Source organism: Secundilactobacillus kimchicus JCM 15530 (assembly GCF_001433995.1).
Taxonomy (GTDB): domain Bacteria; phylum Bacillota; class Bacilli; order Lactobacillales; family Lactobacillaceae; genus Secundilactobacillus; species Secundilactobacillus kimchicus.
Map to the genome: position 1 here is coordinate 229,545 of NZ_AZCX01000001.1, position 57,671 is coordinate 287,215.

General features: G+C 46.2%; 55 protein-coding genes and 1 other RNA gene (2 of these 56 cut by a window edge). 24 read left to right on the top strand and 32 right to left on the bottom strand.

Features of this window, described 5'->3' with window-relative positions:
- The 4 genes in view from FC96_RS01205 to FC96_RS01220 are tightly spaced (at most 24 nt apart) and all read left to right on the top strand, a layout consistent with a single transcriptional unit that may run on beyond the window.
- Nucleotides 1-474 carry the 3' portion of a cell wall elongation regulator TseB-like domain-containing protein gene (locus tag FC96_RS01205; protein WP_054659503.1) on the top strand. 33 nt of this gene lie to the left of the window's left edge, so only the last 474 of its 507 coding nucleotides appear in the window; its start codon lies off the left edge, out of view; it ends in the stop codon at nt 472-474.
- A gap of 15 nt (nt 475-489) precedes the next feature.
- Nucleotides 490-1,674, top strand: coding sequence for a pyridoxal phosphate-dependent aminotransferase (locus tag FC96_RS01210; protein ID WP_056941700.1), 1,185 nt, complete (start codon nt 490-492; stop codon nt 1,672-1,674).
- A gap of 2 nt (nt 1,675-1,676) precedes the next feature.
- Nucleotides 1,677-2,987, top strand: coding sequence for an asparagine--tRNA ligase (asnS, locus tag FC96_RS01215; RefSeq protein WP_252192427.1), 1,311 nt, complete (start codon nt 1,677-1,679; stop codon nt 2,985-2,987).
- A 24-nt stretch (nt 2,988-3,011) separates the two neighbouring features.
- On the top strand, nt 3,012-3,737 hold the full coding sequence (locus FC96_RS01220) for a DnaD domain protein (RefSeq protein ID WP_156403126.1): 726 nt from the start codon (nt 3,012-3,014) through the stop codon (nt 3,735-3,737).
- A 128-nt stretch (nt 3,738-3,865) separates the two neighbouring features.
- Here FC96_RS01220 and FC96_RS01225 read toward each other — a convergent pair whose 3' ends face one another.
- Complete coding sequence (locus tag FC96_RS01225) at nt 3,866-6,199, bottom strand: PBP1A family penicillin-binding protein (RefSeq protein ID WP_056941703.1); 2,334 nt, start codon at nt 6,197-6,199, stop codon at nt 3,866-3,868.
- A gap of 24 nt (nt 6,200-6,223) precedes the next feature.
- Nucleotides 6,224-6,826 carry a Holliday junction resolvase RecU gene (recU, locus tag FC96_RS01230; protein WP_370866674.1) on the bottom strand — a complete coding sequence of 201 codons (603 nt, stop codon included), beginning with the start codon at nt 6,824-6,826 and terminating at the stop codon, nt 6,224-6,226.
- A 145-nt stretch (nt 6,827-6,971) separates the two neighbouring features.
- On the opposite strand from recU, the gene FC96_RS01235 reads away from it, so the two are divergent.
- The 6 genes from FC96_RS01235 to FC96_RS01255 all read left to right on the top strand — a co-directional run bounded on the left by FC96_RS01235 (nt 6,972) and on the right by FC96_RS01255 (nt 11,642).
- A complete protein-coding gene (locus FC96_RS01235; protein WP_054659507.1) occupies nt 6,972-7,541 on the top strand; it encodes an SLOG family protein in 570 nt (189 codons plus the stop codon).
- A gap of 55 nt (nt 7,542-7,596) precedes the next feature.
- Nucleotides 7,597-7,947, top strand: coding sequence for a cell division regulator GpsB (gene gpsB, locus FC96_RS01240; RefSeq protein WP_056941704.1), 351 nt, complete (start codon nt 7,597-7,599; stop codon nt 7,945-7,947).
- A 19-nt stretch (nt 7,948-7,966) separates the two neighbouring features.
- Nucleotides 7,967-8,341, top strand: an RNA gene (rnpB, locus tag FC96_RS12660) — RNase P RNA component class B.
- 78 nt (nt 8,342-8,419) lie between these two features.
- A complete protein-coding gene (locus tag FC96_RS01245) occupies nt 8,420-9,547 on the top strand; it encodes a THUMP domain-containing class I SAM-dependent RNA methyltransferase (RefSeq protein ID WP_056941705.1) in 1,128 nt (375 codons plus the stop codon).
- 213 nt (nt 9,548-9,760) lie between these two features.
- Nucleotides 9,761-11,086 carry an ammonium transporter gene (locus tag FC96_RS01250; RefSeq protein WP_056941706.1) on the top strand — a complete coding sequence of 442 codons (1,326 nt, stop codon included), beginning with the start codon at nt 9,761-9,763 and terminating at the stop codon, nt 11,084-11,086.
- A 73-nt stretch (nt 11,087-11,159) separates the two neighbouring features.
- The gene (locus tag FC96_RS01255) at nt 11,160-11,642 is read left to right on the top strand and encodes an 8-oxo-dGTP diphosphatase (RefSeq protein WP_054659509.1); all 483 of its coding nucleotides are present in this window, start codon (nt 11,160-11,162) and stop codon (nt 11,640-11,642) included.
- On the opposite strand, the gene FC96_RS01260 is transcribed toward FC96_RS01255, so the two are convergent.
- The gene (locus FC96_RS01260; RefSeq protein ID WP_054659511.1) at nt 11,616-12,278 is read right to left on the bottom strand and encodes a CPBP family intramembrane glutamic endopeptidase; all 663 of its coding nucleotides are present in this window, start codon (nt 12,276-12,278) and stop codon (nt 11,616-11,618) included. The genes FC96_RS01255 and FC96_RS01260 overlap by 27 nt on opposite strands.
- A gap of 152 nt (nt 12,279-12,430) precedes the next feature.
- Here FC96_RS01260 and FC96_RS01265 point away from each other — a divergent pair, with 152 nt between their 5' ends.
- Together FC96_RS01265 and FC96_RS01270 are read left to right on the top strand one after the other, a co-directional pair.
- Entirely contained in the window at nt 12,431-13,033 is a 603-nt protein-coding gene (locus tag FC96_RS01265) for a nitroreductase family protein (RefSeq protein WP_056941707.1), read from the top strand.
- A gap of 201 nt (nt 13,034-13,234) precedes the next feature.
- Nucleotides 13,235-14,347 carry an NAD(P)/FAD-dependent oxidoreductase gene (locus FC96_RS01270; protein ID WP_056941708.1) on the top strand — a complete coding sequence of 371 codons (1,113 nt, stop codon included), beginning with the start codon at nt 13,235-13,237 and terminating at the stop codon, nt 14,345-14,347.
- Here FC96_RS01270 and FC96_RS01275 read toward each other — a convergent pair.
- Nucleotides 14,344-14,739, bottom strand: a complete 396-nt coding sequence (locus FC96_RS01275; protein WP_082593132.1) for a ribonuclease HI family protein — start codon at nt 14,737-14,739, stop codon at nt 14,344-14,346. The genes FC96_RS01270 and FC96_RS01275 overlap by 4 nt on opposite strands.
- A 34-nt stretch (nt 14,740-14,773) precedes the next feature.
- Between FC96_RS01275 and FC96_RS01280 the strand changes: the two genes are divergently transcribed.
- The 7 genes from FC96_RS01280 (at nt 14,774) to FC96_RS01310 (ending at nt 22,531) form a co-directional block, all read left to right on the top strand.
- Complete coding sequence (locus tag FC96_RS01280) at nt 14,774-15,169, top strand: EbsA family protein (protein ID WP_268872559.1); 396 nt, start codon at nt 14,774-14,776, stop codon at nt 15,167-15,169.
- 35 nt (nt 15,170-15,204) lie between these two features.
- Nucleotides 15,205-16,866: a formate--tetrahydrofolate ligase gene (locus FC96_RS01285; protein ID WP_056941709.1), complete on the top strand. Its 1,662-nt coding sequence runs from the start codon at nt 15,205-15,207 to the stop codon at nt 16,864-16,866.
- Nucleotides 16,867-16,947: 81 nt separating this feature from the next.
- Entirely contained in the window at nt 16,948-17,394 is a 447-nt protein-coding gene (gene lspA / locus FC96_RS01290) for a signal peptidase II (protein WP_056941710.1), read from the top strand.
- A gap of 4 nt (nt 17,395-17,398) precedes the next feature.
- Nucleotides 17,399-18,313, top strand: a complete 915-nt coding sequence (locus FC96_RS01295; protein ID WP_056941711.1) for an RluA family pseudouridine synthase — start codon at nt 17,399-17,401, stop codon at nt 18,311-18,313.
- A 59-nt stretch (nt 18,314-18,372) separates the two neighbouring features.
- Entirely contained in the window at nt 18,373-18,909 is a 537-nt protein-coding gene (gene pyrR, locus FC96_RS01300) for a bifunctional pyr operon transcriptional regulator/uracil phosphoribosyltransferase PyrR (RefSeq protein WP_056941712.1), read from the top strand.
- A gap of 24 nt (nt 18,910-18,933) precedes the next feature.
- Nucleotides 18,934-20,007, top strand: coding sequence for a carbamoyl phosphate synthase small subunit (locus FC96_RS01305; protein ID WP_056941713.1), 1,074 nt, complete (start codon nt 18,934-18,936; stop codon nt 20,005-20,007).
- A 1-nt stretch (nt 20,008) separates the two neighbouring features.
- Nucleotides 20,009-22,531 (top strand): carbamoyl phosphate synthase preATP-grasp domain-containing protein, encoded by a 2,523-nt coding sequence (locus FC96_RS01310; RefSeq protein WP_056941714.1) that lies wholly within the window; start codon nt 20,009-20,011, stop codon nt 22,529-22,531.
- 69 nt (nt 22,532-22,600) lie between these two features.
- Here the strand turns inward: FC96_RS01310 and FC96_RS01315 are convergent, their stop codons facing one another.
- Complete coding sequence (locus tag FC96_RS01315) at nt 22,601-24,310, bottom strand: NFACT RNA binding domain-containing protein (RefSeq protein ID WP_056941715.1); 1,710 nt, start codon at nt 24,308-24,310, stop codon at nt 22,601-22,603.
- Between the two features lie 158 nt (nt 24,311-24,468).
- On the opposite strand from FC96_RS01315, the gene FC96_RS01320 reads away from it, so the two are divergent.
- Together FC96_RS01320 and FC96_RS01325 are read left to right on the top strand one after the other, a co-directional pair.
- Nucleotides 24,469-24,891 (top strand): MarR family winged helix-turn-helix transcriptional regulator, encoded by a 423-nt coding sequence (locus FC96_RS01320; protein ID WP_054659517.1) that lies wholly within the window; start codon nt 24,469-24,471, stop codon nt 24,889-24,891.
- A 111-nt stretch (nt 24,892-25,002) separates the two neighbouring features.
- Complete coding sequence (locus FC96_RS01325; RefSeq protein ID WP_056941716.1) at nt 25,003-25,872, top strand: DegV family protein; 870 nt, start codon at nt 25,003-25,005, stop codon at nt 25,870-25,872.
- A 468-nt stretch (nt 25,873-26,340) separates the two neighbouring features.
- Here FC96_RS01325 and FC96_RS01330 read toward each other — a convergent pair whose 3' ends face one another.
- The 7 genes from FC96_RS01330 to parE all read right to left on the bottom strand — a co-directional run bounded on the left by FC96_RS01330 (nt 26,341) and on the right by parE (nt 34,391).
- The gene (locus FC96_RS01330; protein ID WP_054659519.1) at nt 26,341-26,706 is read right to left on the bottom strand and encodes a hypothetical protein; all 366 of its coding nucleotides are present in this window, start codon (nt 26,704-26,706) and stop codon (nt 26,341-26,343) included.
- A gap of 96 nt (nt 26,707-26,802) precedes the next feature.
- Nucleotides 26,803-27,321: a peptide-methionine (S)-S-oxide reductase MsrA gene (gene msrA, locus FC96_RS01335; protein ID WP_054659521.1), complete on the bottom strand. Its 519-nt coding sequence runs from the start codon at nt 27,319-27,321 to the stop codon at nt 26,803-26,805.
- Between the two features lie 11 nt (nt 27,322-27,332).
- The gene (gene msrB / locus FC96_RS01340; protein ID WP_054659523.1) at nt 27,333-27,773 is read right to left on the bottom strand and encodes a peptide-methionine (R)-S-oxide reductase MsrB; all 441 of its coding nucleotides are present in this window, start codon (nt 27,771-27,773) and stop codon (nt 27,333-27,335) included.
- A gap of 123 nt (nt 27,774-27,896) precedes the next feature.
- A complete protein-coding gene (locus tag FC96_RS01345) occupies nt 27,897-28,826 on the bottom strand; it encodes a manganese-dependent inorganic pyrophosphatase (protein WP_056941717.1) in 930 nt (309 codons plus the stop codon).
- Between the two features lie 42 nt (nt 28,827-28,868).
- Nucleotides 28,869-29,831 (bottom strand): LysR family transcriptional regulator, encoded by a 963-nt coding sequence (locus FC96_RS01350; RefSeq protein ID WP_056941718.1) that lies wholly within the window; start codon nt 29,829-29,831, stop codon nt 28,869-28,871.
- Between the two features lie 109 nt (nt 29,832-29,940).
- A complete protein-coding gene (gene parC, locus FC96_RS01355) occupies nt 29,941-32,391 on the bottom strand; it encodes a DNA topoisomerase IV subunit A (RefSeq protein ID WP_056941719.1) in 2,451 nt (816 codons plus the stop codon).
- Nucleotides 32,392-32,408: 17 nt separating this feature from the next.
- Nucleotides 32,409-34,391 carry a DNA topoisomerase IV subunit B gene (parE, locus tag FC96_RS01360; protein ID WP_056941720.1) on the bottom strand — a complete coding sequence of 661 codons (1,983 nt, stop codon included), beginning with the start codon at nt 34,389-34,391 and terminating at the stop codon, nt 32,409-32,411.
- A gap of 146 nt (nt 34,392-34,537) precedes the next feature.
- Between parE and plsY the strand changes: the two genes are divergently transcribed.
- Nucleotides 34,538-35,146: a glycerol-3-phosphate 1-O-acyltransferase PlsY gene (gene plsY, locus FC96_RS01365; protein ID WP_420835105.1), complete on the top strand. Its 609-nt coding sequence runs from the start codon at nt 34,538-34,540 to the stop codon at nt 35,144-35,146.
- Between the two features lie 39 nt (nt 35,147-35,185).
- On the opposite strand, the gene FC96_RS01370 is transcribed toward plsY, so the two are convergent.
- The 12 genes from FC96_RS01370 to FC96_RS01425 all read right to left on the bottom strand — a co-directional run bounded on the left by FC96_RS01370 (nt 35,186) and on the right by FC96_RS01425 (nt 46,690).
- Nucleotides 35,186-36,067: an aldose 1-epimerase family protein gene (locus FC96_RS01370; protein ID WP_054659527.1), complete on the bottom strand. Its 882-nt coding sequence runs from the start codon at nt 36,065-36,067 to the stop codon at nt 35,186-35,188.
- A gap of 129 nt (nt 36,068-36,196) precedes the next feature.
- A complete protein-coding gene (gene hslU / locus FC96_RS01375; RefSeq protein ID WP_056941721.1) occupies nt 36,197-37,624 on the bottom strand; it encodes an ATP-dependent protease ATPase subunit HslU in 1,428 nt (475 codons plus the stop codon).
- 17 nt (nt 37,625-37,641) lie between these two features.
- On the bottom strand, nt 37,642-38,184 hold the full coding sequence (hslV, locus tag FC96_RS01380; protein ID WP_054659529.1) for an ATP-dependent protease subunit HslV: 543 nt from the start codon (nt 38,182-38,184) through the stop codon (nt 37,642-37,644).
- Between the two features lie 25 nt (nt 38,185-38,209).
- Complete coding sequence (gene xerC, locus FC96_RS01385) at nt 38,210-39,124, bottom strand: tyrosine recombinase XerC (RefSeq protein ID WP_156403135.1); 915 nt, start codon at nt 39,122-39,124, stop codon at nt 38,210-38,212.
- A gap of 87 nt (nt 39,125-39,211) precedes the next feature.
- The gene (gene topA, locus FC96_RS01390; protein WP_056941722.1) at nt 39,212-41,311 is read right to left on the bottom strand and encodes a type I DNA topoisomerase; all 2,100 of its coding nucleotides are present in this window, start codon (nt 41,309-41,311) and stop codon (nt 39,212-39,214) included.
- A 124-nt stretch (nt 41,312-41,435) separates the two neighbouring features.
- Nucleotides 41,436-42,311 (bottom strand): DNA-processing protein DprA, encoded by an 876-nt coding sequence (dprA, locus tag FC96_RS01395; RefSeq protein ID WP_056941723.1) that lies wholly within the window; start codon nt 42,309-42,311, stop codon nt 41,436-41,438.
- Nucleotides 42,312-42,340: 29 nt separating this feature from the next.
- Nucleotides 42,341-43,120 carry a ribonuclease HII gene (locus FC96_RS01400; RefSeq protein WP_054659535.1) on the bottom strand — a complete coding sequence of 260 codons (780 nt, stop codon included), beginning with the start codon at nt 43,118-43,120 and terminating at the stop codon, nt 42,341-42,343.
- Nucleotides 43,110-43,967: a ribosome biogenesis GTPase YlqF gene (gene ylqF, locus FC96_RS01405; RefSeq protein ID WP_056941724.1), complete on the bottom strand. Its 858-nt coding sequence runs from the start codon at nt 43,965-43,967 to the stop codon at nt 43,110-43,112. The genes FC96_RS01400 and ylqF overlap by 11 nt, the downstream gene beginning before the upstream one ends.
- A 53-nt stretch (nt 43,968-44,020) precedes the next feature.
- Entirely contained in the window at nt 44,021-44,239 is a 219-nt protein-coding gene (locus FC96_RS01410; protein ID WP_054659537.1) for a YozE family protein, read from the bottom strand.
- 26 nt (nt 44,240-44,265) lie between these two features.
- On the bottom strand, nt 44,266-44,868 hold the full coding sequence (locus FC96_RS01415) for a YpmS family protein (protein WP_056941725.1): 603 nt from the start codon (nt 44,866-44,868) through the stop codon (nt 44,266-44,268).
- 11 nt (nt 44,869-44,879) lie between these two features.
- A complete protein-coding gene (locus FC96_RS01420) occupies nt 44,880-45,794 on the bottom strand; it encodes a GDSL-type esterase/lipase family protein (protein ID WP_056941726.1) in 915 nt (304 codons plus the stop codon).
- Nucleotides 45,795-45,850: 56 nt separating this feature from the next.
- A complete protein-coding gene (locus FC96_RS01425; RefSeq protein ID WP_056941727.1) occupies nt 45,851-46,690 on the bottom strand; it encodes a DegV family protein in 840 nt (279 codons plus the stop codon).
- Nucleotides 46,691-46,861: 171 nt separating this feature from the next.
- Here FC96_RS01425 and trhA point away from each other — a divergent pair, with 171 nt between their 5' ends.
- A complete protein-coding gene (gene trhA, locus FC96_RS01430; RefSeq protein ID WP_235804697.1) occupies nt 46,862-47,533 on the top strand; it encodes a PAQR family membrane homeostasis protein TrhA in 672 nt (223 codons plus the stop codon).
- 95 nt (nt 47,534-47,628) lie between these two features.
- Here trhA and FC96_RS01435 read toward each other — a convergent pair whose 3' ends face one another.
- The 4 genes from FC96_RS01435 to FC96_RS01450 are packed head-to-tail and all read right to left on the bottom strand — an operon-like array spanning nt 47,629 to nt 52,219.
- Nucleotides 47,629-48,123 (bottom strand): dihydrofolate reductase, encoded by a 495-nt coding sequence (locus FC96_RS01435; RefSeq protein ID WP_056941728.1) that lies wholly within the window; start codon nt 48,121-48,123, stop codon nt 47,629-47,631.
- Nucleotides 48,124-48,143: 20 nt separating this feature from the next.
- Nucleotides 48,144-49,094, bottom strand: a complete 951-nt coding sequence (locus FC96_RS01440; protein WP_056941729.1) for a thymidylate synthase — start codon at nt 49,092-49,094, stop codon at nt 48,144-48,146.
- Between the two features lie 14 nt (nt 49,095-49,108).
- Nucleotides 49,109-51,001: an ABC-F family ATP-binding cassette domain-containing protein gene (locus tag FC96_RS01445; RefSeq protein WP_056941730.1), complete on the bottom strand. Its 1,893-nt coding sequence runs from the start codon at nt 50,999-51,001 to the stop codon at nt 49,109-49,111.
- Nucleotides 51,002-51,019: 18 nt separating this feature from the next.
- Nucleotides 51,020-52,219 (bottom strand): CCA tRNA nucleotidyltransferase, encoded by a 1,200-nt coding sequence (locus tag FC96_RS01450; protein ID WP_056941888.1) that lies wholly within the window; start codon nt 52,217-52,219, stop codon nt 51,020-51,022.
- 132 nt (nt 52,220-52,351) lie between these two features.
- On the opposite strand from FC96_RS01450, the gene FC96_RS01455 reads away from it, so the two are divergent.
- Nucleotides 52,352-53,245, top strand: a complete 894-nt coding sequence (locus FC96_RS01455; protein ID WP_056941731.1) for a YitT family protein — start codon at nt 52,352-52,354, stop codon at nt 53,243-53,245.
- 101 nt (nt 53,246-53,346) lie between these two features.
- Here the strand turns inward: FC96_RS01455 and FC96_RS01460 are convergent, their stop codons facing one another.
- From FC96_RS01460 to rpsA, 4 genes are all read right to left on the bottom strand, one after another.
- Nucleotides 53,347-54,627 carry a tetratricopeptide repeat protein gene (locus tag FC96_RS01460; RefSeq protein WP_054659549.1) on the bottom strand — a complete coding sequence of 427 codons (1,281 nt, stop codon included), beginning with the start codon at nt 54,625-54,627 and terminating at the stop codon, nt 53,347-53,349.
- Nucleotides 54,628-54,736: 109 nt separating this feature from the next.
- Nucleotides 54,737-55,012: an HU family DNA-binding protein gene (locus FC96_RS01465; RefSeq protein WP_054659551.1), complete on the bottom strand. Its 276-nt coding sequence runs from the start codon at nt 55,010-55,012 to the stop codon at nt 54,737-54,739.
- 256 nt (nt 55,013-55,268) lie between these two features.
- Entirely contained in the window at nt 55,269-56,579 is a 1,311-nt protein-coding gene (gene der / locus FC96_RS01470) for a ribosome biogenesis GTPase Der (protein WP_056941732.1), read from the bottom strand.
- Between the two features lie 88 nt (nt 56,580-56,667).
- Nucleotides 56,668-57,671, bottom strand: the 3' portion of a protein-coding gene (gene rpsA / locus FC96_RS01475) for a 30S ribosomal protein S1 (protein WP_056941733.1). 238 nt of this gene lie beyond the right edge of the window; 1,004 of the gene's 1,242 nt are visible here — the last part of the coding sequence; its start codon lies beyond the right edge, outside the window; it ends in the stop codon at nt 56,668-56,670.

Sequence of the window (57,671 nt, forward strand, 5' to 3'; positions counted from 1 at the left end):
ACTCGGACAGGGGTGCGGGTTTTGTTAGGGGTCATTGTTGTGGCAATTGTTCTGGTTATTTGGGGCATTCACCACGCAACGCAACCACTAGTTCAAGCCCAGACTCAATCCGAGACATTAGCTAAAAAGTACGCTGGATTAAAGACAACTACCGGTTTTTATTGGACAAATCTCGATAAAACCTACTACACCGTGGCGGGGACCAATAAGCAAAACCAACCGGTCTACGTCATCGTTCCTCAAAAGGGCGGTCAGCTTCGCGTTTTGAAACAAACCAGTGGCCTGTCCCGCAATGCCGTATTGAGCCGCGTTTGGCGCCGAGAAAACCCTAAGAAGGTGCTTCAAGCCGCACTTAGCGTTTTCAATAATCAACCGGCCTGGACTGTTAATTATGTCAATCAGAAGGGCAAGTTATGTTATGAAACGCTGAGCTTTAAAACGGGTAAGACGCTTCAAAGTATTCAAAATATTTAGTGGGGAGGGCTTTTTGTGCAATTATCAAATCGGATTTCACAGATTCAACCATCCGCAACATTGAAAGTTTCAGGTAAGGCCAAACAAATGATTGCTAATGGAATTGACGTCATTAATCTTGGGATTGGTGAGCCAGATTTTCAAACGCCTGATAACATCAAGCAGGCCGCGATTGCGGCGATTCAAACCGGTAAGGCCAGCTTTTACACACCGGCGGCCGGGCTGCCTCGGTTGCGAGAAGCCATTGCAAACGTGACGGCAACCGATTACGGCATCAGCGTTGATCAGACAAATGTGGCGGTCACAACAGGAGCCAAAATGGCACTTTATGGGACTTTCCAGGCCATTTTAAATCCTGGCGACGGGGTCCTACTTCCCGAACCGTACTGGGTCAGTTATGCTGAGCAAATTAAGCTGGCTGGCGGTGTTCCAATGGGGATGCCAGTGACAGACGGATTTAAAGTGACCCCAGAGCTTTTGGAACAGGCGCTGACTGCGCAGGTGAAGGTCTTACTGCTTAACAGCCCTGAAAATCCGACCGGTGTCATTTATGAGCCGGCTGAACTTCAGGCAATCGCCGACTGGGCTGAGCAGCATCAAATTTGGGTTATTACGGATGATATTTACGGCAAATTAACGTATAACGGGGCGAAGTTCACGTCAATTGCAGCGTTAAAGGATCAATTGCCAACCAATATGATCGTCATTAATGGGGTCTCCAAGACTTATTCAATGACCGGGTGGCGAATTGGTTACGTGGTTGCTAATTCAGAACTGATTAAGGCGCTGAGTGCTTTCTTATCCCATGCAACGGGGAATCCTGCTGCCGCTAGTCAATACGCTGCCTTAGAAGCATTAACTGGACTGCAAGACGACGCAGAAATGATGCGGCATGCGTTTGAACAACGGCTAAACACTCTTTATCCGTTATTGAACGCAATTCCAGGCTTTTCACTGGCAACTAAACCACAAGGGGCTTTTTACTTGTTCCCAGACGTTGCAGACGCACAAGCATTGACTGGAATAGCAACAACGGGCGAATTTGTGGATCAGTTACTGACAGAAGCCCACGTGGCGGTTGTTGACGGGAACGCATTTGGTGTTGACCACCACGTGCGCCTCAGTTACGCCACAGATTTGGAAACCTTAAAAAATGCTGTTTCGCGCATCACTGAATTTATGAAGACACATACTAAGTAAAAATGGAGGGTACCCTGGTGCAACAGATTAATATTGTAAACGCAAAGGACCATGTCAACGAAAAAGTAAAGATTGGTGTTTGGTTAACCAACAAACGCTCAAGTGGTAAAATCGCCTTCCTGCAACTTCGAGACGGAACGGAATTTTTCCAAGGGGTTGTTATCAAAAACAATGTGAGCGAAGAAACCTTTGAACTTGCAAAAGAATTAAAGCAAGAAACGAGTATGTGGGTCACTGGTGTTATCCATGAAGATACCCGGTCTAAATTTGGCTACGAAATTGAAGTTGAAGAAATTGAAGTTGTAGGCGAGAGCCACGATTATCCAATAACCCCTAAAGAACACGGGGTGGACTTTTTGATGGATCACCGTCACTTGTGGCTCCGCTCCAGCCGGCCGCACGCTATGATGACCATCCGAAACGAAGTCATCCGCGCCACTTATGAGTTTTTCAATGATCATGGGTTTATTAAAATGGATTCGCCAATCTTAACTGGGAGTGCACCAGAAGGAACAACTGACCTGTTCCATACCGAGTATTTCGATCGGGATGCTTATCTGTCCCAGTCTGGGCAGCTATATGCTGAGGCGGGTGCAATGGCTTTTGATAAGGTCTTTACTTTCGGGCCAACTTTCCGGGCTGAAAAATCGAAAACTCGTCGCCATTTGATTGAATTTTGGATGATTGAACCCGAAATGGCCTTTATGCACCAGGAACAGTCACTCGAAATTCAAGAACAATACATTGCTTATCTCGTTCAAAACGTCATTGATCACTGCGCCAGTGCGTTAGAAACACTTGGTCGCGACGTTGATGTTTTGAAGAAATACACCCAACTTCCATATCCGCGAATTAGTTATGATGAAGCGATTGAGCTACTTCAAAAGAATGACTTTGACGTCGAATGGGGCGTTGACTTTGGCTCGCCAGAAGAAACTTTCCTTGCCGATCAATTTGATCAACCCGTCTTTGTTTTGAACTATCCAAAGGCCATCAAGCCGTTTTACATGAAGCCGCATCCAACCCGCGAAGACGTGGTGATTTGTGCTGATTTGCTGGCACCAGAAGGTTATGGCGAAATTATTGGGGGTTCTGAACGGGCTACCGACTACGACTACTTACTTGACCAGATTACAAAGGCCGGCCTTGACCCTAAAGAGTACAGCTGGTATCTAGACTTACGGAAATACGGTAGTGTGCCGCATTCCGGGTTTGGTCTCGGACTTGAACGTGCGCTGACGTGGATTGCTGGCGAGGACCACGTTCGTGAAGCCATTCCATTCCCACGTTTGTTGAACCGGATTTACCCGTAATAAGTAAGAAAGTAGGGGAAGATGATGGATGAGTTTGCAAAAGCACTTTTAGCCGAGGGCAACACAACTGTTGCCACCTTATTGGTGCGGCGGTACCGGGAACTTGGCATGACCAATGATGAATTCCTAGTTTATTTGCAGCTCAAAAGCTTTGCTGACCAGGGCGTCGCCTTCCCTGAAACTAAGGACCTGGCAGCCGCTCTCGGTAAATCAGAACAACAGGTATTTGATTTGCTACACCAAATGATTGAAAAGAAATTGATTCAAATTCAACCGATTCAAAAGAAGGGCCAATTGGCAAGCGATGCCTATGATTTTAGTCTAATATTTGAAAAACTTGCTAAGTTGACCACCACTCAAACCACTGCGACCGATAGTCGTCCTGTTGCTACAGGTCAATCGTCCCGACAAGCGGTTTTCCAGCAAATTGAACAGGAATTCGGCCGGCCATTGTCGCCAATTGAACTTGAGATGATTTCTCAATGGCTCGATCAAGACCATTACGAACCAGAGCTTGTCCTATTAGCCTTAAAAGAGGCGGTTTTAAGTCAAGTCTACAGTTTAAAGTATATGGATCGGATCCTGTTAAGTTGGGAGAAGAAACATCTTAAAACGGCGGCTCAAGTTCAACAAGATAAGGCCCGCCGTGATCGGCCAAATACTTCAGCACCGACAAGTAAACAGTCAACTGCTAATTCGCCGCATATTCCACTATTTAACATTGGCGATCAGCCGTATCACGACGTTTAACCGCTAATCGATCAGTATTCAATAAAACAAGCCCACTTCAAACCGAAGTGGGCTTGTTTTATTTGAGCTGGCGGATGATCTAGCAGGATGGCACTAAAAAAGCAGCGCTTTGAGCGCTGCTTTTTAAATCAGTCATTATCGACACTTTTTGTTGATTCGGATTTATTTGACCCAGTTGTCGGTTGGGTGCTTGTGCTGCTATCAGTTGTGGTCCCGTTGCCGTCATCGCCGCCGTTACCACCATCACCACCGGCGCCATTTCCGCCGCTTGGTTGTTGCTCTTGGTCCACATCAGAACTTTCTCGTTGTGAGCTGGATGACGATTGCGTGCTAGGCGTCGTGGTGACCACGCTACTAGAACTGCTTTGGATAACTGAGCTTGCGGCACTGCTTGACTGTGAAAAGGCACCTGATGAATCAGAAGAACCAGCTGCTGACGCATCACCCGGGTACCCATCAATGTAGTATTCGGTGGTACCACCTCGTTGGGTCGCAACCACACCACTTGGGGCTGTCCAATTTTCATTTGAAGCATTTTGCTGAACGTAAGACATTTCCGACCGATAGATTTCCTGTGCAATTTTCGTTTGATCCTGAGTAATGTAACCACCCGCCGAGAATTGCCGGTCGTAACCCGTCCAAACCGAAAGTGAAAAGTTCTTTGTATAACCGGTCATCCATGAATCCATGGCCGAGCTAGCTGGTACTTGGTTCGCAAAATCAGAAGGGTAGGCGGTTGTCCCAGTTTTCCCAGCCTGATATAATCCCGAAATGTTAGCGGTCGTCCCTGATCCGTTGGAACTTGTCATGACACCCTTTAACATATCCGTAATCATGAAGGCGGTCGCCGGACTCATCGCCGTAGAACCTTTGCTTGCATAGGCGTGGGATTGGCCATCAGCCGTTACGACCCGGTTAACAAGGTGCGGCTTGTAGTAAGTGCCACCGTTCGCAAAAGCTGAGTAGGCGGCTGCTTCTTGTTCCGAGGAAATATATGCGCCAATCCCGTTTTGCAACCCAAGGGGATTCTTGAATGTCATCCCTAATTTACCTAAGAAGCGGGTAGCTCGTGTGAGACCAACAGCCTCAAGGGTTCGAATGGCTGGGATGTTTCGTGATTCAACCAATGCTTTTCGCATGGTAATGCTGCCTTCGTACTTATTGTCGAAGTCTTGAAGCTGTTTGTTGGTTCCCGCATACGTGTAAGGGGTATCTTGAACAGCTTGATACGTCGGGTACTTCAAGTATTCAATGGCGGGGCCATAATCCATCAAAGGCTTCATGGTCGATCCACTTGACCGGTCGGTTTGAACAGCCCGATTAAGTCCAAAGGAGACGTTACCGACCTTACGGCCACCTAACATGGCTAATACTTTCCCGTTATTTGGGTTAACTAAGGTTGCTCCAACTTGGAACTTTTTACTTGGGTAATTAACGTAGTTGTTGGAGTTAGCGATGCTATAGAGATGACGCTGGGCCGACATATCAAGGTTCGTATAGACGCGCAAACCATCGGTGTTGGTGTTGTACCCTTCCGCCTTAAGCTCGCTGTAAACTTCCTTTAGATAAGAATCAATGACCTTAGCGTTCTTTTCGTTGACTGCCGTTACACTATGATTCTTAACTAATCCCGCCTTGATACTCGTGGCCTTTGCTTCAGATGCTTGGGCACTCGTGATGGCTTTGTTTTCGGTCATTGCGTTTAAGACCTGATCACGCCGGTACTTAGCGTATTTCGGATAGTGAATTGGATCATAGCTATTAGGGCTTTGAGGCATTCCTGCCAACAGCGCAAGTTGTGGGAGTGATAGCCGGCTGAGGGATTTCCCATAATAATACTTCGCTGCCGTTTGCATCCCATAAACGCCATTACCCATGTACACCTTATTAATATAGAACTCAAGAATCTGCTGTTTGCTGTACTTTTGTTCCACCTTAATCGCTAACCAAGCTTCTTGCGCTTTACGCTTGAGCGTCCGATCAGCATTCGATGTTGAAAATACCGATAGTTTAACGAGTTGCTGCGTCAGGGTACTGCCACCTTGAAGTCCTAACGATGAACCAGTAACGTTGGAAAGTGCTGCCCCAAAAATCCGCACTGGATCAACCCCATGATGCTTATAGAATCGACGGTCCTCAATGGACACAACAGCCGATTTTAAGGTATCAGGAATATTTTTAGACTTAACGTAGTCCCGGTTTTGGGCACCAAGGCGTGAGACGACGTTGTTATTAGCGTCATACACCTTGGTGGATGTATCACTTTCAAGGGCTGAGCGCGTGATACTTGGTGCACTCTGCGCGTAATAGAAAAATAGGCCCGCTCCTAAAATGATGGCCGCTAAGAAGGCGACTAGCAACCATTTTAGGGTTTTCTTAATCCAAGGGCGACGCTTTTTAGGGCCGCCTTGGCTAGCACGCCGGGCTGTACGGGACTCACGGTTTGATTGATTGCTTGACATAGTTCGCTCCTTTAAGTAAGGCAATTAAGATAGTAAATCGTCGACTGCAGATAAGTAGGGAATCACTGGATTTAAAGCATACTGAATGGGAAACGCGATTTTTTCAAAGTCGGCGATTGGAATTGACTTTCGACCCGAGTCTTGCTGATCCCAGTAAGCGATGAGATCGGAAGCCGATAATAAGTACAAACGGTTAAGTGTCACGAATTTAATTAACCCAAAGCAAACGCCCCCTTGTTTCAAGCAACTTCTCATATGGTCAATTTGATGCTGATGAAAATTAGTGAGGGGGAAACTTGTTTTGTTGCGGGTTTCCTTAGCATCAAAGTCCACGTAACGGCCCTTATAAATGCCGTTATAATCAGTGGTCGAAGCTTGTCTAAAATACGCTTCCTTAATGACCGCAGCACTTCTCCGCGGATAATCAACCTTCACGATCTGAATTGGAGTGGGCTTCTTATGGATGACGGCAATATCATGGCTTAAATAATAGCGATTGCTTTCGTTGAGTTCCTGTTCTAGGGTCATGCCACGGCCACCATGGAGGACTGGCTTCGCCGCGGCCTTATGATGAGCAGTCTGCCCCGCTGGCAGGTAACGCGCTCCATTGGGATAATGAATCGTCACAGTATGAATCATCTCTTTTCCTTAGCGTAAAATTTATATTCAATTAGTGATATTATACCAATTAGTGGATTAAATAAAAACTCCGAACAGAAAACATAGTTAAAACTATAACTCATCTTTGACCTAAAAGGGGGAATCTCATTCAATGAAGCGGCTATGGGTAACTGGATATCGATCATACGAATTACAGATCTTTTCGGATCAAGATCCGAAGTATCAAGTCATTGATTATGCAATACAGAAACTGATTATTCAAGCTATTTCGGATAGTGGCACCGAATGGGTGATTACGGGAGGCCAGCTTGGCATTGAACAAATGGCCGCCAAGGCAGCCTTAACAGTAAAAGCGGACTATCCAGAACTGAACGTTTCGATTTTACTACCGTTTGCCCACTTTGGTAATCAGTGGAAAGAAGAAAATCAGACTAAGCTGGCCAGTTTACTAACTCAAGTTGACTTTACTGGAACGGTTTCTAACCAAGATTATCAGTCACCACAACAGCTCCGCAATTATCAGGATTTTATGTTGCGCCACACAGACGGGGCGTTGTTAATTTACGATCCGGAACACGAGGGGAAGACCCAGTACGAATTTGACGCCATCAAAAAGTGGCAAGATAGTCATGATTACGACTTGCGGCTCGTTGATTTTGATGAACTTCAAGAATTTTCATACGATTACCAAGAATTTTTAAATAACAGTTCCAATTTGTAACGAAATTTGGTACTATTTTATGTGTTGGTGTGAAACAAGTGAAGAGGTGGAAATGATGGCAGCAAATATTAACTTTAATCCAAAGGACATTTTGCAAAAAGAATTCAAGCAAAAAATGCGCGGGTACGACCCAGCAGACGTTGACAGTTTCTTGGACGATGTCATTAAGGATTACGAGACATTTACAAAAGAAAATCAACGACTTGAAGAAGAAAATGAGCGGCTCCTTGCAAAAGTTGATGAATTGACAAAACAATTGTCAGTTGGCGGTCAAGCCACTGCTCAAGCTAGCCAGCCGGCTACAAATGTGACGAACATGGATATTTTAAAACGGTTATCAAACCTAGAACGCCATGTCTTCGGTTCACAGCTTGAAAATGGCAACAACTCTTCACACAGACTTTAATTTAGTGATCAACTGTGTAGATCTCGGGTAATCGCGGTCAGCATCGGCTGGCTGAGGAAAGTCCATGCTCGCACAGGCTGAGATGCCTGTAGTGTTCGTGCTCGGTGAAAAAATAAGCCGGGGGACTTCGCAAGAAGTTACGGCGGAAGAACGCGCTAAGGCTCTGCTATGCGTTAATATTCCTGAAAGTGCCACAGCGACGACGACGTTACTGGAAACGGTAACGGTGGAACGCGGTAAACCCCTCGAGCGGGCAACCCAAACTACGGTAGGGGCGCTTCACATATGGAAATGAACGAAATGTGGGGGGAGAGTTTTTACTCTCGAGATAGATGATTACCGCTACGTATCACGTGCCTGACGTTTTACGTAGTACGGAACATGGCTTACAGCGGTCTACACGTCAGGAAGGTGGGAGGTTACTCCCACCTTTTTTTATTGGAATTTGCCGAATCATCAGGAGGCTAACAACTTGGAAAAACAACAATTAACCCTATACGCAGCAACGGCCAGCGGCCTAGAGGCTTTAACTGGCCAAGAATTACGCGATTTAGGATACGATGTAGCAGTTGAAAATGGTCGGGTCAATTTTAAGGGTGACATGACAGACGTTTTAAAAACCAACCTTTGGTTACGGACGGCCGACCGAATCAAGATCATTTTAATGACGTTTAAAGCAACAACCTTTGACGATATTTTCGATAACGTTAAAGCGTTTGGCTGGGACCAGTGGTTGTCAATGGACGCTGCCTTCCCGGTGAATGGCCGGTCAAAAAATTCGAAACTTCATAGTGTTCCTGACGTCCAGTCGGTGACCAAAAAAGCCATTGTTTCACAGATGGCTGAAGCTTACCACCGCAAAACGCGGTTTCCAGAAACAGGGGCCCAGTTTAAGCTTGAGATCGCCCTGAATAAGGATCTGGCGACGGTCACGCTAGATACTACGGGTGATAGCCTGTTTAAAAGGGGCTATCGGCAAGAAAAAGGGGCCGCACCGCTGAAGGAAAACTTTGCGGCGGCCCTTATCCAACTAACAAATTGGCGGGCTGACCGGCCGTTAATTGATCCAATGTGCGGATCAGGAACCATCCCGATTGAAGCGGCATTAATGGCCAAAAACGTCGCTCCTGGAATCAACCGCCATTTTGCTTGTGAAGCTTGGCATCCGGACTATGCGGCCGAACTCGTCAATTTAAAAGAAATGGCTAAGACTCAAGAAAAGGCTGTCGATTTAGACATTACAGGGTTAGATATTGATGGTTCGATGATTGATATTGCGCGATTAAATGCTAACGGGGCTGGTGTTTTACACGACATTATTTTCAAACAGCTTGCTGTTAAGGATTTTAAAACCGATAAGCAAGATGGCGTTATCATTGTCAATCCACCTTATGGGCAACGGTTAGGCGATCAAAAATCAGTCCGCCAGATTTATAAACAAATGGGACAAGTTTTTAAACCTTTAACGAGTTGGTCCAAATATATTTTGACGTCAGATCTCGCATTTGAAAACTTTTACGGGGCAAAGGCCACCAAGAAACGCAAACTGTATAACGGGGCGCTCAGAACGGATTATTTCCAGTTTTGGGCAACTCACTAGAAAAAAGCATGCCGAGCATGCTTTTTTTATGTGATATTATATAACATGCTTGCGACAAAAATTAAAAAAATATTAGGACTAATTATAGCTGTTAATTCGCCCGAAAGACTGTCATTTGGCCGAATTGGTTTACTAACATGGGTCATTTTTAACTAGCAAACCTTAAATTATCATGTTAGAATTCATAACATTAAGAGAGAGGGAGCGGTTTGGATGAACCTGGCAAACACTTCATTTATGATTCTGGCTAGTATTTTAGTTTTATTTATGACCCCGGGCTTAGCCTTTTTTTATGGGGGCCTTGTTTCAAAGCGAAATGTGGTCAACACGATGTTATCAGTTTTTGTGATGACTGGTGTCGCTATTATTTGTTGGATCGTGATTGGTTACCGGCTTAGTTTCGAAGGCGATTTGGGCGGCGTTATCGGTCGGCCACTTCACCTCATGCTCACAGGAATAAACTTAAACGCCTTAACGGACACCCACATCCCCACCGGCGTCTATGCACTTTTTCAAATGATGTTTGCCGTCATTACTCCCGCGTTATTTGTTGGCGCTGTGGTCGGTCGGATTCGGTTTCGGTTTTTGTTAGGCTTTATCATTTTATGGTCGCTACTGGTGTACTACCCGATGGTGCATTTAGTTTGGAGCCCAAGCGGTTGGTTGGCGCGACTAGGCACCCTTGATTTTGCAGGTGGCACCGTGGTTCATATCAACGCAGGTGTGACCGCCCTGGTCCTTTCTGCTTTCTTAGGCAAGCGGATTAAGTTTGGCGATATTCCTCATACCCACTATAATTTACCCTGGGTACTACTTGGAACGACAATTCTTTGGATTGGGTGGTATGGATTTAACGCTGGCTCAGCATTGGCTGTCAACACCGTTGCTGTTCAAGCAACGATCACGACGACTGTTGCCACGGCAGCGGGCATGGTGACCTGGATGATCTTAGACATGGTCATATCCGGTAAACCGACTTTAGTTGGCATCTGTACCGGGACCTTATGTGGTCTCGTTGGGATTACACCATCCGCCGGATACGTCTCCATTTCAAGTTCCTTATGGATCGGAATTGTGGCTTGCTTAGCCAGCTACGGCTTTGTGACGTTCTTGAAGGACCGGTTAGGGGTTGATGATGCCCTTGACGCCTTTGGTTGCCATGGTGTTAGCGGCATCGTTGGGAGTTTGTTAACCGGGGTGTTTGCCAGCAAAGCAGTTGATCCCCAAATTGCACTAAACGGGTTAGCTGAGGGAGGCGGTTGGCACTTACTAGGCATTCAGACTTTGGCGACTGTCGCCACTATTGTGTTGGTGGCTGTTATGACGGCTATTATCATTGTAGGTCTCAAAGTGGTTATCCGTATGCGGGTGACCCGAGCCGAAGAAGAAAGCGGATTAGATCAAGGAGAACACGGGGAAGTGGCGGATTATACCGTCCCTGTTAGTAATAACTTGGCTGCTTACGAAAGCGACCCGAGTGAATTTGGTCATGAATTTGAAGGACAATTGGCCCGGTTAAAGCGGCCAAATCAATCATAGCTAGTAAAGCACCGGTTTTCAGTATTTGATATACTGGAACCGGTGCTTTTACTGTGAATGGAGGATGATTGATATGGATCGAACGCAACCGGTGGAGCTTGTTAACATGTGTATGATCATGGATCCGGCGACTCAAAAAGTTGTCGTTCAGGATAAGACGGACGTTGCCTGGAAGTTTGGCCACACTTTTCCCGGGGGCCACGTTGAGTTGGGCGAACCGATTGAGGCCGCTATGCAACGTGAAGTTTATGAGGAAACGGGACTCACCGTTTCTCAGTTACAGAGTTGTGGTCTGGTCGAATGGTTTGATCAACCGGCAGGCTACCGAAAAATTGGCTTTTTATTTAAAACTGATCACTTCACGGGTACCCTGAAACAAAGTGCAGAGGGCCGTAATTTGTGGTTGCCATTGTCAGCATTAAACCGTGACAACACGGCCGAAAGTTTCATGGAAATGTTGGCTATTTTCACGGGTCAAGCAACTGTTGCTACGGCGACCATTATGAACGGACCGTTAACCCTGTCAACATTAGCCAATCAATGCGACGACAAGTAGGTCCCAAACGCTGTGCACAATAATGCCCGGCCACAAAGAATGAGAACGGACAAAAAGCCAGCCAAATAAGTAACCTAACAGGGCGACCATGACCAAATTGATGATCATAGTATTAACGGCAATTGACGGATAGGTGGTCAAGTATCGCGGAAGGTGAATGGCCGCAAAGAGTAGGGCTTGCAAGACCAACGCCCCCTGTTGTGACTTCATCAGGCGTAGCAAACGGTTTAAAAAGTAACCGCGAAAAACCGTTTCTTCGCAAAGTCCCACAATTAAGAAATCTTGAAAAACAAAACGCCACTGAAAGCTAGCCACCAAACCAAGGTGGTGGTGCCGCACGAGCGCCGAAAAGATCAAATAACCGGTTAGGCCAATGAGCCACAAGTAGAAGGGTAGAAACGACCAGTTGGGCTTAAAGGGGCGTTCAACCGCTAATTTGGCACGAAAGCAAGCAATCAGTATCAGGCCGGCGCCGAGCCACATCGTGAGTTTAATCACATCCAGTAGCCCTTCTTCCAACCATCCGCCAGTTAGGTTTTTGATGGGTACATTGTAGAAAATTTGAATAATAAACCACGCTAGGAAAAAGTAACCATAGTGGGTCAAAACTTGCCGAAACTCTTGCCGGTTAGTCATTACAAAGCCTCCTGAAATGGTTTCAACTTAGTGTAACACGGGGCTGTCATGAAATTTAATTAAAAAAATGTTTCAAACTCCTTTACTTACAAAATGTAAGTTGATATAATACTTTCTATACTTTTGAAAAAGACAAGCGAGGGATTACCAACATGAAAGAACAATTGATTGAATTAGCTCAGAACCGCCGTTCCATCTATGCATTAGGCCGTAACGTCGCCCAAAGTCAAGATGATATCGCCGACCTGATCAAGAAGGCTGTAAAAGTTGCACCAACGGCTTTCAACAACCAAACAACTCGTGCCGTTATCCTCTTTAACGACAAGCACGAACAACTGTGGGACATCGTAGCCGATCGTTTGAAGTCGGAAGTGCCAAACGAAGAAGCCTACCAACGGACTTTACAAAAATTAAACGGCTTTAAGTCAGCCTTTGGGACAATCTTGTTCTTTACTGATATGGATGTTGTTCACCAGTTTGAAAACGATGCGCCACTCTACGCTGACAACTTTGCCGACTGGGCAGAACAAGGCCAAGGCCATGCAACATTTGCTGTTTGGACGGCTTTAGCTGAAAACAGCATTGGCGCAAACCTTCAACATTACAACCCACTGATTGACGATCAAGTGGCCAAGGCCTTTAATATTCCATCTAGTTGGAAGCTTCGTGCGCAAATGGACTTCGGTTCAATTGAAGCTGCTGCTGGTGATAAGGAATTCATGGACGACGCTGATCGTTTCAAAGTCTTAAAGTAAATTAACCCGCTGCTGTCCGACTAACGGATGACATTCGGTGACAAGTTATCAACAAAAACGGGCAACCCCTTTTAATCACAAGGGTTGCCCGTTTTTGTTGATAACCTGAGGCGTCAACTTTTCTAAGAATTGCTAACTTACCAGGTATTTCATCCAGAATATGCTAGAATGAAACCAATGAAAATAAGTGGAGGGTGCAGTATGAAGCAAAAGGTAGCCATCATTGGTGGCGGCATCATGGGCGCAAGTCTAGCATATTTTCTCGGAACACTTCCCGGTGGCGAGCAAGTGGATGTCACCCTGTATGACTCAGGAATCGGTCAAGCCACATCAAATGCGGCCGGTATCATCTCACCGTGGCTGTCGAAACGGCGAAACCAACAGTGGTACCAGCTGGCTAAGGATGGTGCGACGTTATTAATTCAGTTGTCGCGTGAAGCCAATCTTAGTAACGATATTTATCAGCAGACGGGGACCATCGTGACCCGCAGTGATGAGGCGGACTTACAACTTTTACTGCAGACAGCTCAAAGTCGGCAGCAAGATGCGCCTGATATGGGCACCATCGAGTTGTTGAGTGCCACTGACGTTCAGGAACGGATTCCGTTACTCACCCACGCGCAACCGGGGATCTTTATCTCCGGCGGCGCCCGGATTGACGGTGCCGCTTTTGTGACCGAACTATTACGCCAAGCTCAGACGAAAAACCTCACCTTTCTCCCTGAACAAGTGACGTTAAATGCTACAGGTGATATCATCCGATCAGCTGGCATTAAGCACTTTGATACTGTTGTGGTGCTGGCAGGTGCGCGCACCGCGGATGTATTGAAGCCCCTCGGCGTTACCGCTAAAGTCCGGCCACAAAAGGGCGAACTCATTGAACTTAACGTTAAGGATTATCCGACCCTGGAAAACATGCCAGTCTTGATGCCAGAGGGGGAACGTGATTTTATCCCGTTCGGACATGGCAAACTGATTGTCGGTGCGACCCATGACGATGAAGGTGGCTTTGACCTGAGTCGGTCACAAGCCGTTGAAACGGATCTCTTGGCGAGTGCACAACGTTTTGACGCCGATCTGACAGCGGATAATATTGCCCAGGTCAAAATTGGGACTCGGGCCTACACCGCTGACTTTGCCCCATTTTTCGGCCAAGTTCCGCAGCACCCAAACGTCTACGTAGCGTCGGGACTCGGGTCATCAGGTCTGACAACGGGGCCTGTCATTTCAAGGTTATTAGCTAATAAAATTTTGTACGGATTAGACGATAATTGGGGCCGTTATACGAAGCCCACGAACATCTACTTCGACTAATGTAGCTGGTGGAGGGCCTGTAAAGACAAAGTATGAGCACCCATGTTTTGCTTTTCAGGGACCCAGTTTGTGACCACCAGCCCAAATTGTTGTTGGAGGGCCAAAATGTTATCAACCAGTTCTTGATAATGTTTGGCGTATTGCTTATTGAGACTGTCTGCCACCAATTGACTATCCGTATAGTATAAAACAGTCGCTTCGCCGGGCGCGTTTACCCGTTGTTGAAGCGCCTCAAATCCAGCAATCGCTGCTTTGAATTCAGAGTGATGGTTGTCGCCATCGGGTAACGGTTCTTTTAATTGAGTCTGGTGACCGTCATGAAGGATCAAGATGCCAGCGGCACTTTTCAACGTGGTGCTGTCCGTTGCCGCATCCGTATATAGTGAATACACAAAATCAACTCCAAGAAAGGGATGTAAGACTATCATAGCCCAAAAACGTCAATTTTTATATCAGCCCGGCCCTTTAATGAGTATTATTCTCTGGAGCTGGACTTTAATCGTCTTACTATTAGCCATTATCATTGCACTCGAAGTACAGCCGCAGTTACTCTGGCTGCCTTGGGTGCTGGGATTATTCTTCGTGGCCCTGACGTGGGCACAAATCCATTACCGCCATATTTATTTAGAAAATGGGGTTGTGCGAGTTAGTCGCGTGATGAATCACCAATGGGTGCTCATCAATCTCCACGACGTCAAAAATGTTCATGCTTCCAAATACCGCTTAGGTTTCATCTATGGCGGTAAAATTTATTCATTTATGCTACCGGCTAATTCGGTCATTGAAATTGTTAACTTAATTGAACAGGCACAAGTTGATTAAAGAATAAGAATAAGAATAAGAAGGAGTGCATTTAATTGAACGATATCGAAATCTCCCAAGCCGCAGTGATGAGCCCCATTCAAGATATTGCCGACCAACTTGATTTAAACGGTGATCAGATTGAACCATATGGGGCTGTCAAGGCCAAGATTAAATTACCTGTTGCTGGTCATCCCATTGATCAAAGCCATTTAATTCTTGTCACCTCCATTAACCCAACGCCAGCTGGCGAGGGGAAATCAACCGTGACGGTAGGGCTTGGGGATGCGCTCAAGCAAATCGGCAAGAAAACCGCCATTGCCTTACGCGAACCATCCCTAGGCCCCGTTATGGGACTTAAAGGTGGTGCAACCGGTGGTGGTTACGCTCAGGTGGTTCCGATGGAAGATATCAACCTGCACTTTACCGGGGATTTTCATGCGCTTACCGAAGCGCACGACACGCTGGCAGCTTTAATCGACAACCATATCCAGCAGGGGAATGAACTTAATCTTGACCCGCGCCAAATTATCTGGAAACGGGTTTTAGATATCAACGACCGGGCCTTGCGTCAAACCGTCATTGGTTTAGGCGGCCGAACTTCAGGGGTCCCGAGACAGGACGGCTTCGATATTACGGTTGCTAGTGAATTGATGGCTATCCTTTGTTTAAGCCGCAATCTCAGTGACTTAAAACAGCGTATTAGTCAAATCGTCATCGGGTATACTTATGATAAACAACCTGTGACCGTGAGCGATTTAAAAGTGGCCGGTGCGCTAACCGTTCTGCTTAAAGACGCGATTAAGCCTAACCTTGTTCAAACCCTAGACCACACCCCGGCAATTATCCACGGTGGGCCATTCGCCAACATTGCCCACGGTTGTAACTCCGTTTTAGCAACCGAAACGGCTTTGAAACTGGCTGATTATGTTGTCACAGAAGGCGGGTTCGGAGCTGACCTGGGTGGCGAAAAATTTATGGATATTAAAACACCTGTATTGGGTAAGACCCCCGATGCAGTGGTGTTAGTGGCGACGGTTCGAGCCCTAAAATACAACGGTGGGGTTCCTAAAGATCAATTGGAAACTGAGAATTTAGCGGCTCTCCAAGCTGGCGTGGTCAACTTACACCGTCACGTGAGAAGCATGCAACAATATGGTGTCCCCGTTGTCGTGGCTGTCAACCGATTTACCTCCGATACCGATCAAGAAATCCAGTTTTTAATTGATGATTGCCGTGATACGCTTGGGGTTAACGCGTTTGACACCACGGTGTGGGCGCATGGCGGCCAGGGGGCAACCCGACTTGCTGAGGCTGTCGTGCAAGCGGCTGATCAACCAAGTACTTTCAAGCCACTGTATGAGCCACAAGCCACCTTGACTGATAAAATGAACGCCATTGTCACTAAAATATATGGGGGGCGCAAGGTCGTGTTAGAGCCCAAGGCCGCACGCCAACTTAAAACGTTTGCGGCTAACGGATGGGATCACTTGCCTGTCTGCATGGCCAAGACCCAGTATTCCTTATCAGATGATGCCAAAAAACTGGGAGCACCGGCTGATTTTGACATTCATGTGCGCGAACTGGTTCCTAAGTTGGGAGCGGGCTTTATCGTGGCATTGACTGGCAACGTTCTCACAATGCCAGGATTGCCAAAGCACCCAGCTGCTCTTGACATGGACATCACCGAAGACGGGACGATTACCGGCCTGTTTTAACCAAATTCACCACGATAAACCGGCAGTCTTGCCGGTTTTTTGGTACAATAATGTGATAAACAAAGGGAGCGGGAATTTGATATGTTATGGTTTTTAGCGTTAGCAGTTATTCTAGTGGGCCTGGATCAGTGGGTGAAGGCTTGGATTGCGAGCCACGTCTTATATGGCACGACTCAAGTGGTTTTGCCCGGGATCTTATCACTAACTCACATTCACAACGATGGCGCTGCTTGGAGTATGTTGGCTGGGCAACAGTGGCTGTTTACAGTCGTTTCAGTTATTGCGTTAGCCGTGCTGATTTGGTTCTTTTTTAAAACGCGCTGTCAGTGGGCTTACAGCTTGGGGTTAACTTTAATGATTGCCGGTACGTTAGGTAACTTCATTGATCGACTCCATCAGGGATTCGTTGTTGATATGTTTCAACTCGATTTTATCAATTTCCCGATTTTTAACGTTGCCGACATGTGTTTAACAGTGGGTGTGATCTGGCTGCTAATCGTGATTTTTAGAGACGGGGACCGGGGGTGAACCATTGACTGAGACAACTCACTTTACCATTACAACCGAGCAGGGGCGCATCGACAAGGTGCTTGAGACCCTGATGCCGAACCAAAGTCGGTCACAGCTTAAACAAGCAATTGAAGCAAAACTGGTGCGGGTCGCAGACCACGCCGTTAAGCCCAGCTATCGGGTGGCTAGTGGCGACGTCATTACCGTGACCATTCCTGATCCGGTCGCCCTTGACCTCGAAGCTGAAGACATTCCCTTAGACATTGTTTATGAGGACGAAGATGTGATCGTCGTCAATAAGCCGGCAGGAATGGTGGTGCACCCATCAGCCGGCCATCCCAACCATACGCTGGTTAATGCGTTGTTGTACCATTCGCCACTTTCGACAATTAACGGGACTTTCCGGCCCGGAATTGTTCATCGGATTGATAAGGATACCTCCGGGCTACTGATGGTCGCTAAAAACGACCATGCTCATCAGAGCTTGGCTAAGCAACTCAAGGACAAGACAAACCTGCGCGAGTACATTGCGCTGGTTCACGGTGTGATTAAACAAGACACTGGTACCATTGATGCCCCAATTGGCCGATCACCAAAGGATCGCAAAAAACAGGCGATTGTCGCGGATGGTCGGCATGCGGTCACGCATTATCGAGTGCTTGAACGGTATTTGAACTACACGCTCATCCTGTGCTGGCTTGAAACGGGACGGACCCATCAAATTCGAGTTCATATGAAGTCTATTGGCCATCCACTCGCGGGCGATCCCTTATACGGACCAAGAAAGACGATTAATGGCTCCGGCCAATTTCTACACGCTGAAAAACTTGGTTTTAAGCATCCAACAACCGGTCGTCAACTGGTTTTCGAAGCGCCATTACCGGCTGATTTTCAAAAAGTCATCAAACGCTTAGAAGCACAGCAGAGCCCGAATTGACAAATCAAGGCGATTTTTTTAAGCTAGGTTTATGAGATTTTATTTCTAGGAGGTAGCCCATGGCTAAAGTGGTGGTAGACGCAATGGCAATGCAGCGTGCATTGACCCGGATCACGTACGAAATTATTGAACATAACAAAGGAATTGACGGTCTCGTGATTCTAGGTATCAAGACCCGTGGGGTTTTCTTAGCTGAACGAATTGCGAGTCGTTTAAAACAACTCGAAAATGCCAGTGTGCCAGTTGGCGAATTAGATGTCACGAAGTATCGGGATGACATTGAGCATGACGGTACCGAAAACGACCCGAAAGTGACGGTTTCAAAGATTGATTTTCCGATAACGGATAAAAAAGTGATTTTGGTGGATGATGTGCTGTACACTGGCCGTACCATTCGGGCTGCGATGAGTGCCATTATGGACCTTGGCCGTCCCAAACAAATCAACTTGGCGGTGCTAGTTGATCGTGGTCACCGTGAATTACCCATTCGGGCAGATTTTGTTGGAAAAAACATTCCGAGCTCACAAAATGAACGGATCAAAGTCTCAGTCACTGAAATTGACGGTCAAGATAGCGTCGAAATCATGCGGCAGTAACCAATTCAGATTGGATTGATGGAAATGACACAACGGTATTTAATCCTGGAAGACGGGAGTGTATATGCGGGAAACGGGTTTGGTGCAGGGGCCACAACGACAGGTGAGATTGTCTTTAACACGAGCATGGTCGGTTATCAAGAGGTCGTCACCAACCAAATCTACCACAATCAAATCATTGTTTACTCCCAGCCCATTATCGGTGCCACGGGAATCAGCCATGATAGCTACGAATCAATTTTACCCACGGCTAAGGGGATGGTAGTACGCGATGTCGCAACCATTTCTAAAAACCGGCAACGTTCATTGTCGCTGGATCAATTTCTAAAGCAACATAATATTCCAGGTATCAGCGACGTGGATACCCGGCAATTAATTCGGAAGCTGCAAAGCGTTGGGACCATCAAGGGCAGCATTGTTGATGTGGCCGACGACCATGCGTTTGATCAACTTCATGCAACGGTGTTAACAAATCAGCAGGTTGCCCAAGTTGCCACACCAAAGCCATATCCCAATCCGAACACTGGGTATAATGTCGTGGTTATTGATTTTGGCCTTAAACACGGCATTTTACGACAATTGTCACAGCGTCACTGTAATGTGACCGTTTTGCCTTGGAATGCTGATGCTCAGGCAATCATAAGTCTTGATCCGGATGGCGTCATTTTATCCACGGGACCTGGTTCGCCCCTAGATGTACCAGAATCTGTACTGGAAATGGTCCGCACCATCCAAGAACGGATTCCGTTATTTGCCGTTGGTCTGGGGCACGAGCTTTTCGCGCTGGCCAATGGCGCCTCGATGACGCGATTGGGGACCGCACATCACGGGCCTAACCACCCAATTCGCAAAATTATTACTAATGACATTATTTATGCTGAGGAGGCCCAGGAGTACGTTGTTGACAGTGAAACGGTCGATCGAAACCGACTAATTACAACGTATTTGGATCTCATCGACGGTAGTATTCAAGGGTTGCGACACCGGGATTATCCGGCTTTTTCCGTTCAATTTTTCCCGGACGGCGCGCCTGGACCTCATGACTCTGTTGACTTATTTGACGAGTTTATGGAAATAATGGGGACACGAGAGGGGTAACATGGCTAACGACATTCAAAAAATTCTGATTATTGGCGGTGGGCCAACCGAAATTGGCCACGAAACCGAGTTAGACTCGGGAACCGTCCAAATCATTCAAGCGTTTCAAAAGCTTGGTATTCGCTCACTTTTAATTGATAATAACCCGTTTTCGGTGGCCCTAGAGTCTGTCCAGCCGACGAATATGTTTATTCAATCGGTGACCACCGAAAACGTCACTCGAATTATTGAACGCGAACAGCCGGATGCTATTTTACCCACAGCCGGCGGTGTCTCAGCCATCAGCGTCTGTCAAGAATTGCAGGAAACTGGGGTATTAGCTGAAAACAACGTTCAATTGCTGGGCATCCCGTCTGAGTCGCTCAGTGTAATTAATAACCCAGAACGCATTAATGCCGTTTTGGCCCAAATGAACCTGCCAGTCATTGAATCTGAGTCGGTCGGAACGTTGGATGAAGCCATCACGGTAGCCGGTAGAATTGGTTATCCGGTCATTGTAAAACCCGTTGCACCAAAGATTGATATGAGTCGGATGCTGTGTGATACCGAGGCTGATATGATTGAAGCCGTATCAAAGGGCTTTAATTGGTCTCGGTTTGGCCAATGTGTGATTGAACAAAGCATCGTGGGGTTGAAGGAAATCGAAATGGTGGCCATTCGTGACGGTCGCGGCACCCAGTTATTAATTTCTGGGTTGGAAAACATCGATCCGATTGGTATTCATTCTGGGGATTCAATGGTCGTTGCACCCACGCTGACGTTAACAAATCAGGACTATCAGCGCCTGCGAGATACGACATTCTTCATCGGCACGCAGTTTAATTTCACCGGGGCAATGCATATTCATTTTGCCTTAGATCAAGCCCACGATGCCTATTTTGTCACCAAGGTCACACCGTACCTTGACCGGGGAACCGCTTTGGCGTCGACGGTGACAGGCTACCCAATTGCATTTGTCAGTGCCATGCTGTATCTGCAGACAAATCTCACCGACGTTAAGTTACCAGATGGTTATCGCTATCAGCAAAGCCTCTTGTTAGAACCAACGCTAGATCACGTCACCGTTAGGATGCCAATGTGGCCGTTCGAAGACGTCCCAGAAGCGGACCAACACCTGAGCACGGTGATGCACGCCGTTGGGTCAACGATTGGAGTGGGAAGAAGTGCTGAAGAGGCCATTCTCAAGGCCCTGCGTTCATCTCAGTTCAGTCCGCGAGATGAGCTAACTTCCCGTTCTGATTTAACGGATTACGAAATCATATCACTTCTCATTCACCCGTTAGCGAGCCGAGTATTAGTCTTGATTGAAGCCTTGAGACGTGGCTATCAGATTGACGAATTAACCGAATTAACAAAAATTGATCCCTTTTATTTCCAAAAGTTTAAGCATATTTTAGCGGTTGAGGAATTAATTAAGAGCAAGCCACTGGATCCGACTGTCTTGAAAGAAGCCCGGTACTATGGTTTTGGCGATGGGATGGTTGCCCGATTATGGCGCGTTGATTTTGACACGGTTCGTCAGATAGCTAATGAGCATGATATTACACCAACCTATAAAGGAATCGAACCAACTGCCGCCGAATTTCCGTCACAAACGTCGACGTTTTACAGTACGTTTGAAAACGAAAACGAATCAACACAATTGTCTGAACACACGGCATTGGTTTTAGGACGGGGCGGAAATCAACTGGGGCCGAATGCTTCAGCCGACTATTTTACAACTGAAATGCTAAAGCAGTTGAATAAATCAGGCTATAAAACAGTCACGATAAATACGAACTCTAACGCTGGCTCACTCATGAAGTCGCTGACGGACAAACAGTATATTGAGCCGATTCAGCTTGGGGATGTTTTAAACGTGGTTCAAATTGAACATCCCGAAGTGATTTTTGTACCAGGAAATCGGCACTACTTAACGCGTGAATTACGGGCCCGAAAGTTGCCGGTGGCGGTTTTACCGCCCGATCAGGAGCAGCGTAGTGAGCTAGTTTACGACCACGCCGAAATTGGCTTAGACTTATTTGTGACGGCGCAACATACGGTGCCAATTCTTTTGAGCGATCTACGTTCAGAACAAGGGCTTGCCACTAGTCTCAGTCAGTTGACTGTGATGAAAACGCCTAGTCAAGTGACAAAAACCCAGTTTGACGATATTTTGTCACATGCAACTAATTATTTAACAGAGCACCCACGGACGGGGCTCGTCCAATTGCTATATACAATTGAGCGAGGTAAGGCGATTTTTGCAGGTATTCGACCAACTCGCCTAACTGCGATTGCATTCCTAAATAAAGTAACTGGGATCAATTGGATTCGAATGCTTGTTAGACAGGCACTCGGCGAAATTGACGAGGCACTCATTGCAGATCTACCACTTGATATTCGGTCAAATCGGATCGCTGTTTTACGAGGAACATTCCCGTTTAAACAACTTCAGGTCCCCGAAAAACTTGGCCTGACGACTCAGGAAGTTGGCGCAAAAATTGGATTTGGAACTGCAGAGGAAACAGATTTAACCGATTAAAACTAAAAGATAAAACTAAAAGACCCACTAGTGGTGGCCATTCAGGCAATCGCTAGTGGGTCTTTTAGTTTAGTTGGCTAATTGTTCGACTTTTTCCCGGACGGGCGTCACAAAAAGCGTTCGCTGGCCCTCATAGATCACGTATCCAGGTTTAGCTCCATTGGGTTTTCTAATTCGCTTAACCTGAACGTAGTCAACAGGGACGGAACTAGATTGTCGGGCTTTAGAGTAGTAGGCCGCAATTTCCGCAGCCTCCTGCAGTGTCTGATCACTGGGCATCGCATCATGAATAATGACGTGTGAACCCGGCATATTTTTAACGTGTAGCCAAATATCCGTCTTGGCAGCGCTGTGAAGTGTCAGTTGATCGTTTTGTAAATTATTCTTACCAACCTCAATTGCGGTGCCATCACTTGCCGTAAACTTTTCGGGCTTGGATACCTTTTGTTGGCGCTTCTTGGCGTTCTTTTTACGGTGATCATGATCGCGAAGATAACCCTCCTGTTGCAATTCAAGGCGAATATCGATCAAGTCCTTGGGTGCGGCTAACTCGATTTGGCTGAGAATATTTTCGAGGTAGTCAATTTCAGCCTTGGTCTTTTCAATTTGTTCGTTAACGTAATGCACTGAGGCCTTGAGCTTATTATACTTTTTAAAGTATTTTTGGGCATTTTGGGAGGGGCTAATCTGATTGGAAAGCGCAATCTTTAACGGTTTTTCGTCGTCGTAAAAATTGGGGAGTTCAATCTGAGTCATTCCACGGGTCAGCTGGCTCAAGTATGTCGTCAACAGCTCACCTTTAATTCGATAATCATCGGCATCTTCTGCACTATCAAGAGTTGCTTCGAGCTTTTTGAGCTTGGTCTTATTCTTTTTTAACTCGTTACGGGTAACGTGGATTAGCGTACTACCTTGTTGTTGGACCCGATCCCGTTCGGCCCGATCTTGGTAGTAAAAATCAAGCAATTCACTAAGGGAATCAAAAGTCGTTAGGGTGGCTTCAGGGACGTTGAAATCAAATGGCGCAAAAGCAGTCTTACCATTTTCAAACGTTAACAGGGTTGGCGTTGGATGATCAAAGCGGTCGAAAAAGGCTGTAAATAACGCCATAGGCTCACCTGGCTCATGAAGGGCGCGAGCCAAAGCCAACGCAGTGTCTTGGCCCAACCCTTGATACTGCTGCCGTAATTCATCAGCCAAAACGGTTTCGTTGGGAAACTTTTTGACTTTATCAGCTAAGTCAGACTGGGGGCCATTAAACGGGTTAATTAGGTCCTGGTGGGGCGGATTGATGTACGTACTCCCAGGCAAGAGGGTTCGGTATCGGTTCTGATCAGAACCAACGTGTTTAATGGCATCCAAAATGACTTGCCGACTTTGATCGACTAAAATAACATTACTGTGGCGGGCCATGATCTCAATAATAAGTTGCAGCGCCACTTCGTCACCGAGTTCATTTCGGCTACTAAAGTTTAAATGGACGACTCGGTCATTGTCTAATTGACTCACCGATTGTAGTACGGCACCACTCAGGTACTTTCGCAGCATCATTGTAAAGTTTGTGGGAACTGCGGGGTTCACGAACGGAATCGCAGAAGTTTGAATTCGAGCAAACGTGGGATTCGCTGATAATAATAGAGGGGCTGGTTTCCGATTAGCTCGAATGGTCACCACGACTTCATTATCGTATGGTTGGTTAATTTTGGTGACACGGCCGGTCGAGAGGCGATCGTTCAACTCCTTGACCATAGCGTGGGTAAAAGCACCGTCAAATGACATGCAGTTCACTTCCTTCGTTGTTTCATTTTACATGCAAACATTAGTATAACGGTGTTTGCTATCCATTGCAAAGAATTATCCACCAGTCAAGACTAGAGCCGAGATTCAAAAAGATGTATAATACAAACGACCATTATTCATTGGGAGGAAGCCTATCATTGGAAACCACATTAGAAGCTTTAGGCCACGCGTCAAAAATATTTCAATCGAAGTTAAGCAAACTGACTAAACTGCAAAACATCACCATTGCAGAATGGACGTTACTTAAACAAATTGCAGCGGGCCTAATTACCCAAGACCAAATGGCTAGCGCACTTGGCCTAGACAATTCGACCTTGAGTCGCCAGCTTAAGAGTTTGACCGAAAAGGCGCTTGTAACCAAAACTGCTGTTGGTCAAGACCGGCGACAGTTGAAATATTCATTAGATGAAGTGGGGGAAAGTGCTTTAACACTGGTCAACACAGCGTACGAGCAAACGGTCCAGGCAGTCTTCAAACACTGGCCGGAAGAAGAACAACAGCAATTGCAAATTATGTTAAACCGATTAACACATAGTATTAGTAAAGTTGTCGAAAAATAATGACTAAGAGTTAACCTTGAGCTTCGCTTTTTGCCGTCAAAACTGGTAAACTGGTTTGACGAGCGAGATTAAATTATCGTTTTTATTTTTAAACAGAAACGGGTGTTAAATATGAAAATAGCTGTGGTCACTGATAGCACCAGCTATTTATCCAAAGAAGAAGTCGATAAATATCATATCCACGTAGTGCCCATCCCAGTTATCATTGATGGCCGTTCGTATAACGAGGGCGTGGACATTACCACTGACAACTTCTGGGATAAACTTCGGAATTCTAAGTCATTTCCGAGCACATCTCAACCACCTATGGGCGAGATGATTACGTTGTACAAGAACCTAGCCAAAGAAGGCTATGACACCGTCATTAGCATTCATCTGGCTAGTACCATTTCAGGGATGTTGAACTCCTTAGAGACGGTCTCTGACGAGGTTAAAGACGACATCAATGTGGTGGTCTACGATTCTCAGATTACGGTTAAACTCATGGGCTATTTAGCCATTGAAGCCGCAAAAATGGCCGCTGAAGGCGCTGAAATCTCGGCTATTATCAATCGTCTGGACCAAGTTCGTCAAACGATTGATGAGGTATTTGTTGTGGATGATTTACAAAACTTGGTCCGCGGTGGCCGTTTATCCAATGCTTCAGCCTTTATTGGTAGCATTTTAAAAATCAAACCCTTATTAACATTTGATGCCGAAACTCACGAGATTGTGGCTTTTGAAAAGGTCCGGTCGCGCAAAAAAGCCTTAAAACGGGTTGAAACCCTTTTTGCTGACGCCGTTCAGCAGGTTGATTACCCATTACGAGCAATTGTCATTAACGGTAACGACCCAGAAAGTGGTAAAGCCTGGATGGATCAAATCCACCAGCAATTCCCGGAAATTCCAATTGAGTCATCGTATTTTGGTCCAGTTATTGGGACGCACTTGGGCGAAAAATCCTTAGCGTTGGCGTGGATGTTAGATACAGATCGCGCTTAATTGCCATTATTAAATTAATTATTAATCAACGTTTCTCATCCAGCCATCATGCTGTAGCGTGCTAGACTGCCAAAAACAGTCTACAAGTTGGTCAAAGAATTCTTTTATTTTCGAAAAAAGCATTACCGTTATTGCGGTGATGTTTTTTTATTGGCCGTTAGTTCGAAAAGGAAAGGGGGGCACAACATCAGCGGGGTGACTAATTAGTATTGTGAGGTCGCTAATTTTTATTTTCTAGTTAACATAATATATATTATTCAAAGTAGCGACCAAACAGATATAACAGTCACCATTGCACCTATTATCAGTTTGGATTGACATTCCGGTTGATATTTTACGACAACAACGTCTCATTAGCACATTGCTCAACCAGACTTAATATAAAACTGTTAAACTCCGTCCCGATAACTTAATAAAACAAAAAAGCACCATAATCGCTAAACTCTTACGATTACGATGCTTTTATTCTTACTGTTTTTCATCACGCTTAACATTGAATCGATTGTTGAGCCAGATCGACCATAATGCGCCGACCGTGCCAACAGCGGCAACGACAATCAATGCAACAATTTGAAACCCATGGTACTTTTGAACGGCCACGACGCCAAACGAGACCAAAATAACAACAGCCAAGAAGTCAATCAAGGTTAAGATGATTTTCTCACCCGTGTTATTTTTAGATAGATACAGCGCGATGACATAGACGCCTAGGTAACTAAAAGTGCTAATCCCAACGTTGATATCTAACCGATTTTGAAAAATTCCAGCCAAGATGGTAACGACCGCCAGACAGACGGCCGCCGTCATCGACGTTTTAATTAAGGTTTTATTCAAGCAAAACAGCTCCATTCACATAATAACGTATAATTCATTATCACGTAATTTGAACCATTTCGCAAACATTACTAAAAGTAACGTACGTTCGAAACACTAATCCTTCCAGTTTTGCTTAATAAATTGCGCCCGGCCGCCGATTTCTTCGATCTGATACCTCAATGGGTTCTTTTTATAAAAGTCCTGGTGACCAGCCTCTGCAGGATAAAATGGTTGGATTGCCTCAATCTGGGTCACGATTGGAGCATCAAACCGACCACTGGCTGCCAATTGTTGTTTAGACGCTTCCGCAATTTTGCGTTCCTCGCTATTTGCCACAAAGATGACCGGTCGATACGAATCACCACGGTCTTGAAACTGTCCCGAGGCGTCAGTCGGATCCGTTTGTCGCCAGTAAATTTCCACTAAATCAGCGTAAGAAATGACGGCGGGATCATACGTAATTTCAACCGCTTCAGTATGGCCGGTTTGATGACTGGCAACTTGTTCGTACGTGGGATTAGGGACCGTCCCACCAGTATAGCCTGAGACCACTTTTTCAATTCCCGGCTGTTCGTCAAACGGTTTGACCATACACCAGAAACAACCACCAGCAAAGATTGCTTTTGCACTCATTGCATCGCCTCCTATTCCTTGAATAAATCGACGTATTCACCATAGCCAGCCGCTTCTAAGTCAGCTGCTGGAATGAACTTTAGAGCCGCTGAGTTGATGCAATACCGGAGTCCACCTTTATCTAACGGTCCGTCCGTAAAAACGTGCCCCAGATGAGAGTCAGCCTGACGAGACCGAACTTCGTCACGAATCATACCGTGAGACGTGTCTTTATGATCCGTTACAGCCCGTTTAGCGAGCGGTTTGGTAAACGACGGCCAACCACAGCCTGCATCATACTTATCACGCGAACTAAATAGCGGTTCACCACTCACAACATCAACGTATATCCCGGCTTCGTAAAAAGCGTCATACTGCCCAGAAAATGGCCGCTCAGTTGCTGCATTTTGAGTAACATCGTACGCCTCTTTTGATAAACGCTGCTTTAGATGACGTTTGTCTGCCTCTTCCATTGCAATAGCCTCCTTAAATCAAATGGGTTGTACACAACCTAAATGCAGTATACGCACTTTCCGATAAAATCTCAAATTTGGTGCAAAAAAAGAACCGTAAAAATACGGTTCTTTTAGAGAATCTTAACCTTCGAAAGCGTTTTGAAGCGGTGGCACAACCTGCTTTTTTCGTGAAACGACGCCCGGCAAGTTAGCCTTATCGTCGGTCAACGTCGTGTTAAAAGCTTTTTCAACAATGTCTTTTGGTTCGCCGTAAACAAATAGCTCTGAGTTACTGTCTAAAATGTTAGTGGCTAAAACTAGGAATAAGTCGTAGCCTTCCTTAGCTGCTTCGTCAGCCATTGCGGCCTTCAGTCCGCTTTCACGACTTAAAACATCGTTTAAATCTACCGTGTTAATTTGGTCAATCCGAATATTCTTACCGGCCATTTCAAATGATTTAGCATCAGCTGCCACTAATTCGGCATCAGTTTTAGCGTCTAAGTTAGTCCCAGCCTTCAACATTTGAATACCGTACGTTTCGTAATCAACATCAGCAATTTCAGCTAACGTCTTAACGGCAATGCGATCATGATCAGTCGTTGTTGGTGATTTGAGCAACAACGTGTCAGAAATAATAGCTGATAACATAAGACCCGCAAGTTGGGCCGGAATTTCAATCTTGTTTTCATCAAACATGTTGGTCAAAATGGTGCTCGTGCACCCGACTGGCTCAGCTCTGTAATATAACGGAATCGTGGTTTCAAAGCCGGAAATTCGATGATGGTCGATAACGTGAGTCACCGTCACGTCTTTGATATCAGCAACACTTTGCTGTGGTTCATTGTGGTCAACCAGCATGACAGTATCAACTTCGGAACCCGCCGTCTTAATAATCCGAGGACTTGGTTCATTGAAGTAGTTTAAAACGAAGTTCGTTTCCATGTTCGGTTCGCCCAAAGCAACTGCTTCAACGTCATAACCTAGTTGGCTTTGAAAATAAGCGTACGCCTTTGCTGCAACAATTGCGTCAGTATCGGGATTTTGATGTCCAAAAATTAATTCTTTTGCCATGAATATTCGCTCCTCAATTGAAATTAATGGTGATTCTGGTTATTACCGATTTTGTTGGATTTCCTGTAGCCGAGTCAAGTAGTCCTTCGTGTTGAGGTACTGATCAAACTGCGCTAAGAAGTGACCAATACGCGGGATTTTGTCCTTTCCACGACGAAAGACAAACGCTAAATCAAACCGGATATTAGGTTCAAAACGAGCGGTCCAAGTCTGTTCTTGGGCGCCTTGACCCATCATAAAGGAGTTTGGTAAAGCCGTGTACGCACCCGTTTGAGTTGAGAACCGCAACAGTTGTTGCGGAGTCGTAAACCGAGCGACGCTGTCTGGAAAATTAACCATGGCGTTCTTAAATGATTCGTGGAGCACATGATTTAAGTAGTAGTTCATCGGATAAGTCACCCATGGCGTCTCAGGCACGTCGTTAAACTTGATCCGCTTCTTCTTACTTAGTGATTCATCATGGTGGATGAACAAGAGATCGTCGCTGATGATCCGCTTGGATTCATACGGCTTCCAGTTCTTAATGGAATCATCTGGCAGGTACATAATGGCAAGATCAATTTGGTTATTTTCAAGCCGGTCCCAGAGTTCTTTCCGAGTGAGCATGTGGAACGTAATTTGAACGTCGGGATTTTCCCGGTAAGACTGAATAGCGAAGTCTTCAAAGACACTATCTTCAACTGAAGCCAAAAGGCCGACGTTGATTTCCCCTTGCGTTGCACTCGTCGACTGCTGAATCTGGTCAGTAGCGTGGTTGAGTACATCATAGATCTTGTGGGTCGCATCCAGCATCGTGTAACCAGCGTCCGTCAGACGGAGTTTTTTACCAACTGAGTAAAACAACCGTGCGCCGACAGTCCGCTCCAACTTTTTAATTTGTTGCGTTAGGGCTGGCTGGGTAATTCCCAAAATTTGTGCGGCCTGCGTATAGTTCATCGTTTCGGTCAACTGCAAAAAGTAAGTTAACGTTTTTGAGGAAAAGATGCTTTCTTGCTTAGTTTTCATGGAAGGCCCTCCTAAAAATGGACAACTTTTAGTTATTAAATATATAATAACCATCTTCGACTAATTTCGCAATTAATGTCATTTAAAAATAATGGCACTCTTATTAAAATTAAGACAATATTAACGTTTTGGGCTTTATCCGCATCGTAACGGGCGTCCCTTCGGCGTCAGTATCCACGACGAAGGTCCCGTTTGAATAACGATTACTAAGTGGATAGTCAGCCGGCAACACGTCATGGTGACGACGGTGATCGGTCACAATTTCAATTGGATCAGTCGCCGCTGAAAGCGTCAAAAAGTCAACGACGGTATGTGGGTTAGACTTCAGGGCATGTAGAATTAATACCCCTTTTCTTGCCCGACTCGTGATCGGTAATTCACTAGCAGCCATCTTTTTGAAGGCTCCACGTTGCGTAATTAAAGCGACTTCGCTTGATTCCTGAACGAGGTGTAGGTCTACAACAGCATCATCTTCACCAAGGTTCATGGATTTAACGCCGGTCGTCCGTGCACCATTAACTGGAATCTCGGCTAAATCGTAACGCAACGCTAATCCCTGTTTGGACATCAAAAGAACCGTGCTGCCAATGGCAGGCTTCGGTAGGTAAATCACGTTCACAACTGACGCTGAGGCTGTTTTGAGTTTTTCGTACACCATTGCCCGTTTCTTATAAGTCCGACCCGGGTGCAGATCCTTGACGCTCGTCCGTTTGACATAGCCGTCATCGGTTGCAATCAAGAACTCTCCTGGCACCTGAAGCGTCTTAAACGCATAAGTGGCCATGATCATTTCATCATCTGCAAGCCCGATTGTTTGCGAAATGTGTTCACCGGTTTCTTTCCAGCGCGCGTCGGTAATCTCGTGCACTGGTCGATAAATCAAGTTACCCTTGTTCGTGAACATTAATAAATGGTCGCGAGTGCTGAGTCGCTCTGTAAAGATTGGATAATCATCTTCTTTAAGGCCGTTGTCTTCGGGATCCGAAGCACTATACGACCGGACGGCACTGCGCTTTAAATAACCGTCATGGCTCACTAGGACCACTACGTCTTCGTCAGCGACGACAACTTCCTTGGCAATCTTAATGGTTTCAATTTCGGCTTGAATCTCGGTTCGCCGATCGTTTCGGTAAGTCTTGTTGATCGCCTTAAGTTCCTGACGCAGGACTTTATTCAGTTCTTTATTGTCAGCCAATATGAGTTGATAAGCCTGAATATTCTTATCAAGTTCAGCGGCTTCCGCTTCTAACGCGGTGACGTCAGTATTAGTTAAACGATACAGTTGTAACGCTACAATAGCGTCTGCTTGAGCCTCTGAAAAGGCATATTCGCTAACCAAGTTATCACGGGCATCCTTGCGGTTTTGACTTGCCCGAATCGTCTTGATGACCTCGTCCAAAATGGACAGGGCCTTAATTAGACCGGCCACAATATGCTGCCGTTTTTGAGCCTTATCAAGATCGAACCGCGTTCTGCGAGTAATCACGTCTTGTTGATGTTCGATGTAAGCTTCAAGAATCGTCTTGAGTCCAACGTGTTCAGGTCGACGATGATTGATGGCCACCATATTAAAGTTGTAGGTCACTTGTAAATCTGTATTTTTGTACAGATAGTTCAGAATTCCCTCGGCGTCGGCCTCACGCTTTAACTCAATGGCAATTGACAGTCCCTCACGGTCCGATTCATCCCGAACTTCCGAGATTCCCTCAACCTTTTTAAGTAACCGAATTTCGTCAATACGCTTCACTAGTTGCGCCTTGTTAACCTCATAAGGAATCTCAGTGACCCGAATTAACGATTTATTTCCCCGCAGATCCTCAACGTGAGTCCTAGAGCGCACGACAATCCGACCACGGCCAGTTTCATAAGCTTTTTTGATGCCATCAAGCCCCTGAACAATGCCTCCGGTTGGAAAATCAGGTCCCTTAACGAATTGCATCAAATCATCTAATTCAGCATTCGGATGGGCCAACAAGTATAAGACAGCATCGATGGTCTCACCTAAATTGTGCGGTGGAATATCCGTCGCATACCCGGCCGATATCCCCGTTGCCCCGTTAATTAGCAGATTAGGAAACTTTGCGGGAAGCACTGTCGGTTCGTACTCCGTATCATCGAAGTTTAAAACCATATCAACCGTATTTTTATCGATATCCTTTAATAGCTCGCCAGCAATTTTGCTGATTCGAGCTTCCGTATACCGCATAGCAGCTGCGGGGTCACCGTCCATTGACCCGTTATTCCCGTGCATTTCGACCAAGGGTTCACGGACTTTCCAGTCTTGACTCATTCGAGTGAGCGCTTCGTAAATGGAACTGTCACCGTGAGGGTGAAAATTCCCCATAACGTTCCCGACGGACTTTGCCGACTTTCGAAATGGTTTGTCATACGTGTTGCCATCCTGGTTCATTGCAAATAAAATGCGTCGCTGAACCGGTTTGAGGCCGTCACGAATATCGGGTAAGGCCCGTTCTTGGATGATCGACTTGGAATAACGGCCAAATCGGTCGCTCATGACTTCTTCCAAAGTCAGTTCTTGAATTCGTTGTGTGTCAGCCAATCAGCTTTTCTCCCTTCTTACTGGTTTTTGGTTGTTACTGCTGTCTGTGACTCAGCAACGTTGCTGTCTAAAATGCTACCGTCCTCTTCTAACGTGAACGCGACATTGTCTTCAATCCACTTCCGGCGGGGTTCAACTTTATCCCCCATCAGTGTTGTCACGCGGCGCTCAGCCAAGGCAGCATCATCAATTCTAACGCGCACCAACGTCCGGGCGTCTGGATCCATCGTCGTCTCCCATAATTGTTCGGCGTCCATTTCACCAAGCCCCTTAAATCGTTGTAATTTGTAGCCCTTTAAGTCCCTCGTTTTTTTAGCGAGCTCGTCGTCTGTCCAGGCATAATCTTCGGTCTGCTTTTTGCCGGCCTTTTGGATCATGTAAAGTGGCGGAAGCGCAATGTACACCCGACCCGCATCAATCATGGGTCGCATATACTTGTAGAAGAAGGTTAACAGTAGCGTTTGGATGTGCGCACCGTCATCGTCGGCATCGGTCATGATAATGATCTTATCGTAGTTGGCATCCTCGATACTAAAATCGGCGCCAACGCCAGCACCAATTGTGTAGATCATGGTGTTAAGCTCTTCATTTTTCATGACGTCTTCCAACTTGGCCTTTTCGGTGTTAAGCACCTTCCCACGAAGCGGCAGAATTGCTTGGAACTTCCGGTTTCGACCCTGTTTTGCCGAACCTCCAGCGGAGTCCCCCTCGACAAGGAAAAGTTCGTTCTTATCTGCGTTTTTGGATTGAGCAGGCGTCAATTTACCGGATAGTAACCGTTCCTTACGCTTTTGCTTCTTACCGTTTCGGCTTTCATCACGGGCTTTGCGAGCCGCTTCCCGGGCAGTTCTGGCCCGCAATGACTTGTGAATCATGGCCTGGGCGAATTCACCGTTCTCCATCAAATAATAGCCCAGCTGTTCGCTAAGAACCGTGTCAACAATCGTTCGTGCTTCCGGCGTCCCCAGCTTCTCTTTAGTCTGACCTTCAAATTGTAGAAGTTCTTCTGGAACTCGCAGTGAAATAACCGCTGACAAGCCTTCTCGTACGTCGGACCCTTCGAGGTTTTTATCGCGGTCCTTCAGCAAACCAACTTTACGGGCGTATTCGTTGAACGCCTTGGTCCAAGCACTCTTCATTCCCGATTCGTGAGTCCCACCATCTTTGGTCCGGACATTGTTAACAAACGACAATAACGTTTCCGAATAGCCATCGTTGTACTGTGCCGCAACCTCCACTTCAATGCCGTCTTTACTCCCATCAAAATACATGACATCGCCGATGGTTTCCTTGTCTTCGTTTAAGTAACCCACGAATTCCTTAATGCCATCTTCGAAATGGAAAACTTCTTCTTGCTCCTGACCGGCCCGCTTATCCGTAAGCGTGATTTTAACACCTTTCAGCAAAAACGCTGATTCGCGCAACCGTTCAGCAAGCGTCGAAAAGTTAAATACCGTGGTTGTAAAAATGCTGCCATCGGGCTTAAAACGCAGGCGGGTTCCCGTATGTTTGCGGGTCTTGCCCTTCTTAATCAACGTCGTCACCGGATGACCGCCGTCTTTAAATTGCTGTTCATACAATTCGCCATCGCGCACAATATCGACCGTCAGTTCGGTTGACAGTGCGTTGACGACACTGGCCCCAACACCGTGAAGGCCCCCCGACGTTTTATAGCCGCCTTGGCCGAACTTTCCACCGGCATGAAGCACCGTCAAAATAACTTCTGGGGTCGGCTTACCAGAAGCGTGCATCCCCACTGGCATGCCACGTCCGTGATCGACAACGGTAATGGCGTTGTCAGCTTCAATGGTCACGTTGATTTCGTCCCCATATCCCGCTAACGCTTCATCAACCGCGTTATCAACAATTTCATAGACCAGGTGGTGCAGGCCCTTGCCATCGGTTGAGCCAATGTACATCCCTGGCCGCTTACGAACCGCTTCTAGGCCCTCAAGAACCTGGATGGATGAATCATCATAGGTTGTTTTATTTTTGGCCACTCAAAAGACTCCTTTCAAACCAGCTGAGCTGATTTGTCTGTTTAACGTATTTTATTTGTTCCTAACGTAAAAACCGTCGTTAAGCCATCTGAAAAATGCTAAAATATAACTCAGCGACTCATGAGATAGATACGGAGGGAACCGTTTTGAAACTTGGATTGTTACTTGTTATTGCCTACTTACTTGGGGCAATTCCTAATGGCGTTTGGATCGGCAAACTATTTTTTCACACCGATATTCGCCAAGCTGGTTCTGGCAATATTGGAACAACGAATACTTACCGGGTATTTGGCCCAGTTGCCGGAACCGCCGTTTTGGTCCTTGACTTAGCGAAAGGGACCGTTGCAACACTGCTTCCGCTTTGGTTTGGCATAACAACCGTCAACCCACTTGTCTTTGGGCTAATGGCCATTATTGGGCACACCTTTTCAGTGTTTGATCACTTCAAGGGGGGCAAAGCGGTCGCAACTAGTGCGGGAATGTTACTCGTCTACAACCCGGTGCTGTTCGTTGTTGCGTCGTTATTATTTGTCAGCCTAATCTATTTAACCAGTATGGTCAGCTTGGCGTCAATGATTTCTTTCACAATTATCACAATTATTAGTTTTGCGATTCAAGACTGGCTGCTTGCTGTTCTCGCTTTGGCATTGACCGTCTTTGTGTATTACCGCCACCGAGAAAATATCAAACGAATCGCAAACGGGACCGAAAATATGGTACCGTTTGGCATTGGCTATAAACGTCGCAATCGCTAAGAAAAACGATTGGTGCATTGGCATCAACCGTTTTTTTGTTTAGAAAAATCGTAATTGATAGGCAGCTTCAAACTGCGTGTTAGGCGCTAATTGTTGAATCGCCTGCTTATGGGTCAATTCACCGTCTGCAGTCAAATTGTCGGCGATCCCCCACCATGGTTCGATGCAGACAAACGGTGCCTGCTTCGGATATGGGGACCAAATGCCAACGTAGGGTGCTTGCGCCAGTGTCAGTGCAACACCGTGGTCGTTCAGCGTTGAACTGAGCATCACCGTTGTCTCAACCTGGTTAAGATCCAAAATCAGTGCATCTTGGTCGAACAAGTCATGGTCGAGTTGTAACGGCGTCGTCAAGTTCAATTCTTTTTCGTGTTGCGCGTCGTTGTATGGGCCAACCAACGGAATTTGAGGATAGGTTTTCTTGGGGGCAACCGTGATTTGGTAATCTTCAAAACCGCCCTCATTTGCGCCCAGTGGAACGTTGAATGCCGGATGTCCGCCAATCGAAAACGGTAGCATCGCTTCGGCATCGGGGTTTTCGACATGGTAGGTCACCGTCAGCATATGACCTTCTAGTGTATAGCGTAGCTGAAGCTTGAAGTCGAAAGGATACATTGCTTTAGTCACATCATCGGCTACCAATTCAAAAATGGCGGATGTCGCATCGTGGCTGACGACCTTAAACGTTTGATCACGGGCAAACCCGTGCTGGGTCATCTTATAAGATTGGCCAGCCACCGTATAGTGGTCGTCCTTTAATCGGCCGACAATTGGAAATAAGACCGGTGCGTGCCGCCCCCAGAACTTCGGATCAGCTTGCCACATGTATTCCAGATTTTCAGACTGCTCCTTAACGCTGCTTAATTCTGCACCGTCAGGGTTAATTTGAACCTTTAAATCAGCATTGTTTAACTCAATCACGGTAATCCCTCCGTTAGGCTTATCATTCGTTAACCCTTAAAGTATAGACCTTTTTGCCCCACACTGTCACCAAAAAAGCCACATTACCTCAAATCCGGTAGTGTGACTTTTTAATTTGACCTCACTGATTTACAAAATGTATCGTGACAAGTCTTTATCTTCAACGATGTTACCAATTTTTTCGTTGACGTAGCTTTCGGTGATTGTAATATCACCCATCTGCATGTCCGGCCCCTCATATAGCAGGTCTTCAAGCAACTTTTCCAAAACCGTATGGAGCCGCCGGGCACCGATATTTTGGTTTTCGTGGTTCAACTGATAAGCCAGCTCAGCAATCCGATTGATGGCTTCAATGGTAAACGTCACTTTGATGTTATCAGTGCCAATCAAGGCAATGTATTGTTTGATTAAGGCGTTGTTAGGTTCCGTCAAAATTTTAACAAAGTCTTCTTGACTCAAATCATCCAGTTCCACTCGGATGGGGAACCGCCCTTGAAGTTCGGCAATAAGGTCACTTGGCTTGCTTTCAGCAAAAGCCCCAGCCGCAATAAACAAGATGTGATCCGTATTGATTGGGCCAAACTTAGTCTGAATTTGAGTCCCTTCAACGATTGGCAAGATATCTCGTTGCACACCTTCTCGGGAAACTTCACCACTATTTTGCTTAGATTTTGACGTGATTTTATCCACTTCATCAATGAAAATAATGCCCGTGTTTTGAGCTCGTTCAATGGCGTCGTGATTAATATCAGCATCGTTGACCAGCTTTTCAGATTCTTCGCGCACCAAAATTTCCCGTGCTTCTGAGACTGGCATTGTTCGCTTGATCCGTTTTTTAGGCATCATTTGACCTAGTGTATCACTCAAGTCAATCCCCATTTGGTTCATCATTGGATTATTTCCAGCCATCGACTGTTTTGGATCGTCCGTTTCAATCTCAACTTCTTGAGATTCCAACAACCCCTTAGCCAGTTGGTCGGCGACAGACATTCGTTGATTCTTAACGTCTTCCGTCACATCTTCTGGTTGTTCGTCGTCGTTGGCTTGCATATCAGGCATTTTTCCCTGTTGCATGTCCTGAAACATCGTCATGAGGTTAGAAAAGTCCGCCCCATTGTTTTTCTTGGCCTTCTTAATGGCTGGGACTAACAGTTTGACTAACCGCTTATTGGCCCGTTTAACGGCCTCTGCGCGGACCGTTTCAAATTGGGTGTCCTTTTCCATTCGAACCGCGACATCCACTAAATCGCGAACCATTGACTCGACATCACCACCGACATAGCCAACTTCGGTAAACTTAGTCGCCTCGACTTTGACGAATGGCGCTTTAACGATTTTAGCCAATCGGCGGGCAAGTTCTGTTTTCCCCACACCGGTCGGACCGATCATCAACATGTTTTTAGGGGTAATTTCATCTTGCATATCGCTTGAAAGTTGCATACGTCGGTATCGGTTGCGTAACGCAATCGCAATCGACTTTTTCGCGTCGGCTTGACCAATCACGTACTGGTCCAATAATCCAACGATTTCTTTAGGGGTCTTAGTAATTGGATCCAATCTACATTCCCACTTTCTTAAAAGGCTTCGGAGACGATGTTATGGTTTGTGAAAATATCAATGTCGCCAGCAATTCCAATGGCCGACTCAGCAATTTCGCGGGCCGACATATTTGGTGAGTGTTGGTGCATCGCAGTTGCAGCCGCTCGGGCGAAGTCACCGCCTGAGCCAATGGCCAAAATGTCATTGTCAGGGGCAATGACTTCACCAGAACCCGAGACAACAAGCATGTCTTTTTCGTTCATGACGATTAGTAAGGCTTCCAGTTTTTGAAGATTTTGATCAGAACGCCAATCTTGCGCTAATTCGACAGCTGCTCGTTCGAGGTTACCGCTAAATTCAGTCAATCGATTTTCGAACTTTTCTTCTAGGTTGAACGCGTCGGCAACGCTTCCTGCAAATCCAACGATCACTTGATCGTTGTAAATTCGACGGACCTTGCGCGCATTTCCCTTCATAATGACCTTTTCACCCATTGTCACTTGCCCATCACCAGCCATGGCATTTTCACCATTATGATGAACAGCAACAATGGTCGTTGCTTCAAATTTTACTGGCATTGTAACCCTACTTTCTGTTTATGGTTTAATCGTGCGTCGCCCGGGGAAAATACTGACGATAATCCCGTTTTAGATGAGCGTTCGTCACGTGAGTATAAATTTGAGTTGTTGACAGACTACTATGGCCCAACAATTCCTGCACCGTTCTCAGGTCGGCCCCGTGTTCCAACAAGTGGGTTGCAAAGGTATGACGCAGCATATGCGGATGAATATCTCCGGTCAGAGAACTACGCTCGATAACCTTATTCAGCAGGTATTCCACCCCAGTCGACGTAATTGGATCGCCGTAGTGGTTAATAAACACCGTTTGATGGTGTTTTTGGTACTTCGCCATCAATGGCGTTCGACTACCCGTTAGATAACGAGCGACCGCGTCTTTAGCATACCGGCCAAACGGGACGTATCGTTCCTTATTTCCCTTCCCGTGGACCAGAACTAACTGCGTTGTCGCATCGATGTCACCTAGGTTGAGATCACACAGTTCACTAACCCGCATCCCGGTTGCATACAACATTTCGAGCACGGCTCGGTCGCGTAGTCCAAGCTCTGGGCTTGGGTTTTCGGAAGCGGCCGTAAACAACGCGGTCATTTCCGTCTCGTAGAAAAAACGTGGCAGTCGACTCGGCTGTTTTTTCAGTGTGACGTACGCAAAGGGGTTCTGGGTCACTAACCGCTCACGAAGCAGATACTCATAAAATGACCGTAGACTAGAAATTCGCCGGGCAATGGTTGTCCGGGCCTTTTGACCATCAAATAAGTAGCTGAGATAAACTTGAACGTCGAGTTTTTTGACGTGGCGCAGGTCAGCGTCGTCCCCCGATTCAGCAAGAAAGGACTTAAAATCCTTTAAGTCCTCTCGATATGCTATCACGGTGTCATCGGAGTACTGGCGTTCACTTTGTAGGTACGTGATAAAACGTGTTTCGTAATCGTTCACGATAATCACCCCCCGTGACACATAATTTAGCAGACTTTAAAATGTCTGACAATCTTTGACCAATAATTCCGGTGAAGCTTTATTAAAAGTTTACTTTTGAGCAGGTTCTTCGTAATCGCCGTTTGGACAAACGACTTGGATACCACCCTTAATCTTCTTTTCAACCAAGAAGTGACCATCTTTTGGACAATCACGGCCCACTGGTTTGTCCCACGAAACAAAGTCACAATCAGGATATCGCGAGCAGCCATAGAAAATCCGGTTACGCTTTGATTTTCGTTCGATAACTTGGCCTTCATGACACTTCGGGCAAATCACACCAATTTCTTTAACAATGGCCTTTGTGTTACGACAATCTGGGAATCGTGAGCAGGCATAGAACTTTCCGTAACGCCCCATTTTGATGACCATCGGAGCGCCACAAATATCACAGTCAAAGCCGGCAGGTTCGTCTTTAATCTGAACCTTTTCAATCGTATCTTGGGCATGGCTCACTTCCGTTGAGAATGGTTTATAGAAGTTATCAACAACTTTAACCCAGTCCTGATCGCCTTCTTCGATGCCATCCAATTCTTTTTCAAGACCAGCCGTAAACCCAACGTTCACAATATCTGGGAAATACTCTTGAATGATAGCATTCACAATCTCACCCAGCTCAGTGGGTTCAAATCGACGAGCCGTTAACTTCACGTAGTATCGACGTTGAATCGTATCAAGCGTCGGGGCGTAAGTTGATGGGCGCCCAACTCCGTTTTCTTCCAGCGCTTTAATCAAGTTGGCTTCACTGTAACGAGCCGGTGGCTGCGTAAAGTGTTGAGCGGGATCGGTTTTAGCAAGTTTAACAGTGTCTCCTTCGTTGAGGTCGGGCAACAAATTGTCCTTCTCCTTACCGTCCTTGTATATTTTCAAGAACCCATCAAACTTCATCTTAGAACCGTTCGCTTTAAATGTGACCCCATTTTGTTCAATCGTCACCGCCATGGTGTCCATGACGGCGGGTGTCATCTGACTGGCCATAAATCGGTTCCAAATCAAACTATACAGCTTGTACTGATCGTTAGTCAGGTACTGTTTCATTTCGGCTGGCGTGCGGTAAACCGAGGTTGGTCGGATGGCCTCATGGGCGTCTTGAGCACCCTCTGGCAGCTTTCCTTTGATTGGCTTGGTCGCCGCATACTCGGCCCCGTACTTTTCATGAATAAAACTTGAGGCTTCGTGCTTAGCAATGGTCGAAATCCGGGTAGAATCGGTCCGCATATACGTAATGAGCCCCTGACTCCCCGCTTTACCGATGTTAATTCCTTCGTAAAGCTGTTGGGCCGCCATCATGGTTTTGCGAGTCCTGAAGTTAAGTTTCCGGTTAGCATCTTGTTGCATGGAGCTCGTAGTAAATGGTGGTTGTGGTTGGCGCTTTCGTTCCTTTCGAATCACCTTGGTAATATCAAAGTCACCCTTTGGATCAAGCTTTGCCAAAACCTTTTGAACGGCCTCATTATTGGGTAAATCGTGCTTTTTACCGTTTAACCCGTAAAAGCTAGCGGCAAACTTGTTTCGCTTGTGCTTAAACTCGGAATCGATGGTCCAGTACTCAACCGGTTTAAAGTTTTTGATCTCGTTTTCACGGTCAATAATTAACTTCAAAGCAATGGATTGAACCCGACCGGCACTTAGTCCCTTTTTAACCTTAGACCACAGCAATGGTGAAATGGAGTACCCCACTAGCCGATCTAAAATTCGGCGGGCTTGCTGCGCATCAACCAGGTTCATGTCGATGCTACGAGGGCTCTTAAAAGCGTCCTTGACTGCATCCTTTGTGATTTCGTTAAAGACCACCCGGTTGTTATCCGTTGGATCTAAGTTCAATAGGTGTGACAAATGCCACGCAATTGACTCGCCTTCACGGTCCGGGTCAGCTGCGAGATAGACTTTTTGCGCTTTTTTAGCTTCGGACTTCAGGGCTTTGATGGTGTCGCCCTTGCCACGAATCGAAATGTAATTTGGTTCGTAGTCATTATCCACGTCCACACCCATACGACTCTTGGGTAAGTCACGAACGTGGCCTTTACTAGCAACCACTTTGTAGGTTCGACCAAGGTACTTTTCAATGGTTTTAGCCTTGGCAGGTGATTCAACGATCACCAGTTTTTTTTGTGTTTTTTTTCGTTTTGGCTTTTTAGTAGAAGTTGCCATTCAATTACTCCCTCGACTTTAGTTTCTTAGTAATTCGCTTAACTAAATCCTCAACATCATATTTCATAAAAAAAAGAATGTCAACTAAACACCTACTATAGTATAGTCGTCATCCTTGTCGTTTTTAATTTAAGTTACCCCGAAACTCAGCCATAATATCAGCGGCGGTCAGGGTTGGCTGAGCCCCGGCACGAATGAGTTCATTACAGCCTTGAGAAAACAAATCAGTGATTTTACCAGGAACTGCTAACACGTTTCGATTATTTTGGAGCGCTAGGCTTGCAGTAATCAAGGTCCCACTTTTTTTCTTAGCCTCAATAACTAGTAGCGTTTCAACTAATCCAGCAATAATGCGATTTCGCTCAACAAAATGGAATTTTTGCCCATAGGCGTCCCTCGGATACTCGCTGAGCACTAATTCATGGGTGGCCATATAGTCTTGCAACCGCGCGTTTTCCCGTGGATAAGTGACATCTAGCCCTGTTCCGATGACCCCGATACTATGCCCACCGAGATTAAGCGTTAGTCGGTGACTCATCGAATCAATGCCCCGAGCCAATCCAGACACCACCACGACCTGGTCAGCAACCACCTCGGGTAGTAGGGCTTCCAGACAATCATAAGCATACGCAGTTGGGGTCCGAGTCCCAATAACTGCTAACAAGTGGGTGGCCGTTAGCAGCGCGATATTCCCCCGGTAAAACAGACCGATTGGCGGTTGAAAACTTTCTTTCAACATCTCCGGATATTCTGGGTCAACAATACTCAACCAGCCCAGATCAGCATGGCGTTCAATTCGCTGATTTAAGTCATCACTTATAAAATCTTGGCAAAAAGCTGTCCGGGTTTTACCAAGTTGGGCAATGCTAGCGATCCGGTCTGCCGACAAGTGCTTAAATTCCCCAGGGTGAGCTTGAATCCACTCGTAAACCAACGTCTCGCCTTTAATTCCAATTCCCGTTGCTAATTTTAACCGTTTCAAAAAATTTCGAACATCCATGATAGAGGCCCCCGTATCGTAAAGTACCTCTAACTACGCAAGAAACTTGAAACAGGTTCAAATGTTTTACGATGAATGGGACTTGGACCCAATTTAGCCAATCCTGCCAAGTGGGCCTTGGTGCCATATCCCGCATTGTGGGCAAAAGCATACCCGGGGTAAAGCACGTCAAAACTAGCCATCAAGTGGTCTCGAAAAACTTTCGCAACAATGCTAGCCGCCGCAATACTATTACTCTTGGCGTCTCCCTTGATTAGCTTCAGTTGCGGAATCGAACTATCGATATCCATAGCGTCAATCAGAAGCTGATCCGGCGTCACAGTCAACCCTTCAACGGCGGATAACATCGCGACTCTGGTTGCCTGATAGATGTTCAACTGGTCAATTTCTTCAGCAGAAGCGATTCCAATTGAGACGGCCGTCGCCTGATTCAAAATCTCTGGGTATAACCGTTCGCGAAGACGATCTGTCAACTGCTTGGAATCATTGACGGCAACTAGGTCAAAATCAGCTGGTAAGATGACGGCACAGGCAACAACCGGCCCGGCCAGTGGCCCTCGACCGACCTCATCCATGCCAGCAACGACTGGTCGGCCTTGGTCTCGAGCCTGCTTTTCGTAATAAAACCGCTGGTTAAAGGCCGCTTGGTCCGCAACTAGCTTTGTGACCCGTTTTTGAGCTTGTTTCAAAATAGTCTGAACCCCAGCCCGCGGGTCCTGTGCATATTGGGTAAATAACTCATCTTGGAGATTGGTGACGTCTGAAAAGGCGGCCTTTACTGCGCTAATTGGCAATCGGTCATTGGCCATCCTGATCATCTTCTTTTCGATCCAGCGTATAACGGCCTAACTTCTCCCGACGAATATCCAAAATTAATCGGTCACTAGCCCGCTCGTAATCGTCCTTCATTCCCAATTTCTTTGTGATGACCAATAGCAGATCCACATCACTTAACACCAGATCCGCCGACGATAATTTGTACCGGTCAACAAGCGCTTGCTCGTAATAACTCCGGAAAAACCGAAGCGCAAACAAAGCCACATCGTCGCTAGCGAATCGTTGGTCCTTAATAGCACCAGTCAACGCCAGCTTTTGGCCAGTCTCCTCATCTTCAAACTTCGGCCATAAAATTCCGGGTGTGTCGAGCAAGGATAATTTTGATGATGAGCGCAACCATTGTTGCCCCTTAGTCACCCCTGGCGTATCGCCTACTTGAGCCACCCGCTTATTCACCAGTCGATTGAGTAACGTTGACTTACCAACGTTCGGGATCCCTACTGTAATGGCCCGGATTGGCCGTTCCTTTAGGCCTTTGGTCTGTTCGGTTGCTAATTTATCACTCAAAACGGCCTGCGTGATTTTCGTGATCGCCTTTGTGGTGATATTAGCTTTAGAATCGACCGCAATTGCTGGCAGACCATTGGCCTTAAAAAATCGAATCCAATTCGCTGTCTGAGTCGGATCGGCCAGGTCACTTTTCGTTAAAATCATCAGATGGGGCTTATTTTTAATCAGTCGTTCAATTTCTGGATTCCGAGATGCAAGTGGAATCCGGGCATCAACAAGTTCAAACACAATGTCAACGTGGGGCAGATTTTCCTCAAGTTGACGGATGGCCTTCGCCATGTGACCGGGGAACCATTGAATGTTTGCCATAGTTTATAACTCCTGTTCATAATGTGAATGCTGGAATCAGGTTATTTTTTTGACTAACGGCGCGCTTGATACCGCTCCCACGCTTCGTCAAAAATCGTCATGGATGGTAAGTATGGCGCGTTCTCTTCAAGGTACTTTGAAATCGTGTCAAAGTCCTTGGATTGCTTTGGAAAGGCTTGATCGTAAAACGCATTGTTTGCAAACTGAGCAATGGGATCAACCCCTTCACTGTTTCGCTCAGTCATTAGGTACTGGTAGAAACTATCGGACATACAAATCACCTCTTAGGTTGGGTCGTTTAGGATTTTGTCTTGGGCACCCGAACCGTAAAGTTAAACTGGCCGTCGCCTGACATATCAATTTTGGTGGCACGATACGAGATACCATTTGTCGAAAAATGGGCTAAATCTAGCGTAATGGTTTTTTGGCTAGGATCCAAGTGAATCCATTTAGGTAAATCGTAGTGTTGGCTGACGTAACTCAACACCATGGAGACAGGCATGCTTAAAGAACCGACAGCAAGCTTTTTTGCTTTCAATGCAACGTTACCATTATCTAACACTTTAGGGGTCAAAGAGAGCCCATAGTTCACCGTAATTCCAAGCAGTTGGGTTTGCCCCGTCAAAACAGCGTCGTTGTCGACAGCAAAAGCGTATTGCTGATCGCTATTTTTCTGGTATCGGTCAAGATAATAAGCCGAAATGGCGTTGAGCTGCTGCTTATTGAGTGTCACATCAAACGCGCTGGCTGGCGTTTTCTGGGTCGCAGTGGTCCCCAGCGTTTTATTAGCAGAACGCGTTCCGGTTACCGCGACGAACCCAACCGCCAAAATTAAAATTGCGATGAGCGTTATAAAGGCCCACTTCCACGGGTTCCGGTGTTGACTTCTTGTAGTTTTCAAATTGACATCTCCTATTTGGTCGTCCAGTGATTGACTTTAGCCACCGCACTAGCCAATTGTCTGGCCATCAGCGTATAGCCCCGCTGATTGGGGTGAAAATGATCGTGTTGCGATAAATAATGATTCTTTTCTCCCGACTGAGTTGCCTGGATAATTGCGTCAGCCGACTCAGGATTTCTCAGCGAGGTTGAGGCTTTTTGACCTTCTTTAACAAGCTTGTCCTGCGCCTTCTTTGAGGTAAACTGCCCCCGGGATAATACATTGTTAATATCGACGTAAGTCACCCGAGCCGTTTTTTGGGCCACGGTCTTGTTGACGGCCGTCCAATCATTGACCGCTCTAGTGATGGCCGTCGCGTTTGCAAAATACACGTAGACCGGGTTGTAGAATCCAAACAAATAAATCTGTGCTTTGGGATTTAGTTGCTTGAGACGACTTAATAACCGGGTGAGGCGGGCCTCATAAGTTGCTTTTGCCGGTTTTAGCTTCTGGACTAATTTTTGATCGTCATCGACGGTAATGTTAGATTGAAGCGACTGTAATAAATCGTTGCCACCCGCCGTTATCGCAATCAACTGAGCGCGCCGAATAGCTTGTTGCTCTTCTTGATTAGTTTTGATGCGTTCGTCAATTTGGTCACTACGCAACCCACCAATCCCGAAGTTATGGGTTTTGAGGGTCACTCGGTAGTCTTGTTTTAACTGACTTGAAAGCGCCGGTAAATAACCAGTGTGATCGTCAGCATACCCAATTCCCTGAGTTAACGAATCACCCAAAGCAACAAAGTGCATTGTTTGCGGGCGTGGGTTCGTCGATTTTGTCTGTTGATACCAAAATAAGCCGCCGAGCGCGACAATTATTCCGACAATAACCCCCAAAAGCCACCACCGCCGATGCGAATGACTTCGCTGTGCAACATGCTTCACATTCAGCGCTCCTTTCATTTTAAATCTAAAAAAGGACGGTGAACCCGCCCATTTTGTTAGTCGTAATAATACATTAACGCAAACGCTCCCGGTCCCCCGTGAGCCGCAATAATTGGCACCGTTTCACGGATGAGAATATTGAGATTAGGGAACATCGGTTGAATGGTATCCCGAATTTTTTCAGCCGTTTCTTGAGCGTCAACATGGGAAATCCCAATTGATTTAATCGTAGGCGTTTGCTTCATCTGGTCATACACCTTATCAAAGTACCGGGAGATTGTCTTAGTCCCACGACCCTTTGACCGAATTTCAAGCTTACCACCAGTAACTTCAAGGACGATCTTGATGTTTAACAAGTTTGAAATCGCGCCAGCCACCCGGTTCAGTCGACCGCCTTTAACCAGGTTGTCCAGCGTCATCACTCCCATGTAGAGCTTAGAATGGTCACGAACTTGTTTGGTACGGGCGATCACTTCGTCCTTAGTTGCCCCTTTTTCAGCCAGTTTAGCAGCTTCAATCACTTGAAAAGCTAAGCCTCGGTCCGTGGTCTGACTATCAACAACCGTCACATCAGATTTTGAAATTGTGGCAGCCTGTTCTGCTGTGTGGACGGTTCCGCTAATGGCTTCAAGCATATTCAAGCAGACAATCTGGCTACCATCAGCCCCCAATTCATCAAAAACTTTGATGAAATCACCCAACGGCGGCTGGCTCGTCTTAGGAAACACTTTTGAGGTCTCCATTTTTTTGGCAAATTCTTCGTTTGATATTGTTTGGCGTTCAACGTAGACAACGTCATCGATCATGACCGTTAGCGGTACGATCGTAATGTGATACTTTTCGATTTCTGCGTCAGTTAAGCCCGCAGACGAATCAGTCACAATTTTTACAGCCATTTGGTAACAACCACACTTTCTTACCCGAAGGTCATAATTCCATGCTACAATATTGGCAAAACACGTAGCAGATTCGCTAATAGTATAGCAGATTTAGCTCGTGATTTCATAATTAATTCGGCGCAGTTTATGGAATCTTTACTGCCGTCGAAAATGTAAGGTGGCAACAAAATGGCACAGCACGCAACACACGCATCAACCCGGATGAGTCCGGATTCAAGACGGTACCAGATTGTCAATGAGGTGTTAAATGCCGTCACCCATGGTTTGGGAGTTGGTCTTAGCATTGCCGGTCTTGTCTTGCTCATTATCCGCGCTGTCCACTTGGGTGGCGCAACCCGGATCACAAGCTATAGTCTTTACGGGAGCATTCTGGTGATTTTCTATCTCGCTTCAACGCTATTTCATAGTTTATACTTCACAAAAGCGAGTCATTTATTCCAGATTTTTGATCATTCGGCGATCTACCTGCTCATCGCCGGAACTTACACGCCCTATTGTTTAGTCGTCATCAAGGGAGCACTGGGTTGGACGATTTTCAGCGTCATTTGGGTGATGGCCATCCTCGGTGTTATTTATAAGTGCTTATGGTTAGGAAAGTACCAAAAGTTATCAACGGTTATCTATGTTGTGATGGGTTGGTTCTGCGTTTTAGGGTTCAAGCAACTCTATGCCGGCCTTGGTACCGTAGGATTTAGCTTATTAGTTCTGGGAGGGGTCGCATTTACAGTTGGCGCCGTTCTGTATAGTTTCAAAGGCATCAAGTTTGGTCACGTAATTTGGCACCTCTTTGTGTTACTTGGGACTACTCTCATGTGGTTTTCCATCTATCTCTACGCTTAAATTGCACCTACCGGCTTCCGTGAACTTGTCCAGCAATACCGAATTTTTGCGACTGATACACCAAAAATCCCGCCTCAGTTGAGGCGGGATTTTTGTTAATCTTGACGTTCATAACGTTCAAAAGTTAATGCAACCGGGTTATGCTCATCAACGGCTACCGTGTCACTGCTCACTTTTTTGAAGGCGGAATAATCGATTGGGGGCATGTACGTATCGACTTTATAGCGACCGTCAACTCGCGTTTTTAACAGGGTCTGAACGTAGGGCATCAGGCTGGCAAAAACCTGAGCGCCACCACTCACATACAGGGTTTCCTCGGGGTGTTGCCGTTCGTATGTTAAGACGGCTTCAACCGTTGGCAAAACGACCACATCACCTGGAAACTGGTCCGCGTTTTGCGAGGTCAACACGAGGTTTTTTCGATGTGGTAACGGTCGACCACCATAACTTTGAAACGTACGCGCACCTGACAACAGCGTGTGACCAGTCGTCGTTTTTTTAAAGAAAGCCATGTCCGCCGGCAAATGCCAAGGGAGTCGACCCTGATAGCCGATCCCGTGAGATTGGTCCTCTGCCCAAATAAAAATCATGTGAATTCCTCCGTAAATGGCTAAACGGCCACTGGAGCTTTAATAGCCGGTGCCGGATTATAATTTCGAACGTGAATATCACTCATATCGTAGTCAAAAATGCTCGATTTATCAGGGTTCAATTCAAGTTGCGGCGCCGCCTCAGGAGTCCGCGCTAACTGTGTTTTGACCTGCTCAAAATGGTTACTGTAAATGTGGGCATCACCAAGCGTGTGAACGAAATCCCCAGGTTCGAGACCTACTTCCTTGGCAATTAAAGACGTTAACAAAGCGTAACTAGCAATGTTAAATGGCACGCCTAGAAAGATGTCACCAGACCGCTGGTAGAGCTGACAGCTTAACTTGCCGTCCGCCACGTAAAACTGGTACATCGTGTGGCAAGGGGGTAACGCCATGCTAGGCACGTCCTCTGGATTCCAAGCCGAAACAATCATTCGCCGAGAATCAGGATGGGTTTTGAGCGTTTCAATCACGTTACTTAACTGATCAATTGTTGACCCAGTGCTCGTTTTCCAAGCCCGCCATTGGGACCCGTAAACGTTGCCCAAATCGCCGTATTGTGCAGCAAACGCGTCGTCGGCCACAATCCGATCACAAAACTGATGAAGTTGTTCTTGGTAAACGGCATTAAAATCCGCGTCGACTAGCGAGCGCCGACCAAAATCTGTCATGTCAGGACCTTTGTAGTCGTTTGATTCGACCCATTTTTTAAACGCCCATTCGTCCCAAATATGATTTTTATGTTTGAGCAAGTATTGAATGTTAGTATCGCCGTGGAGGAACCACAACAATTCACTTTTGATCAAGCCAAACGGGACTTTTTTAGTCGTCAACAGTGGAAAACCTTCACTCAGATCAAACCGCATCTGGTATCCAAAGGTACTTCGAGTCCCAGTTCCCGTCCGATCAGTTTTTTCATGACCATGTTCTAAAACGTACCGCTCTAAGTCTAAGTATGCGTCTTCTAACATCTTTCTGCCCCTCTCTAATCTGCAAACTGGCTCAGATAATCCCATCGAGCGACTTTGTCATCTAATTGTTGATCGACCGTCTCTAAGTCAGATTGTAATACCGATAATTTATCATAGTTATCGCCGTTTTGGGCCATTTGTGACTCAAGATCGCTCTTTTTAGTTTCGAGCGTATCAATTTCATCTTCGATGGTTTCCCACTCTTTTTGTTCAGCGTAAGTCAACTTAGTTTTAACTTTTTTGTCCGCCCTAGATTCCTTTACTGGTGCCGGCTTAGCTTTCTTAACCGCTTCTTCAGGAACTGCTGGGTGTTGTTGCGTTGCGAGGTAGTCGGTAAATTGCCCGCTGTAACGATCAATTTGACCCTGGCCATTGAAAATAAGCAGATGATCCGCAACTTTGTCCAAGAAATAACGGTCATGGGAAACCGTGATGACCGTCCCATCGAAATGACTAATATAATCTTCCAAAACGGTTAATGTGGCGATATCCAAATCATTCGTTGGTTCATCCAAGAGAAGAACATTTGGCTGTTGCATTAAGAGTTTCAGTAAATATAATCGGCGCTTCTCACCACCCGATAACTTTCGGATCAACGTGCCATGCATGAACCGCGGAAACAGAAATTGTTCCAAAAGTTCTGAAACGGACAGTCGTTGGCCATGCTTATCAGTCACAGTTTGGCCCACCTCACTGAGGTAGTTAATCATGCGCTTATCATCTGGGATTGGTTCGGTTTGTTGGGTATAGTAGGCCATTTTAACCGTTTCGCCCACAATCAAAGTCCCACTATCAAGCGGTATTTTTTGGGCAATAACGTTTAACAATGATGACTTTCCAGCACCATTGTCACCACTAATCCCGATGCGTTCACCGGCTTGGACGAGCAAGTTAAAGTTAGTCAGAATGCGGTGATCGCCTAACGTTAATGTCGCGTCTTGAAGCTCAACCACCTGCTTGCCCAGCCGAGATTGGCCAAGGTCAATCGCAACATCTTTTTCAACCCCGCGCGTTCCTAAGCCCTCTTGGAGGTCGTTAAACCGGTTGATTCGTGCCTGCTGTTTGGTTGATCTGGCTTTAGCGCCAGCCCGCATCCACTCTAGCTCTTGCTTATATAGCTGCCGTTGCTTATGCTCAGCAGCTGCTTCCCGCTCGACTCGCTCGGCTTTTTGAGCAACGTAGTCTTGGTAATTTCCTTGGTACTCATAGAGTTGGCCAAATGATAATTCCCAAATCCGGTTTGCCACTTGATCTAAGAAGTACCGGTCATGAGTGACAACCAGTAGTGCACCGCGATAGTTGGCCAGGTAGTTTTGTAACCAGTCAATTGAATCAAAGTCTAAGTGGTTGGTCGGTTCGTCAAGTAATAACAAGTCTGGCGATTCAATCAATACCTGAGCTAAGCCAACTCGTTTACGTTGACCACCAGACATCGTGGCAACTTTCTGATTCAAGTCGGTAATGTGTAGTTGCGTTAAAATTGTCTTAACGTTACTTTCAGCCGTCCAAGCATCCTCTTCGTTCATTTTGGCTTCTGCTTCAACATATTGTCGTTGTAATTTTTCATCGTCGGCGTGTTGACTATAAGCTTGAAGGGTTGCTTCGTACCGACGAATGGTGCGAAAAACTGGTTGGGAGCCAGAAAAAACGGCGTCCATCACCGTCAGATCAGGGGCAAATTCAGGTTCCTGCTTTAGATAAGCAATCCGATAATCGTTTGGTTTCACGATGGCTCCCGCTTGCTCATCGCTCAACCCTGCCAATGTATTTAGTAACGAGGTCTTACCGCTACCGTTAGTTCCAATTAAACCGATCCGGTCTTTTTCATTAATGATAAAGTTGATTTTTTCAAATAACGTTTTTTCGCCATATGTTCGGGTCAGTTCTTCGGCGCGTAAAGTTTGCATGCTGTCACTCTTTTCTAGTTAGTCCTTCAACGCTTGATTCAGTAGTTGGCCCAGGTCATTATCAAGGGTGCCTGCAACTACCTCACGTTCGAGTTTAGTTAATAGTTGACCTAGCTTTGGACCCGGTGCCACCCCCGCTTTAATCAGGTCCTGGCCACTGATAGCAAGGTCTTGCTTAGACTTGATGGTTAAAGTTTCGTACTGATCCAGTAGCTGGCTCAGACTAGGGGTGTCAATTTGCAAAATATTGGCAACTTCCGCCGCCGTTTTAATGTGCGCAGCCCCTGCTTGATAAAGCACCCAGTTGGTGACTTCACCAGCTTGAAGGGCTTCTAAAAAACGAACAGCAGCCGCCACATCGCTAATTAGCTGATTAGCACTTTTCCACTGTTTCAAAAATGAGCCCACTTGGCGGTTTGTCAGTCCGACTGCCGAAGCAATCAGTGTCCACACAGTGGTTTCTGAGGACAATCCGTGCTGAAGCGCTGAAATCAGCTGTGCTAAGGCCTCTCGTGCGGTTGCCAATCCCGGACAGTACTGATACAGACCGGTCTCTACAAAGGTTGTTAAGCCGTTTGCTGGATGCTTACCCAAAAAGAGTTTGACGAATTCAACGTGAATCCGCTCAACAGCAATCTTAGTCAATAAGTTACCGTGGTGTTGAATGGCCGCTACCGTTTGCGGGTCAATGGTGAAGTCCAGTTGACTGGCAAACCGAATTGCTCGCATCGTCCTTAAGGCATCTTCGTGAAATCGCTCTTCTGGATTTCCCACGGCCTTGATACGTTTAGCTTTTAAGTCGCCTAGACCGTTAAAATAATCAATAATTTCACCGTCATGCGTCATCGCAAGGGCGTTAATCGTGAAATCACGACGCTTTAAATCCTCGCGGAGAGACCGGACAAACGTGACTGAATCAGGTCGCCGGTAATCCTGATAACCCGTTTCCGTTCGAAACGTCGTGGTTTCATAACCGGTCCCGTGGTCTAGAATCATGACCGTTCCGTGCTCAATCCCCGTGTCCACCGTTTTTTTGAATAACTGTTTAACTTCTTGAGGATATGCACTAGTCGCAATATCAACGTCGTGGATCGGCAACCCTAATAGGGTGTCGCGTACCGAACCACCGACAAAGTACGCTTCATAACCTGCTGCTTCAATGGTTTCTAAAATGGGTGTTGCCGCAACAAATTCCGTTGGCAGTGTTTCAATTTTCATCGATTTCATCGGCCCTTTCAAATTCCATTTAATCTTAACAGATTTCAGATGCAAAGAAAATAATCTGACGGGCTTTTAAAACGCCTTATGATATGATATTAGCAACGACACTTGTAGAGGAGAGACACTGTCATGACCAACAAAAAAGAGGAAAAAATCCGAATTGTAGACCTCCTAATGATCGCCATTGGATGTGCTACCTACGCCTTTGCGCTAGTGGTTTTCAACATTGCAAACCAACTAGCTGACGGTGGTATCAGTGGGGTTACCCTAATATTACGGGCGCTTTTTCACATTGACCCCGCCTATTCCACTATCCTGATTAACATTCCCTTAATTTGGATCGGCTACCGATTTCTTGGCCGTCGTGCCATTATTTACACACTTTACGGAACAATTATGTTGTCAGCCTTTTTATGGCTATGGCAGCGGGTTCCAATTAGCATTCCATTACATCACGACTTGTTTTTAGCAGGCATGGCTGCTGGTATTTTCGGTGGCGCCGGTAGTGGCCTGCTTTACCGCTTCGGCGGCACAACCGGCGGTACCGATATCATCGCTAGAATCGTGGAACGCCGTCAGGGGATCCCGATGGGGCAAACATTGTTATACTTAGATGTTGTTGTGCTGACCGCCTCCTTAATCTACATTGACGTGACCCATATGGCCTACACCCTATTATGCGCCTACATCTTCTCTCGAATCGTCAACTTCATTTTAAATGGCGCTTACACAGCTAAGGGCGTGCTTATTATAAGTGATCAATCTCAAGCCATTATTGACGATATCATGACTGACCTTGAGCGGGGCGTCAGCATCATTCACGGTGAGGGTGGCTATTCTCATGCCGACCGCCCGATTCTTTACGTGGTTGTCAGCCAAAGTGAACTTCACGACTTACAAGGGCTGATTGCTGATCGCGATGAAAATGCGTTTGTGACGATTTTTGATGTTAATGAAGCTATCGGGGAAGGATTTACTTATTCCAAGCCCAAGAAACGCTCACCATTCCGCTTCTTTTCCTAGGGGCGGGTTTTTGTTGGTTCATAAGTTAAAGTAACTTTTTTATTTTACCAGTCAACCGTTGTCGCCAAAATAAAAAAACCAACCGCTGCCGGCCGACCTTCTTATTCATCGTCTAACGTCAAATTTTCAAATTCTAAGGCCATTTCACCATCATCTGGTACAAGTTCCAAGTAACGCTTTAGCAGGTCCTTAGCCGTCTCTTTTTCGCCTTGTTCACGAAAGAAGAAAAACGCTGGTTTCAAATAGGCTGGATCATTTTGGAAGTACGGATTGGCCGCTTCGTAAAACCGTTGCGCTTCACCGAAGGCTTCCGTCCGTTCGTAAGATCTGGCCAAGTTCCAGTAAATTTGCGGGTCAACATCATCTTGGTCAACGTAACGGGTTAAAAAGGTGATATTTTCGTCATCGCGTTCCTGTTTAACATACATGTTGGACAATTTAATGACAATCTCTAAATCCTCATCATCAAGCGCATTTCCCTGTTTTAAATAGGTCTCAGCTAAGGCCTCATCATCTAATTTTACCGCGATATCAGCTGCCGCACTCCACAACCGCTCGTTGTACTGATCAACACCGAGCCCTTCTTGAAGCACCTTCAAAGCTTCTTCGAGTCGGTTTTCGGCCTCGTAGGCTTTCCCCAAGTAGGGATACAGGCTCGTATACTGGGGATCCGTGTCCTTCAGATCTTCTAAGAATTGAATGGCGAGTTTATTTTCATGAAGCTGCAAGTACGTAAAGCCAGTTTCAAACTTCACGTCAGGTGTCATATCTGCCTGATGCACCTGCTTCAGGTAACCAATTGCTTGTTCGAAGCGCCCCGCATTTGCGTACGCGACCCCAATGCGCTCAACCAGATTCACCCCACTAAACGTGGGAATTCCTTGTTTGATTAAGTCCAAATACAGCGGAATTGCCCGGTTATACGCACCCATGGTCAAATCCAACTCGGCCAGTGCAAATGTAATGGCTGGTTCTTCTGGAGCTAGTTGTCGGGCCTCAAGGAGCTTTTGCTCACTGACTTCAAACAATTCCTGTGTTTGGTAGAGGTCAGCCGCCACCATCAGCGATCGGACATAGGCGTCCGAACCAGGCGACACTTGATTCAGGTAGTTCAAAGCAGCATCCCCGTCATCCTCGTCAATCAAAATATCAGCGAGGTTAACGCGAATGTCATCTTCTTCTGGATAACGGGCCAATAACTTTTCATAGATCCGCTTTGACTGATTTAAAAACCCCAGCGAATACAATTCTTCAGCCAGACTGTACAAGGTGTCATCGTCATCGTGGCGCAGCGCTTGAGCAAACGCCTTCTTAAAGGCCTCTAATTGACCTCGCTCTAACTGGTCTAACGCTTCTTGTGAGTAACTCGTAGCCATGGTCATCCTCCTTTTTCACAACAAATAACAATAGCACAGTTAGGTGGGAAACAACATCATTTGGATTAAAAAAACCAACCCACTAAGAGTGGATTGGCAATCTGTCAATAATTTCTTATTTAACAGCGTCCTTCAAGGCCTTACCAGGCTTGAATGCTGGTACCTTGCTTGCAGGAATTTGAATTTCTTGGCCCGTTTGTGGGTTACGACCCTTACGAGCGGCACGTTCGCGAACTTCGAAGTTACCAAAGCCGATAAGTTGAACCTTTTCGCCCTTAGCCAAAGTCTTTTGAACTGAGTCAAATACTGCATCGACGGCTGCAGTTGCATCCTTCTTAGTTAAGCCGGTTGCAGCAGCAACGTCATTTACGAGTTGTGCTTTGTTTGCCATGTGTGATTCACCTCCCCGGAAAATAATGATGAGTACACGTTCATCTCATCTAGCTGACCCGAAAGTCATGCCACTGAAACAATAACGGGATTCCGCATTATTTCTATTTCCAAATTAGCACACGAATCCTATCATAGCAAGGATTTTTGGCGTTTTATGTGCTTTTTTATTACACTCAGAAAAATCAAACCACCCCGCCCTTTCGGTGGGTATAACCCTCACAAACCCCATTATATAAGGCTTTGTGGCAGTTTTACTACTTCCGACGACGCTCAATCAAGTGAATGGGGGTCCCAGTAAAATCAAAGTGCTCACGAATCTGATTTTCTAGATAACGTTCGTAAGAAAAGTGCATCAGTTCTGGTTCATTGACAAAAATCACAAAAGTTGGTGGCTGAATGGCCACCTGAGTTGCATAAAAAATTCGCATGCGTTTCCCATTTTCACTTGGTGTCGGGTGCATCGCAACGGCATCCATAATTACATCATTCAGGGTTGCCGACTGGACCCGTTTTGCGTGGTTTTGAGAGACTTTCTTAATCAACTCAGGAAGGTCACCCAGTCGCTGATGAGTGACCGCCGAAACAAAAATAATCGGTGCGTAGGCAAGGTATTGGAATTCTTCTCTGATATGCAGTTCGAAATCGTGCAGAGAGTGGTTGTTCTTTTTTAACGTATCCCACTTATTGACCACGATGATAATACCTCGACCGGCCTCGTGCGCGTATCCAGCAACTTTCTTATCCTGTTCCCGAATGCCTTCTTCGGCATTTAACACGACCAAGACCACGTCTGAATTATCGATTGCTTTCATCGCCCGCATCACACTGTACTTTTCAGTGTTTTCATAAACCTTGCCGCGTTTCCGAATGCCGGCGGTATCCACCATGGTAAATTCAGTGCCCGTATTGTCCGTAAATTTGGTATCAATCGCATCACGAGTCGTCCCCGCAATGTCGGAAACAATCACTCGATCTTCGCCCAGTAAAGCGTTAACCAAAGACGACTTGCCAACGTTCGGCCGTCCAATGAGGCTAAACCGAATGCTGTCATCCTCAACGCTTTGATCCTCAGACGGAAACGATTGAACAACCGCATCCAATAGATCACCAAGCCCAAGGCCGTGCGCACCGGAAATCGGGTATGGATCACCGAAACCCAAGGCGTAAAAGTCATAAATGTCTTGGCGTTGCTCTGGGTTATCAGCCTTGTTGACCGCCAAAATAACTGGTTTGTCCGCCCGGTATAAAATTTTGGCTACTCGCTCGTCAGCATCGGCTAGGCCTTCTCGAGCGCTGACCACAAAGACAATCACATCAGCTTCGTCAATGGCAATCTCAGCTTGTTCAGTGATCTGCTTTAAAAACGGTTCGTCGCCAATGTCGATCCCGCCAGTATCAATCATACTAAATTCCGTGCCGAGCCATTCACCGTGCGCGTAGATCCGATCACGGGTGACACCCGGGGTATCTTCAACAATTGAGATTCGATCCCCGGCAATCCGGTTAAAGATGGTCGATTTTCCGACGTTTGGTCGGCCAACAATCGCCACTACAGGTATGCTCATTTAGCGCCCCTCTTTCTATTTGGTCCTCAATAAAAAAAGTTGAGCCGAATCAGTCATTCGTCCCAACTTTTCATTTGGTTCAAGTTTACTAGTCGTTTGAATCTGAATCGTTGTTTTTCAATTGATCACCGATAATGTCGCCCAAAGTAATAAACCCGGCGTCATCGTCGTCATCACTTGAAGTCTGCGTTTGAGCAGGTTTGCTGTCAGTCTTTGGTGCCGGAGCGGCTTCCGAAGAGGCTGGCTTTTCTTGCAACGCCTTAATTGACAAAGCCAATCGGTGAGCTTCTGGGTGGACTTCCAACACTTTAACTTGGACCTTTTGGCCCGTCTTCAAAACGTCGTTAGGGGTGGCAATGTGTTCGTGAGCGATTTGTGAAATGTGAACCAGACCTTCGACGCCTGGGAATACTTCAACAAACGCACCAAAACTCGTCAACCGCTTAACCGTTCCTTCAAGCACAGCGCCTTCAGGGGCCTTGTCTTCAATACCATCCCATGGTTCTGGCAAGGTTTGCTTAATTGACAATGAAATCCGATCCTTTTCAGGATCAACAGACAGAACCTTAACCTTGACTTTGTCGCCCGTCTTCAAAACATCAGAAGGCTTTTCAACTCGTTCGTAGGCAATTTCTGAAACGTGAACCAACCCGTCAACGCCGCCAAGGTCAACAAAGGCCCCGAAGTTAGTCAAACGAGCAACCGTTCCTTCAACAACGTCACCGGCTTTGATTGTTGCCATGATTTCTTCACGCTTGGCAGCTTTTTGGGTTTCCAAAATTGCACGATGTGACAAAATCAACCGGTTTTCGCTTGGTTCGATTTCAACAATCTTAAATTCTAAGGTTTCACCCTTAAATTGATTTAAGTCTTCAACGAAGTGATCTGAAGCCATTGATGCGGGAACAAATCCTCGAACCCCAGCATCAACGACTAACCCACCCTTAACCACTTGGGTAACGGGTGCGGTAATGGTCTTACCAGCTTCGTATTCTTTTTGAATGTCATCCCAAATCTTACGGGCTTCAAGCCGGCGAACTGAAAGTAAATAGCTGCCGCCTTCCTTGTCATTTCCAATCTTTGAAATGACAA

Bases quoted from the DNA above. Each gene is read 5' to 3' on its own strand.
- FC96_RS01235 (WP_054659507.1), top strand. From the start codon at position 6,972: ATGAAGCGGCTATGGGTAACTGGATATCGATCATACGAATTACAGATC.
- ylqF (WP_056941724.1), bottom strand. From the start codon at position 43,967: ATGGCAAACATTCAATGGTTCCCCGGTCACATGGCGAAGGCCATCCGT.
- FC96_RS01410 (WP_054659537.1), bottom strand. From the start codon at position 44,239: ATGTCCGATAGTTTCTACCAGTACCTAATGACTGAGCGAAACAGTGAA.
- hslV (WP_054659529.1), bottom strand. From the start codon at position 38,184: ATGCCAGTAAAATTTGAAGCAACGACCATTGTTGCTGTTCATCATAAT.
- der (WP_056941732.1), bottom strand. From the start codon at position 56,579: ATGAGCATACCTGTAGTGGCGATTGTTGGCCGACCAAACGTCGGAAAA.
- FC96_RS01250 (WP_056941706.1), top strand. From the start codon at position 9,761: ATGAACCTGGCAAACACTTCATTTATGATTCTGGCTAGTATTTTAGTT.
- msrB (WP_054659523.1), bottom strand. From the start codon at position 27,773: ATGGAAGAGGCAGACAAACGTCATCTAAAGCAGCGTTTATCAAAAGAG.
- trhA (WP_235804697.1), top strand. From the start codon at position 46,862: ATGGCACAGCACGCAACACACGCATCAACCCGGATGAGTCCGGATTCA.
- FC96_RS01450 (WP_056941888.1), bottom strand. From the start codon at position 52,219: ATGAAAATTGAAACACTGCCAACGGAATTTGTTGCGGCAACACCCATT.
- FC96_RS01400 (WP_054659535.1), bottom strand. From the start codon at position 43,120: ATGGCCAATGACCGATTGCCAATTAGCGCAGTAAAGGCCGCCTTTTCA.
- lspA (WP_056941710.1), top strand. From the start codon at position 16,948: ATGTTATGGTTTTTAGCGTTAGCAGTTATTCTAGTGGGCCTGGATCAG.
- FC96_RS01310 (WP_056941714.1), top strand. From the start codon at position 20,009: ATGGCTAACGACATTCAAAAAATTCTGATTATTGGCGGTGGGCCAACC.
- FC96_RS01260 (WP_054659511.1), bottom strand. From the start codon at position 12,278: ATGACTAACCGGCAAGAGTTTCGGCAAGTTTTGACCCACTATGGTTAC.
- pyrR (WP_056941712.1), top strand. From the start codon at position 18,373: ATGGCTAAAGTGGTGGTAGACGCAATGGCAATGCAGCGTGCATTGACC.
- FC96_RS01265 (WP_056941707.1), top strand. From the start codon at position 12,431: ATGAAAGAACAATTGATTGAATTAGCTCAGAACCGCCGTTCCATCTAT.
- FC96_RS01315 (WP_056941715.1), bottom strand. From the start codon at position 24,310: ATGTCATTTGACGGTGCTTTTACCCACGCTATGGTCAAGGAGTTGAAC.
- FC96_RS01460 (WP_054659549.1), bottom strand. From the start codon at position 54,627: ATGACCATGGCTACGAGTTACTCACAAGAAGCGTTAGACCAGTTAGAG.
- FC96_RS01425 (WP_056941727.1), bottom strand. From the start codon at position 46,690: ATGGCTGTAAAAATTGTGACTGATTCGTCTGCGGGCTTAACTGACGCA.
- msrA (WP_054659521.1), bottom strand. From the start codon at position 27,321: ATGAGTGCAAAAGCAATCTTTGCTGGTGGTTGTTTCTGGTGTATGGTC.
- FC96_RS01325 (WP_056941716.1), top strand. From the start codon at position 25,003: ATGAAAATAGCTGTGGTCACTGATAGCACCAGCTATTTATCCAAAGAA.
- FC96_RS01270 (WP_056941708.1), top strand. From the start codon at position 13,235: ATGAAGCAAAAGGTAGCCATCATTGGTGGCGGCATCATGGGCGCAAGT.
- FC96_RS01440 (WP_056941729.1), bottom strand. From the start codon at position 49,094: ATGTTAGAAGACGCATACTTAGACTTAGAGCGGTACGTTTTAGAACAT.
- FC96_RS01305 (WP_056941713.1), top strand. From the start codon at position 18,934: ATGACACAACGGTATTTAATCCTGGAAGACGGGAGTGTATATGCGGGA.
- FC96_RS01220 (WP_156403126.1), top strand. From the start codon at position 3,012: ATGGATGAGTTTGCAAAAGCACTTTTAGCCGAGGGCAACACAACTGTT.
- FC96_RS01255 (WP_054659509.1), top strand. From the start codon at position 11,160: ATGGATCGAACGCAACCGGTGGAGCTTGTTAACATGTGTATGATCATG.
- dprA (WP_056941723.1), bottom strand. From the start codon at position 42,311: ATGGATGTTCGAAATTTTTTGAAACGGTTAAAATTAGCAACGGGAATT.
- gpsB (WP_056941704.1), top strand. From the start codon at position 7,597: ATGGCAGCAAATATTAACTTTAATCCAAAGGACATTTTGCAAAAAGAA.
- FC96_RS01225 (WP_056941703.1), bottom strand. From the start codon at position 6,199: ATGTCAAGCAATCAATCAAACCGTGAGTCCCGTACAGCCCGGCGTGCT.
- FC96_RS01435 (WP_056941728.1), bottom strand. From the start codon at position 48,123: ATGATTTTTATTTGGGCAGAGGACCAATCTCACGGGATCGGCTATCAG.
- topA (WP_056941722.1), bottom strand. From the start codon at position 41,311: ATGGCAACTTCTACTAAAAAGCCAAAACGAAAAAAAACACAAAAAAAA.
- FC96_RS01350 (WP_056941718.1), bottom strand. From the start codon at position 29,831: ATGAAAACTAAGCAAGAAAGCATCTTTTCCTCAAAAACGTTAACTTAC.
- FC96_RS01445 (WP_056941730.1), bottom strand. From the start codon at position 51,001: ATGCAAACTTTACGCGCCGAAGAACTGACCCGAACATATGGCGAAAAA.
- FC96_RS01465 (WP_054659551.1), bottom strand. From the start codon at position 55,012: ATGGCAAACAAAGCACAACTCGTAAATGACGTTGCTGCTGCAACCGGC.
- asnS (WP_252192427.1), top strand. From the start codon at position 1,677: ATGGAGGGTACCCTGGTGCAACAGATTAATATTGTAAACGCAAAGGAC.
- FC96_RS01345 (WP_056941717.1), bottom strand. From the start codon at position 28,826: ATGGCAAAAGAATTAATTTTTGGACATCAAAATCCCGATACTGACGCA.
- FC96_RS01455 (WP_056941731.1), top strand. From the start codon at position 52,352: ATGACCAACAAAAAAGAGGAAAAAATCCGAATTGTAGACCTCCTAATG.